Source organism: Polyangium jinanense (genome assembly GCF_028435265.1).
Taxonomy (GTDB): Bacteria; Myxococcota_A; Polyangia; order Polyangiales; family Polyangiaceae; genus Polyangium; species Polyangium jinanense.
This window is the reverse complement of the sequence record NZ_JAGTJK010000012.1, coordinates 115,343-173,013: the sequence shown is the minus strand read 5'-3', so window position 1 is coordinate 173,013 and position 57,671 is coordinate 115,343. Positions and strand designations below refer to the sequence as shown.

The window sequence follows — 57,671 nt, the reverse complement described above, 5'->3', positions numbered from 1 at the left end:
TCGCGCTCATCCCGTTCCTGACAGCGCAGCACAGCCACCAGGATACGTTCCGAAAGCTCGATATCCTGGACCGCACCATGGGCAAGCAGTTGGGCCGCCAGCCGGGCCGCCAGCCGAGTTTCGTGGAAGGTCCCCACCTCGGTGCTCGTGCTGCGCATGAGGGTTTCGGGATTAAAATCCGGGGGCAATGCCATCGGTTCAACGGCTGCCATCGTAGCTCCTTTGATCGCGCCAGGTTTCTGGAAGCACGACAATGCAGAAAGAACGGGTTCGTCCCGCCGCTTGTCGAACCTTGTGGCCGCTCGCTCCATGGTTTTTGTGCAGCCTGGTCGACGGGCGCAAGGTCTCCGTCGAGCCTCGCATCGTGAGCACGGAGCGAGATGGACGTACCACCTCGTTGGTGGACGTCATGGCCTCCGGCCCACGCTCACGGCCCCGCGAGCAGGACAACCACCTACGCACCCTCGCATCCCGCGGGAACGGACCGCGGAGGGGGCGCCCCCTGAACGGAGGGCACGGTGTGAAGAAAAACCCGCCATCCACCCTCGACGCGGACGCGCCTCCGCGTTACAGGGGCGGACCATGAAAACCACGGTATCGTTTGTCGGGATGCTTTCCCTCGTCGTGAGCGCTTTCGCATGCGGCGGCGGGGAGCCCGAGGTTAAGGATCCGTCGACGGAAACGGCAAAGCCGGCCGAGACGACAGCCGAGAAGACGCCCGAGCCCGCAGCCACCACAGCCGCGACGACGACAGCCACGACGACCACGACCGAGGCGAAGAAGCCCGCGCCCCCGCCGCCCGTCGTCGAGGACATGAAGCCGAGCGAGGACCCGAAGCCGCTGCCGAGCGTGAAGATCACAGCGCCAAAGAACGACGCCTCGATCGGAGACCTCGCCAAAGCAAAGGACTTCGAGATCAAGCTCGACGTGAAGGACTGGGCCACGGTCGAGAAGGGGCCGCACGTCCACCTGATCCTCGACGACCAACCGTACAAGGCGATCTACGACACGAAGAAGCCCGTGAAGGTCTCCGAGCTCCTGCCCGCGGGCACCGAGCTCAAGGAGGGCGAGCACACGCTCGTCGCGTTCGCGAGCCGCGCAACGCACGAGTCGGTCAAGGGCAAGGGCGCGCAGCAGCTCGTGACGTTCTGGGTCGGCAAGAAGGGCAAGAGCGCGTTCGACCCGAAGAAGCCGCACGTCGTCTACAGCCGGCCCAAGGGCGAAAACAAGGGCGCGATGGGCCAGGAGCTGCTCATCGATTTCTATCTCTTCGGCACGGCACTCGACAAAGGCGAGAAGGTCAAATACACGATCTCCGGCCCGAGCCTCACCACGCCGCTCACGGGCGAGTTCACCACCTGGGCCCCGAAGGTCGCGAAGAACCTGCCCAAGGGTGACTACGAGGTCACCGTCGAGCTCGTCGACAAGGACGGCAAGCCCATCGAGGGCCCGCTGACGAAGACGACGCGCAAGGGAATCGCCGTCGACCCCGAGGCCGCCGCAAGCGATCCGCACGCCGGCCACGGCGCCGAGCCCGCCGCGCCCGCGCCCGCGCCCGCGCCCGCGCCCGCGCCCGCAAAGAAGTAAATCGCCGAGCGTAGCGCCGGGGTTTCACCCCGGACCCCGACCAGGGGTTGTCCACCCCTGGACCCGGACCAGGGCAAGCCCTGGACGCGGGGCGACAGCGCGCGATGCGCGCTGTCGACAGGGGAGACGTTCCCAGCACATCGGGCAGCGCTGCTGTCTTGGTTGGCAAGCCGGTCGCTGGTCTTGCCCCTGGTCCGTCGGAAAAACCGCGCATCGCGCGGTTTTTCCGCCTTCGGTCCAGGCCGTGCCTGGTCCGGGGTGAAGGGGGCGGACAGCCCCCTTCTGGGGTGCGGGGCAAAGCCCCGCGTCTCGTCAGGGGTCAAGCGCGAGCCGGCCCATCCAGAGGGCGCCCTCGTTGCGAGGAAGGAGGCCGTGTTCGCCCTCGGAGAACCCGAGGACTGCGCTCACGAGCGTCACCTCGCCCGCCCCCACGGCGAGGCTCATGAGCCCCGCGTTGCACGACAGGATCCGATATCCGAGGGGCGCGCCTGCGGGGTCGAGGGCGAACGTGAAGAGCGCGCTGCCGATGCCTGCGCCAAACGTCGGCGTGCCGCCCGGGAGCGGCTGACCGCTTACGTTGAAGCCCGACATGGCGCGGCCTGCGAGGACCACGCGCCCATCCTCGGCGACATCCACGTCGCCGAGCGTGAACGCCTCCGCGAAGGGGCTCGCCGACTGGTCGAAGTACTGCCCCCAGATCTGCTTGCCGGCCCCGTCGAGCGCCACGACGAACCCGTCCTCCCCCACGCCCGTCGTCGTGACGACCTCCAAGCCGAGGTCGATGAAGCCGGCGAAAGGCCCCGCCACCACGACCCCGCCCCCGGGCCGCGCCGCGAGGTGCACCTCATAGCCCAGGCGAGCGTGGACCTGCCCGAGCTCCCGCGCGACGATCGGCGTGCCTTGTGGATCGAACGCCGCGACGAAGAGCTGCGACGCCACCGGCATGGACGACATGGGCCCCACGATGAGCGGCAGACCATTGCCGAGATCGAGCGCGCCGTTGGACAAACCCACGATCCAGGTATTGCCCTCGGCGTCGGCCACGGCGTCGAGCACCTGCTGATCGTACTCGTCGCCGTAGCGGCGCACGTAAAGCAGCTCGCCCGCGGCGTCGTATCCGGTGATGAGCAGGTCCGCGGAGCAGTAGTCCGCGGGCGGCGTTGCCTCGACCGGGCCGCCGGGGAACGGGATCGTGCCGTAGAGGCTCTTCACGAAGCTCACGCCGCCATCGGGGCGCGCCGCGATGTGCGGACCGGGCGGCAAACAATTTTCGAGCGGGAAAAACGCGTCCTCGACGAGCCCGACGCTCCACGCGGCGGCGCCCGCGTCCGACATACGGGCCACGAAATACCCGCGTTGCCCTGGGGTGTTCAGGAGCGCGCCCGCGCCGAGATCGATCTGCGTCGTGAAATGGCCCGCCACGTAGAGATCGCCGCCTTCCTGCGCCGAAAGCGACGAGATCCCGTCCACGCCTTCATCGCCGAACGTACGATCCCAAACGACCTTCCCGTGCGCATCGAAACGGACGAGCACCGCTTGGCCGGCGCCGTCCGCCAGGACCACCCGTTCGCCGAGGTTCAGATTGTTGGCGACGTGGGCGCCGAAGACGAACCCGCCCCACGCGTTCTCGACCTCGAACGCTGGGAGGAAGCCGGCCGGGCCCTGCGCGGGGATCGAGACGAAGCGCGGCGGGAGCGGTTTTGCGGCGGCGTCCTTGCGGGAAAACGTGATCTCGTTCGGCAGCCGCTCGAGCTGCGCCGCCGAGTCGTAATAGGACTGCAGGGTGGCGGTTTCGGCCTCGTACACCGCGCCCTGGAGCTCCATGGGCTGGCCGATCGAGCAGAGCCAGGCGAGCTCGTCACCGGGCGCCTTCAGGCTCACGCCCGTGAACGGGACGCGGACCTTCGTCTCGTCATACAACTCGGCCTCGAGCGGGAACAACGAATCGCCGTTCGGCACGCGGAGGTCGGTGACCACGGGCGTGAACGGGGCGCCGGTCGTGGTCACGTCGAGTTTGTCGAGCCAGATCTCGGCCTCGTCCTCTCCGCTCCCTAGGGCGAGGTTCGCCGTGAGGTCGAAGGCGCCGTCGAGCTCCACGCGGCCATCTTCGCGCGTGGAGAGCTCGACCTCGGGGTTCAGGAAATCGACCTGCAGGCTGCCCACCTCGCCGCGGCAAGCGACGAGCGCGAGCGCGGACAGGGAAGCGACGAGGAGAGGCGCGGTGGGCGAGGACGAGGCCATGGCGATCAGTAGCGTACCGTGAATTGCGCCGAAGTCGGACCCACGCGCAAAGACGCGGCGGCGGGGGCCTGCGCGTTGCGCGCGCCGTAGATCCAGAAACCGAGGCCCAGGCCCGTAACCGCGAGCGCGCCGAGGTAGGCCCCGGTGGCCACCGCGCTCGGCAAACCTTCGAGCTGGAAATCGTCCCCCCTGGCGGCCGCGAGGCCCGTGCACGCGAGGCCCACGCCGAGGGCCGTCGCGAAGATGCCCCGCTCCGTGAATGCGTCGCTCTTCCGCGGGGTGGGTGTTCCGTCGGTCCCGAGCCCGACGAGCGTGGCCGTGACGGAGGCGATGCCGATGCCGATGCCGTTCGCCAGGAAGAGCCTGCCCGCGAAATCGAGGTTCGGGTCGAGGACGCCATAACAACCGGCGACGCCGCACCGCTCGTCGGCCGTCTCCGCGACGCCCATCATGACGCCGCCGGCCACGATGAACGCCGCGCCGAGGCCGAGGACGCCGAGGCTGTATGGAACCGTCGGCGCGCGAAATGACGGCGGGTCTTTCGGCGCGGGCGGCACTTTCTGCGCGGGCGGCGCGGGCGCCAGCGCGGGTGGCGTGGACTCCGCGTCTACGGGCGCGGGATCGGCCTCGGCCTCGAAGCCCATGGTGGGCAGCGCCCCCTGACGCACGACGTCCCCGCTCCCCGCGCATCCCGCCATGAACACGAACGAGAGCCAGCCGAACCTCGAAATGCCCCTGCCCATACCTTCCTCGCGCCTCCTCACCCGGCTTGCCGCGGCATGAACGTTCGCGCCCTCCTGCGCGCGCCACGTTCTCAGAGTTTCGCGCTCGAGACAAGCTGACGCGCCGGGACCGACCGCCACGGCCGCGCCGAGGGCCTCCGCCGCGCGCTTGTATTGTTCTTGATCCGCCGTCGGATCAGCCTGTAACATCGAAAACGATGCGTCCGGTATCGCTCCTTCTCGCGGGCATCGCTCTTTGCACGGTGACCGCGCGTGCCTCGGCGGACGAGCCCGCGGGCACGCGGCAGGCCGATGGGTCGCAGGCGGCGGCGGTCCAGGCGGCGCGCGTCGAGATGGAGGCCGGAAACTTCGTGACGGCCTGCCCCGCGTTCAAGGTCGCCTACCGCGAGGAACCGCGCCCGTCCACGCTCTTCTGGCTCGCCACGTGTTACGACAAGTGGGGCCGCATCGCCACGGCGGCCGTGCACTACGACGAATACCTCACGGCGTTCGAACAGCTCTCGGACCTCGAACAGAAGGCCGAGCGCGACAACGAGGAGGCCGCTTCGGCGCGGCGCCATGCGCTCGAGGCGAAGATCCCCAAGGTCATCCTCCGCGTCCCGCGCAACGCCCCGGCGACGACGCGCGTGCTCCGCAAGTCGCTCGAGGGGGGTCCGCCCTTGGAGGTGAGGATTGGCGTCCCGCTCCCGATCGATCCGGGCGAGCACGTGCTCACGACCGAGATCCCGGGCCGCCCCTCCGTGTTCACGAAGTTCCGACTGAAGGAGGGGGAAAACCAGGTCATCGACGTCGTGATGCCGCCGGCGACGGAGACCGGCGAGCCCACGAAGACGGCGACGGCCCTGCAGCCGGTGCCCTCGAGGTTCCCCAAGCTCGATAGTGGGATCTCGGGCCGTCGCGTCGCGGCCTACACGCTCGGGGGGCTCGGCGCGGTGGGCATCGCGGGGGGACTCGTGATGGGCATCATCACGTGGGCGCAAAAGGAGCCGATCGAAAAGAATTGCCTCCCCACGAACCCCAAAATCTGCAACACGACGGGCGTGGGCGCCAAGCAGACGGCGGCCATCACGGGGATGATGAGCAATGTCGCGCTGCCCGTCGGGGTCGCGTTGCTCGGCACCGGGATCGCGCTTTATTTCACGGAGCCGCCTCCCTCCAATTTCGGCAAGCTCGGGCCGGGGACGCAGGTGCGCGTGGGGCTCGGGCCCATGAGCGGCTCGGTCGAAGTGCAATGGTGATGCGGCGCCGGGCCAGGAGACAATCGATGATGCGCGGGACGGGTATTCGCTGGGCACTCGGGTTCGTGGCGATCGGGACGCTCCACGGCGTGGGCTGCGCGCGGGAGCCCGAGGCGGACGACGAGGGGGCCGTGGCCGCGCTTTCGCAGGCCCTGGCGGAGTCGCCGCTCGGCAAACCGGCCTCGTGTGGCCTCGTGGAGTACCGCGCCCCGACGACGTGGACGACGACGGCGCAGGACGGATTCGAGATGCTCACGTCGCCGGATAGCCGCGCGCACATCCTGCTCGCGCCGCTCAAAGCCTCGGACACCCTGGCCGGCAAGCGCGACGCCGCGCTCGCCGTGTTCGGCGCGACCGAGGTGCGTCTCGCCGAGGAACGCTCGATTCGCGTGGGTGAGGGGCAGCTCGAGGCGAAGGCGAGCGACGGCGCATGCCGCATCGCCATGGGCGAAGCGGGCTTCCAGTATGCCGTCGTCGACGCGGGACGCGAGGAGAAGACCTTCGTCTTTTATCTGTTCGAGAAGAGCGCGCCGGAGTCGACGCGTACCGAGGGGATGCGCATGATCGCGTCGTTCCGCGCGAAGTTCTGATCGGTCGTCCCTCGAAGCACCGCGGACGCCCTTGCGGCGCCCGCCTTCTGCCGGCCCGGCCCCCGCGAAGGGAGCCGGGCCGCTGCCATTTCACGGGGAGCAGACGCCGGCGCCGTTGCAGGCGCTCGGGGCGACGCAGGTGTTCGCCGGGAAGTCGTCGTACTTACCCGAGGTGATCGGTTGACAGGTCCCGTTGCCCCCGCTGCCCTTCGCCGCCGCCGAGCAAGCCTCACAGACACCCGAGCAGGCGCCGTTGCAGCAGACGCCGTCCACGCAGTGGCCGCTGTTGCACTCCGCTGCACTGGCGCACGCCTGCCCGTTCAGCTTCTTGCAGCCGCCCGCGCCGTCGCAGCCCTGGCCCGTGGGGCAGAGCGAATCGGACGTGCCCACGGGGACGGGCGAGCACACGCCCGGGTTTCCGGCGGTATTGCACGCCTGGCAGACCCCGTTGCACGACGAGTTGCAGCAGACGTTGTCCACGCAATTGCCGCTGCCGCATTCGTCGGGCGTCGAGCAGGTCTGGCCATTGGCCTTTTCACAGGTGCCCGCGCCGTCGCAGGCGCTCGTCCCCGTGCACGTGTTCGCTGGCACGTTGTCCGGCTGTCCTGCCGGGATCGGCGAGCACATACCGACATTGCCCGTCACGCTGCACGACTGGCACGTGCCAGTGCACGCCGAGTTGCAGCAGACCCCCTCGACGCATTGCCCCGAGGCGCAGTCGTTCGCCATGGTGCAAGACTGGCCATTTTCCTTCTTGTTGTTGACGCACGTGCCGCTCGGCCCGCACGCGTTCGCGCCGCTGCAGACAGTCGTCGCGTTCGTGTCCTCCAGGCCGGGGATCATGTCGCCGCACGTGCCGTCCGTGGTCCCGCCGGCCGCGATCGAACAGGCATCACAGGTGCCCGTGCATGCCGCGTTGCAGCAGACCCCGTCCGCGCAGAAGTTGCTCAAACATTCGCCGGTCGTCGAGCACGCCGAGCCATTCGTCTCCTTGCAGACGCCCGAGCCGTTGCACGCGTTCATCCCGACGCAGGTGCTCGCCGCGACGTTGTCCTGCATGCCCGACACGATGTTGCCGCACGTGCCGTCCGAGCCTTGCCCCTTCGCCGCCGCCGAGCACGCCTGACAGGTGCTCGTGCACGTGCTGTTGCAACAGACCCCGTCCACGCAGTTGCCGCTCAGGCATTCGTTCCCCGCGCCGCACACCGCGCCGTTCGACTTCTTGCATGTGCCCGTACCGTCGCACACGTTCGTCCCGGTGCAGGCGTTCGCCGGGACCGTGTCCTGCGTGCCCGACGTGACGTTGCCGCACGTGCCGTTTGCCGGCGCGCCCGATGCCGCCGCGCACGTCCGGCAGGTGCCGTTGCACGCGGAGTCGCAGCAGAACCCGTCGATGCAGTTGCCGCTGAAGCACTCGCCGGCCGTGGAGCACGCGCTGCCGTTCAGCTCCTTGCACACGCCGGCGCCGTCGCACACGTTCGTCCCCGTGCAGTTGCCCGCCGGGAAATTGTCCGGCTGACCGCTGTCGATGTTCGTGCAGGTGCCGGCGAGCATGATGTTCTTGTTGCAGGTCTGGCACGACCCGCAGGCCATCGCCGTGCAGCAAACCCCGTCGACGCACGCGCCGCTCGCGCACTCGGAGGCCGTCGAGCACACCTCGCCCTTCGTCTTCAGGCACGCGCCGCTGCCGTTGCAGACGTTCGAGCCACCGCAGACGGGCGCGTCGTCCGTGCTGCCCGGCGCGATGTTCCCGCAGACGCCGTTCGCCGCGGCGCCTTTCGCCACCGAGCACGCCTTGCAGACGCCGGTGCACGAGGTGTCGCAGCAGACCCCGTCCACGCAGTTGCCGGTGACGCAGTCGCTGCCCGTCGCGCACACGATGCCATTCGCGCTCTTGCACACCCCGCCGCCGTCGCAGGCTTTCGGCGCGGCGCACGTGTTCGCGGGGTAATTGTCGGGCTGGCCCGACGTGATGTTGCCGCAAACGCCGTTCGTCGCGGCGCCCGCCGCCACCGAGCACGCCTGGCATTCACCGGTGCACGTGCCGTTGCAGCAGACCCCGTCCACGCAGTTGCCGCTCAGGCATTCGCTGGCGTTCCCGCAGACCTGCCCGTCGTTCTTCTTGCAGGTCCCGCTCCCGTCGCAGGTGTTCGTGCCGGTGCAGGCGCCGACGGGGTTGTTGTCCGTCGTGCCGGCGTTGATGTTCTGGCACGTGCCGGCGGTCATGATGTTCTTGTTGCAGGTCTGGCACGTCGAGCACGACCCCGAGCTGCAGCAAACGCCGTCGACGCAGGAGCCGCTCACGCACTCCGTCCCGACGACGCAAGCCTCGCCCATCTTCTTCTTGCACGCGCCGGTCCCGTCGCACACGTTCGCGCCGCCGCAAACGGGCGCGTCATCCGTGCTGCCCGACGCGATGTTGCCGCATTGCCCGTCGGTCCCGGCGCCCTTCTTCGCCAGCGTGCAGGCCCGGCACGTCCCGCCGCACGCCTCGTTGCAGCAGACGCCGTCCGCGCAGAAACCGCTCGAGCAATCGCTCCCCACGCCGCACGCCTGACCGAGCGCCTTCTTGCAGACGCCCCCGCCGTCGCACGTGTTGAGCCCGCCGCAGACCGGGTTCGCGTCCGTGCCGCCGTTCTGGATGTTCGCGCAGGAGCCGTTCGTCGCCGCGCCCGCCGCGATCGAGCACGCCCGGCACGTCCCCGCGCACGCCTCATTGCAGCAATAGCCGTCGACGCAGTTGCCGCTCGTGCACTCGTTGCCGGTCGGGTTCGTGCAGGTCTGTCCCGTCGCCTTCTTCGAGACGCACTGGTTCGAGGCGTTGCAATAATGCGTCGACGCGCAGTTTGCGTCGCTCGTGCACGTCGTCGGGCAGGAGACGCCCGGCGCGCACACGTAGGGCGTGCAGCTCGCCGTGACCCCGGCCTTGCACGCACCCGCGCCGTTGCAGACCTGCGTCACGTTGAGCGTGGTGCTGTCCGCGCACTGGCCGTCCATGCAATCGTTGTCGGGGTCTTGGCCGTTCGCGATCGGCCCGCACGTACCGTCCGCGCCGCTGCCCTTCTTGCCCGCCGAGCAGGCCTGGCAGAGGCCCGTGCACGCGTTGTTGCAGCAGACGCCGTCGACGCAGTTGCCGTTCGCGCACTCGTTGTTGCCAATGCACGAGTTGCCGTCCGCCTTCTTCGCCTGGCAAGACGAAAGCAGGCAGTAGTTGCCCGTCGCGCAGTCCACGTCGCCCACGCACGTGCTCGAACACGCGTTGTTCTTGCAGAGGTATGGCGCGCACGAGATCTGCGACGTGGCCGTGCAGGTGCCGGAGCCGTTGCAGGTCGAGCTCGGGCTCAGGGTCGTCGCGTTGAGGCACTCCGCCGCGGCGCAGGGGGCGCCGTTCGGGTGCAGGGCGCATTTGCCCGTGCCGTCGCAGACGCCCGTCGTCCCGCAGCTCGCGATCGACGTCGTCGCGCACTCGTTGTCGGGGTCTCCGTTGTTCACGACCGGCCCGCAGATGCCGTCGCTACCCTGGCCCTTCTTGCCCGCCGAGCACGCGTAGCAGGTGCCCGTGCAGGCCGAGTCGCAGCAGACGCCGTCGACGCAGTTGCCGCTCGCGCACTGGTTGTTCGTCTGGCACGACGAACTGATGGTGCCCTTCGGAATGCACTGGCTATTGTTGCAGTAGTACCCGCCCGCGCATTGCGCGTCGATCGCGCAGCTCGTGTTGCACTGGCCGGCGCTGCACGTGTACGGCACGCACGACTGCTCGGCGCTCGTCAGGCACGCGCCGTTGCCGTTGCAGAACTGCGGCAGCTTCGCCGTCGTGATGTCCTTGCACGTCGCCACCACGCACTCGACGCTATTGCTGTATTTCGCGCACGCCCCGGCGCCGTTGCAGAAGCCCGTGTTGCCGCAGCTGCTCGGGTTGTCCGACGCGCACTCGTTGTCCGGATCGGCGTTGCCGACGATCGCCTGGCAGAAGCCGTTGTTGCCCTGGCCTTTCTTGGCGGCCGAGCACGCGAAGCAGGTGCCGTCGCAGGAGCTGTTGCAGCAGAACCCGTCGACGCAGTTGCCGCTCGCGCACTCGAGCGCCGAGAGGCAGAACTCGCCGATCGGCTTCGGCGCGCACTTGCCGGCCGAGCAGATGTTCGTCTTGCAGTCGATGGCGTTCAGGCAATTCTTGCCGATGTCACAGGCCTGGCAGGGCAGGCCGCCGCCGCAGTCGATGTCCGTCTCGTTGCCGTTCTTCGTTTGATCGTTGCACTGCGCGGGCACGCAGATGCCGCCCGTGCAGACGCCGCTCTGGCAGTCGCCGGCGAACTGGCACTGCTTGCCGTCCGAGCACTTCTTCTGCTCCTGCACGCACGGGCCGCCGCAGTCGAGGTCCGTCTCGGCGCCGTTCTTCTTGTTGTCCGAGCAGGTCGGCGAAAGGCAGATGCCGCCCGTGCAGACGTCGCTCTTGCAGTCGACGTTGGTCTTGCACTTCTCGGACGGGTCGCATTTCTCCGGACAACCGCCGCCGCAATCGACGTCCGTCTCGGTCCCGTTCTGCACGAAGTCCGTGCACTGCGAGGGGGCGCAGATGTTGTTCGTGCAGATCTTGCTCTGGCAGTCGGTCGCCACGAGGCACTTCTGGCCCGTGTCGCAGCGGGCGACGCAGTCGGGGCCGCCGCAGTTGACGTCCGTCTCCTGCCCGTTCGCCGCGCTGTCGGTGCACGTCGGCGCGAGGCACGTCTTGTTCGCCCCGCAGACCTTCTCCTTGCAATCGGCGCCGACGTTGCAGCCCTGCCCCGTGCCGCAGCCCTGGCACTGGCCACCGCCGCAATCGATGTCCGTCTCGCTGCCGTTCTTCGTGGTGTCGCCGCAGGTCGCCGCCTGGCAGACCTTGTCCTTGCAGGAGAGGCTCACGCAATCGAGCGCGCTGTTGCAATTCTGGAGGTTGACGCAGAGCAGAGGCTTGCAGGCGTCGCCGCAGTCCTTGTCGCTCTCGTTACCGTTCTCCACGCCGTCGAAGCAGGTCGGCGCCTGGCACTTGCCGCCGACGCACACGTTCGAGAGGCAGTCGGACCCGTACTCGCAGTTCTTCGTGGGCTGGCAGCCGGGGCAGGCGGAGCCGCCGCAATCGACGTCCGTCTCCGTGCCGTTCTCCGTCGCGTCGTCGCACGTGTCGCCGACGCAGATGCCGCTCACGCAGACCTGCGAGACGCAGTCGTCGCCCGTGTTGCACTTCTTGCCGTCGGGGCACTTGATCACGCAGGTGCCGCCGCAGTTGACGTCGGTCTCGCTGCCGTTCTGAATGCCGTCTTCCGGGCAGCAGAGGACGCCCTCGTCGATGACGCCGTCGCAGTTGTCGTCGACCAGGTTGCAGCCCTGCTCGGGGTTCTGGAAGGGCTTGACGTCGGGCGTGCAGATCGTGCCCGGCTTGCCCGTCTCCTCGTCGATGCCGCAATCCGTCTTGCCGAACTTGCAGATGCCGGGCAGCTTCGTCGTGCAATCGAGGCCGAGGCCCATCGCGTCGTCGGGCAGGCCGTTGCAATCGTCGTCGAGGCCATTGCAGACCTCGGCGCCGGGGAGCACCTCGGTCAGGCACTTCGTCTCGTCGAACTTGCCGCCCTTGCAGGGGTAATACCCCTTCTTGCAGACGCCGATGCCGACGAACTTGTCGTCGCCCGTGTAACACTCCTTCGTCTGATCCCCGGAGCACTCGCAGCCGGAAATCTCGTCGATGGCGCCATCGCAGTTGTTGTCGACGCCGTCGCAGACCTCGCCGCCGGGGATGACGTCCGCCTTGCAGTCGCCCCAGAAGCCGTTCAGGCAGGTCTGATCACCTTCCTTGCAGTTCGCGACGCCCTGCGTGATCGGCGGGCCGCCGTAACACTTGCGGGTCTGCCCCTCGGTGCAGGCGCAGTTGTCGTTGACCTTGCCGTTGCAATCGTTGTCGAAGCTGTCGTCGCAGTTCTCGAGGCCCGGTAGCACCTCGCCGGTGCAATCGAGCCAGATGCCGTTCGTGCAGGTCTGGATGCCGGTGACGCAGATACCGACGTTCCGGGTGAGGGGCGCGCCGCTATAACAACTCTGGACCGCCCCTTCCATGCAGGGACACCCCTCGTCGATGAGCCCGTCGCAGTTGTTGTCGATGCCGTCGCAGATCTCGTCGGCCTGGGAGTCGACGGGCGGACAGGTCATCGGCAGGCCGTTCACGCACGCGGGCCGGATCGTGCGGCAGGCGCCGACGCCGCACTCGAGCGGCGGCAGGTCCCCGGCGCTGCACGGGTTCTCGTCGCTCTCGGTATCAATGCCGAGGATCGTGGTGCAGCTCAGGATGGTCATCGCCGCCATCAAGAGCCCCAGCAAGGAGTACCCGGTCCGCCGCGTCATAGGGCTGCCTGCCTGATAAAAAGGTGAGAGGGCGGTCCCATCGTATCCGCAGCGAGGACCTCCTTACAAGAGTGTTGCGGCCGATCCAGGCGATACGCGCCGCACCCCGCCGCCTACCGCTTCACTGTCGCCGCAGCTTTCTTCTTCGCGAGCTCCGCCTCCTCGACGAGGCAGCGGTGCGGCTTTGCCCCCGAGCTCCCCTCCCCGCAAATGAGACAGAAAAACGCGGTGATAGGCTCGGGCGGCGGCGGCTTCTTGGCTGGCTGCCGGGACGGCGGCGCGGCGAGCGGTTTTCCTTCGACGGCGGCTGCGGCCTCCGCGGCCTTCTTGCGGCGCTCGAGTTCGTCCCTGAGGGCGCGCACCTCGGCGGCAAAGGCGTCCTTTTGTATCGAGAGGGCCTCGACGTCCTGCTCGGCTTGCCGATAGGCGCGCGAAAGCTCCTCGATGCGGCGCATCGCGGCGGCGAGGTCCCCTCCCCTGTCATCGGTCTTGCTGCGGGCCTCGGCGAGCTCACGTTCGAGCGCCTCGGCCCTTGCGCGCGCCTCCCGGAGCTCTCCGGACAGCGCTTCGGAGCTCTTGCGAGCCTCCCCGACGTCGCGGGACAGCTCTTCGGACCTCTTTTGCGCCTCCCCGACCTCTTGGGACAGCACTTCGGAGCTCTTGCGCGCCTCCCTGACGTCTCGGGACAGCTCTTCGGCGCTCTTGCGCGCCTCCCCGACCACTCGGGACAGCTCTTCGGACCGCTCGCGCGCTTCCCGGAGCTCGCTTTCCAGCTCCGCGGATCTCGCGCGCGCCTCCGCTGCCGCCGCCGCCTCCGCTGCCGCCGCCGCCTCCGCTGCCGCCGCCGCTCCCGCTTCCGCCTCCGCCTGCGGCAGAGCCCGCTTCGCCTCGGCGGCGGCTTTCCCGAGCGCCCGCGCCTCTTCCCGCGCGGCCCCGAGCTCCCGCGCGAGCGCGCCTCGTGATCGCAAAAGCACTCCGATCACGAGCGCGAGCGCGCAGACCACCGCGACCAGAATCAACGAGAGCCCATCCATACGCGCACCGGCGCGCGCCCAGCATGGGGCAGGCAGGCCCTTCAAGGCAAACACTTGCGCCCGCCTCCCGATCCCGCCAAGGTGGCGGCCCTTCCGGAGGACGCGCTTGGCCGACGCGAACGAGGATTATTTCTACGAGGCCCTGCCCTTCGCCGAGACGCACCCCGACCACCTCGGCGCGATCGGCGTCCTCTTTGGCCTCCGGCCCGCCCCGCCCGCTCGATGCCGCGTCCTCGAGATCGGCACCGCCACCGGCGGCAACGTCCTTCCCATGGCCGCCGCCTTCCCCGAGAGCCGCTTCGTCGCCCTCGATCGCGCCGAAGACTCGCTCGCCGTCGCTCGAAAACACGCCGAGGGCGCCCGGCTCGCAAACCTCGCCCTCCACCTCGCCGACATCCGCGAATTCGAGGACGAACCCGGCTCCTTCGATTACATCGTCTGCCACGGCGTCTACTCGTGGGTCCCCGACGACGCCCGCGAAGCCATTCGCCGCGTCGTCCGCCGGCACCTCGCGCCCCACGGCCTCGCCTACATCAGCTTCAATACCTTGCCCGGCTGGCACCTGCGCGGCGCGATCCGCGACATGCTACGGCGTGAGGTCGGCACGGAAGGATCCGCCGCCGAGCGCGTCGCGAAGGCGCGCGCTTTTTTGCGTTTCCTCGGCACCGAGGCCACAGGCTCCGATCCCACGCGCGCCTGGCTCGCGAGCGAGCTGCAAACCCTCGCCGAGCTCTCGGACCACTACCTGATCGGTGAGCACCTCGCCCCGAACAACCACGCCGAGTATTTCGCCGACTTCGTCCGCGACATGGAAGGCGCGGGGCTCGCGTTCGTCACCGACGCCCACGTGCCGCTCGTGTTTCCCGAGCGCCTCGGGCCCGCCGCCGACGAGGCCGTCCGGGCGCGGGCAGGCAGTGGCGACCTCGTCTCCCTCCAGCAATCGCTCGACCTCCTCGAGCTCCGGTGTTTTCGCCGCGCCGTCCTTTGCCGCGACGACGCCCCGCTCTCGCCCCGCGTCTCGGCCGATCGAATCTTTTCGCTCGTGCTCGCCTCGCCGCTCGCGCCGGGGGTCACGGCGCCAAACCTCGCCGAGGGCGTGGAGGAAACGTTCATCGGGCCAGGCGGGGCGATCGGCACCGATCAGGCCACGCTCAAGGCCGCGCTCGTCACGCTCTCCGAATACACGCCCGGCGGGCTCCCGTTCGACGCGCTCGCGTGGCAAACCGGCGAGAAGCTCGGGCTCGCGGCGTTCGAGGGCGAGGCGCGGGCGCGGCTCGCGCGAAACCTCCTCGGGCTCTACACGAAAGGCGCGATCCGGCTCTGGGCCTCGCCAAAGCCCGTGGCCCAGGCGCCCGCCGAGCGCCCGCGCGTCTTCCCGTTCGCGCGTTATCAGGCGAGCGTGGGCAGCCCGTTTTGCACCACGCTCCTGCACGAGGGCGTGCAGGTCGACACGTTCGATCGGGCGATCCTCGCGCGCATGGATGGGACGCGTGACGCTTCGGCGCTCACGGAGGCGGCGCTCGAGGACGCGCGTCGCTGTGTGGTGTCGGTGGAGATGAACGGCGCGCCCTGCACGGATGCGGAGGTGTTCGCCGAGATCACCGAGCAGAAGCTCCTGCGCTTTGCGCGGATGGGCTTTTTGATGGAGTGATCGGACAGCGCGACGTGTATCATCGCCTGGGAATCGCCATGGCAGGCACGACACACGACGTCCAGGCGGGGGAGTGCATCGCGACGATCGCGGCGAAATACGGTCTTCCGTGGAAGACGGTATGGGAGGCGCCGGAGAACGCGGCGCTGCGCAAGCTGCGCAAGGATCCGAACGTGCTCGCGCCGGGCGACAAGGTGACGGTGCCGCAGCCGAAGCCGAAGCCGTCGCCGATCGAGACGGGCAAGTCGCACAGGTTCGTGGTCAAGCGCGAAAAGGTCCGGGTCTACCTGAAGCTCACCGCGGGCCAGGAGCCGCTCGCGAACGAGCCCTGGGAGATCGAGTGCGGCGAGCGCAAGCTCGAGGGGACGACAGGGGACGACGGGACACTGGAAGCCGAGGTGCCGGCGGATCAGGCCGAGGCGGTGCTGAAGCTGCCGAACCGGCGACAAACGTACAAGCTCGCGCTCGGCGAGCTCGAGCCGATCGACACGATCCGCGGGGCGCAAACGCGCCTCAAGAACCTCGGGCTTCATGCCGACGAGCCGAGCGGCACGCTCGACGAGGCGACGACCGCGGCGATCGAGGCCTTCCAGCGCGCCGAAAAGATCTCCGTGACGGGCAAGTACGACGCGACGACGCAGAAGGCGCTCGCGAAGGTGTACGGGCTCTAGCGGCTCAGGTGAGCTCCGAGTCCGAGCGCTTCGCCTTCTTGGCGTAGTCGCACTTCTTGTACACCGACTTGTGGCACCACTTGCACTCCTCCTCGGGGTGCTCGTTCGTCTTCAGCCCCGGCTTCACGTCGACGTGGTAATGGTGGTGGTGCCCCGATAACGCGAACGCCTCGGGCACCTGGTCGGTCACGTACTTGCAATTGAAGAGGACGCGCTTCGCGCCGTGCTTGATGAGCAGCTGCGTGAGCGACAGGGACTCCTCTTTCTTGAACGTCGCCCGGTTGATGCTGCACAGCTCATCGGAGTCGAGGTCCACGCCGGTGCCGTCCTGGTGGGACTTGTGCGGGTCCATCTTGCCACCGTTGTAGAGCGAGACGTCCCCGACCAGGAACAGCGACTTTCCTTGCTCCTTCCAGGCCTTGCCCGCGGAGGTGAGCATCTTGATCATCTCCTTCGTGCCCCAGTTGTCCTTCGGGATGCAATTGTCGTCGCGCACCTCGTCGTACCGCTCGTAGTTCTCCGAAGGCGGGAGCTGATAAAACTGACCGTAATCGCCCGCCTTGTGCCCGGGCCGCTCGTAGTTCGCTACCTTCGTCTTTTCCTTGATGAGCTTCGCCGTCGCCGCGTCGACCTCCCCCGTCTCCTTCAACCCGTGCTCGCGCTGGAAGAGCATGACGGCGCCGCGCACCGTGCCGCCGAAATTGCCGTCGGCGTTCATCCCCTTGTTCGAGCTCGCGGCGCTGATCCAGTAGCCGAGCTCGAGCAGATCCTTCTGCAGCTCGACCACGTATGTGCCCTTCTCCTTGCGCGCGAGGCCGCCCCAGGTCTGCTTGCCGTCGTCGTCGCCCTTCTTCAGCACGTAATCGCCGTACGCGACGCCGGACCATTGCGTCTCCGTGGCGACCTTCGGATCCTCCTTCGTCTGCGCCGGCTCGGTGCGCGGGGCGGGGGTCTCCTCGATCTTGGTCATCGCGTAGACGAACCCGATCGGGTTGTAGTGCCAGACGATCGGGCTCTTCGGCAGCTCCACCTTCTTGCCCTCCGCCTCCTTCCACCACAGGTAGGGCCGCATCTTGTCGGCGAGCCCCGAGACGCTGTAGAGCCCCCTCGATTGGATCTGCGCGACGGCCTTGTCGATGTCGCAGCCCCACTCGCTCATGAACCGGCACGCGTAGTATCGCAGCGATTTCGCCTTGGGATTGTTCTTGTAGAAATCGTTCAGCTCGGACGCGGAGATCGTGTCGTTGTACCCCCAGAACTCCTGCTCGATCATGTCGAAAATCTTCTTCACGTCCATGTTCAGATTTTCGTCGGGATCGTCGGCGGACGGCCAGTCCGGGAAGAGGGGCTGCTCCGAGAAGACCTCCCAGTGAATGCCCGCCTGCGCCCCACCCGAGGCCCCCGTCATCGTGCCCGCCGTCCAGATCTGCTCCCCCGCGACCACCGGTTTGTCGAGCTTGACCACGTCGCCGGACTTGAGCTTGTCGAGGATCTCCGCGCTCGGCGCCTTCGTGAGGCTCATGCGTTTGTCGAGCTTCGCGACGAACCCCTCCTTGTTCGCGAGCTTCGCGTCTTTCGCCTTGGTGACGCGGACCTTCATCCACTGATAACTCCCCGCGGTCACGAGGTCGGGGGTGAGCTGCACGAACGTGTCGCCGGAGACGAGCGTACCGATCTGCGTCTTGTCCGGATCCGGGACGCCCGGCGCGCTGCGGAGCCGGACGTCGTCCGACACGCTCCACTGCGCCCCCGAGACCCAGGGGATCGAGGCGAGGACGGAGTTCGTCGTGTCGAGCGCCTGGGGCCCGAGGTGCATGTAGAGCGAATACACCACCCGCGTCTCGGACGGCTTCACGCGCTCCTTCGGCGGCGCGTACCTGGGCGTGACGAGCAAGGACGTGGCGGCCACATAGCCGACCTTGTCCTTCAGGCCTTCCTTCGCCGATTTGGAAACGACGACGTGCGCCCACGAGACGCCGTCCTTCTTCGGATGGGGGACGGTCTTCAGCAGCACCTCGTCGCCCACCTTCAAGGTATCGACGACGGCCGCGGCGTTGCCCGGCTCCTTGCGGAGCACGAGCGTCTCGGCGCGGATCGTGTACCCGATGAGGGTGCGCTTGAGCAGGGCATTCGCCTTGTTCAAGCGATCCCCGTCGATCTCGTGCCGGATCAGGATGAAGTTCCTGCTGCCGAAGGCCCCCTTCGATTTGTCCGCCGCCGCGGGCAGCCGCGCGGCGACGATCCGCCCGTCGAACATCGCGTGGACCGCGGTCCCCTCGGCGACGTGCAAATGGGCGCCGCCGTGCCAGGTCGTATTCGTCCCGAGAGGGAAATAGCCGCTGTCGATCGTCTTCTCGGTGTGCTCGAACATCGCGAGCGTGGTCGAATTGTCGATCTTCTTCCCTTTGCCGATGTCCACGGGGAACCCCATGGACGGCGCGTCCCTCGGCGCGAGGGAGTCGCCCTTGACGAGCGTGTAGATGAGCGACCGCTTCCCGTCGGCCGAAGGCTTGGGCGCGAGCTCGTTGTTGATCGTGCCCTTCAGGGAGTGATCGGACTCGATGACCTCCATGAACCGCAGGTACCGGTCGCCGCGCATGAGGACCTGGCACCCGTCGGACCACCCCTTGCTGGGCGTCCAGCCGCTCGGCACCTCGCCGCCGTAATGGATGTTGATCGAGGCGTTCTGCGTGACCCCCGTGGTCTCAGCGCCCACGGATCCTGCCGCGCTTGCATCGTGCACGCGGACGATGCCGACCGTCGGGTCCGGGTTCAATGCGCGGTAACCGGCTCCCGGCGGCTGCGTCTTGTTCGTGTTGTAGTAATCGCGCCACGCGGGGAGCTTGTTGTACGGGTAGGGCGTGCCGTCTTCCTTGAGCTTCTTGTGGATCGCCAGGCAGTACTTGTGCTGCCCGAGGATGATCACGGCCCCCTTCGAGCCCGTCCTCGTCCACTCGCTCGAGTAGTGGAACTTCTCGACGTGCTTCGCGCCGTCCTTCTTGTAGACGAGGAAAAGCGTGTCGTCGTATTTCGTGTTCGTGCTCGGCACGGGCACCATCTGGTCGGCGTCGAACCCGCGCGCGCCGAGCAGGTTCACGCGGCCCTCCTCGTCCTGGAAGTCGAATTCGGGTTTGCCCTCGTTGCCGAACGCCTTCTGCTCCGCCTTCCACACGCTCCGGAGGTGATCGTAGAGCTCTGCCTCGCCCATCGTCTTGAGGTCAAACGATTTGGTCGGCGTGCTGTACGTCACATCCTCGTGATCGGCCGTGTCGTCCGTCTGCGGCGCGTCCTTCAGGTACTTGCTCCGCCGATCGAAACGGTCCTCCGGCACCGCGCTCCAGTTCGACCGATTGGAGAGGTCCGCGCGGAAGCGCGCATAATCGTTCTCGACGACGAGCTTCTGGATGCGCTTGCGCGACGCGGGCGTGTAGTCGCCGCGGAACCTGAGATCCACGAGCACGTCGAGGATGCGCGGGTGGAGCGTCTTGAAGTCCACGACGCCGTAGATGTTCTGACAATCTTCCTTGTCGCAGATGCGCTTGACGTCCTTCTCGTGCCACGCATACGTGGACTCGAAGAGCGCGAGCTGCTGGTCCCACGTGAGCTCGGGCAAGACGCCCTTGTTGTTCGTGACGAACGTCCGCGCCTCGGACCCCGTGAGCCCCGCGCCTTTGGCATACTTCTTCGCGACATCCGCGGACAGACCCGCCGCGACGAAATCTTTTTCGACGTCCGCGGACGAACGGTCCTTCATGTCGTAGCCGCGGCCGATCGTCACGCCCGACCCCATCGTCGGGTGGTGGAGCACGCGCGAGTAATAAGGCGAGCTGCTCGAGTCGCTGCCCTCGGCCTCGAACGTGAGCACCCCTTTCGTCGGCATCTTCTTGCTCATGGCGTTCTCCAGGATGCGTCGTCAGCTCAAGCGGACAGGACAAACGGCCGCAGCACTTCGAGCGTACACACCGCTCGTGTCCCGTCCGCCGACCGCGCCACGCAGCGCACGCCCATATCCTCGATGGAGCCCTGCGCGGGCGGCCCCGGGGGGGACGCGCCGGCCTCGGGCTCCGCCGCAGGTTCGCGGTCCGGATCCCACTCGGGAATCCCGAGATCGGAGTAAAGGACTTCGTCGCTCATGTGCCTCGTTCTCCCGGCCCCCACGTGCTGCCATCGATATCCGGGAACGTGACGGTCCCGCTGCCCGACGGAATCCCGTCGACGCGCGCTTTCCCTTGGTCGTCGAGCGTCCCCTCGACCACCTTGCCGCCCTCGAGCTCGATACGATATCGCGCGCCGGCGCGGGGCTTCGGCGGGTCGTCGTCGTCGACGAGCTCGATCTCGACCCACGCCTCGTCCGCGGAGACCGCGGAGGACGACGACGAAGACGGAGGCGGCGGCGCGGCGGCGCCTGCGCTGCCTGCGCCGTTCGTCCCCCAAAACCCGGCGTCGATGTCCGGGAACGTGACGGTCCCGCTGCCCGACGGAATCCCATCGACGCGCGCCTTGCCGTCGTCGTCGAGCGTCCCCTCGATCACCTTGCCGCCCTCGAGCTCGATTCGATACCGCGCGCCGGCGTAGGGCTTCGGCGGATCGCCGTCGTCGACGAGCTCGATTTCGACCCAATCCAGCGCGGCCTCGGGGCCCTTCTTCCCGTCGCTTTGATCGCTCTTCACCGGCCCGGCCCCGACGGGATTGTCGAAGCGGCGGTTCGTGTCGACCCGCGTGAGCGGCCACATCAAATCGATGAGACCCTTTGCCGCCGGACGCGGCCCCGCCGCGATCTCGGCCGCCGCGGCGACGTACGCGTCCTTCACTTGCGGATCGGGCAGCAGGATCTTGCCCTGCGGATGCAGTTGCAACCCGAGATCGAGATCGACCTTCGTGTTCGCGAGCTTCACGCCGCTCGCCTCTTCGGCGGCGAGCAGCACGAGCTCCTTCGCGAGCGTCGAGGGACGTTTTTGCAGGCCAAACGCCCCGAAGAGCAGATCGCCGAGTTTCGCGACGAGCTTCAGCGTGGAGTCGATGATCTGATCGGACTCGACACGCGCGAGGACCGGATATTCGGGTGGGACCTCGGGCGCGGGGCGCAGGTCGCCGGCCTCGTTCTTCGGGCCGGTCAAAGGCGTGGCGTCCGCGCCTTCGACGAGGAAGCCCTCGAGCTCGATCCCGATGTCGAGCGGGCGCACGTGGACGAGCGTGAGCGAGCCGCGCAGGTAACGGTCCGCGAGCTGCTCGATCACGAGCTCGTCGCGCATGTTGTGGATCGACGTGCGATGCAGCTCGTCGGCGAGGATGCGCCGAAGCTCCAGCATGCCTCCACGATCGGTCGCGACGCTGCGCAGAAAGGCGAGGATCCCGTGCCTGTCGAGGCGCTTCGGCCTCCCGAACTGGAAGAGACCATGGCCCGTTCGGAAGAACGTCATCGGCAGGTCTCTTCCTGAAAGCACACCACAGCGCGCTCGATCATCGATGAGTGTGCGCCGGAGATCAAGCCTCTTGCCGAAAACCCGAGAAGCCCGGTACGCTCTCGTCTGAAGATCCATGCCTTATCCGCAGGGCACCCTCGGCATCGCCATCTCGACGCCCTTCGGCGCGGACGCGGTGCTGCTCGTCGATCTGCATGGCGAAGAGCGGATCTCGGGGCTCTTCCGCTTCGAGCTCGAGCTTTTGTCGCCGGAGAAGGCGCTCGACTTCAAGGCGATCGTCGGCAAGGGCGTGACCTTGACGATCCGGGGCATGGCCAAGGAGAAGCCGCGCTTCATCCACGGGATCTGCACGCGGTTCGTCCAGGCGGGGCGCGTCGGCAAGCAGACGCGTTACCGCGCGGAGCTGCACCCGTGGTTATGGCTGCTCGGCAAGACCAGCGATTGCCGGATCTTCCAGGAGAAGAGCGTGCCCGACATCCTGAAGGCGCTCTTCCAGGAGCTCGGCTTCTCGTCGGGCGAGCACTTCAAGGATTCGCTGAAGGGCTCCTACACCCCGCGCCCCTACTGCGTGCAGTACCAGGAGACCGCGCTCGATTTCGTGTCGCGGCTCATGGAGGACGAGGGGATCCATTATTATTTCAAGCACGAGGACGGCAAGCACGTGATGGTGCTCTCGGACGACAGCGCGTCGGCCGCGCCGTGCCCGAACCTCGACAAGGCGCGGTTCGTCGAGCAGTTCTCCACGTCGACGGACGAGGACGCCGTCCTCGAGTGCACGCTCGAAGAGGAGATCGTCGCGGGAAAGTACGCGTCGACGGATTACAACTTCGAGATGCCGAGCACGTCGCTGCTCGCGGAGGTCTCGGGCGAAACGGCCAAGCTCGAGCTCTTCGAGTACCCGGGCGGGCACATCGAGAAAAGCCCGGGCGACACGCGCGCGAAGCTCCGCATCGAGGCCGAGGAGGCGCGGGCGGTGCGTTTGTCGGGTACATCGAGCTGCCGCGCCTTCACGGCGGGGCACGCGTTCAAGCTCGACGAGCACGATCGGGACGACGCGAACACGGACTGGGTTCTCACCTCGATCATGCACCGCGCAAGCCAGGAGGGGTACACGAATACCTTCGAGGCGTTCCCGAAGAAGACGTCGTACCGCCCGCCGCGCATCACGCCGAAGCCCGCGATCCCCGGCACGCAGACGGCCGTCGTCGTGGGCAAGAGCGGCGAGGAGCAGTGGACCGACGAATACGGGCGCATCAAGGTCCAGTTCCACTGGGATCGCAAGGGCGCGAAGGACGACAAGAGCTCGTGCTTCGTGCGCGTCGTGCAGGCGTGGGCGGGCAAGAGCTGGGGCGCGTGGTTCTTGCCGCGCATCGGGCAGGAGGTCGTCGTGAGCTTCATCGACGGCGACCCGGACAGGCCGCTCGTGACGGGCTCGGTGTACAACGCCGAGCAGACGGTGCCTTATGGGCTGCCGGGCGCGCAGACGAAGAGCACGATCCTGAGCCGATCGTCGAAGGAGGGCGAGGCGGGGAACGAACTGCGCTTCGACGACAAGAAGGATAACGAGGAGTTTTACGCGCACGCCCAGAAGGACATGCTCTTCGAGGTGGAGAACGACTGGACGGTCAAGGTCCTCCACGATTACACGAAGAACGTCAAAAACGAGCGGAAGGTGACGATCGAGGAGGGCGACGAGACGCTCACGGTCACCAAGGGCAACCGCACGATCAAGGTCGACAAGGGCGACGAGACGCACAGCGTGAAGGGCAAACGCACGCTCACGGTCACCAAGGACGAGGCGCACACGAACAAGGCGAACCTCGATTACAAGGTGACGAAGAACTACACGATCAAGGTCGACGGCGACCTCGTGATCGAGGCGAAGAGCGTCACGATCAAGGCCAAGCAGGCGTTTTCGATGAAGGCGGGCACGGATTTCAAGGCCGAGTCCGGGACGGCGATGGACCTGAAGGCCGGCACCGATTTCAAGGCCAAGGGCGGGACGAACATGACGCTCGAGGGCGCGATCGCGCTGAAGGCGAAGGGCGGCGCGCAGGCGGCGGTGGAGGGCGGCGGCATGCTGACCTTGAAGGGCGGCATGGTGAAGATCAATTAGCGAGGATCCGATGCCGACCGACCACGAAGAGCGCGACGAGAACGGCAAGCTGATCTCCCGGTTCGAGATGGAAGACGGCGTGCTCCACGGCGAGTTCGTCCAGTACGGGGAGACCGAAAAGCAGATCGCGCACCGGGCGAATTACAAGAACGGCAAGCTGCACGGTTTGTCGATCACGTACGATCCGGAAGGACGCGAGGTCGAGCGTTCGTCATTCCAGGACGGCGTGCTCCACGGCGAGACGAAGATCGTAGACGAGAACGGCAAGGTCTCGCAGATCGTCACGTTCGCGAAGGGCGAGCAGCACGGGCCGACGCGGCTCTACGACGACGGCCGGCTCCGGACGCTCATGCATTTCGAGAAGGGCAAGCAGAACGGCCCGTTCATGTCGTTCGACGAGCAGGGCAACGAGGTCGTCCGGTCGTTCTACAAGAACGGCAAGCTCGAAGGGGAATCCTTGTTCCTCGACGGCAAGGGCAACACCCTGCGCAAAGCGAGCTACAAGGCCGACAAACTGCACGGGGAGGTGATCGAGTACTTCCCGAACGGCGAGGTCCGCGAGCGCGCCATCTATGACAACGGCAAGAAGCAAGGCGACGCGTTCAGCTACGACGTGCAGGGCAAGCTGAAGGCGAAGGCGACGTACAAGGACGGCGAGAAGCGCGGCGAGGTCGAGTACGACGACAAGGGCATTCCGAAGGCGAAGGAGGAGAAAAAAGAGTCCTTCTTCGACAAGGTCGTGAACAAGCTCGCGGGAGGCTGACGATGGGCCAGCACGTATGCATGGGGGCGATGATGCAATGCAGCTTCGGCGTGGCGCCGAGCTCGCTCACGGTGCTTCCCGCGAACCGGACGATGAACAGCGCGGGGCCGCTGGCGAACATCATGGACGGCAAGCCCATGCTGAACGTGCTGCCGTTCGGGATGTGTCAGAGCCTGGCGAACCCGACGGTGGCCGCGGCGACGGCGGCGGCGATGGGCGTGCTCACGCCAATGCCGTGCATTCCGAACACGCCGGCGCCGTGGATCGTCGGTGCCCCAACGGTGCTGCTCGCGAACATGCCCGCGCTGAACAACAGCTCGAAGCTGATGTGCATGTGGGGCGGGGTGATTCAGATCTCGTTCCCCGGGCAGGTCACGGTGCAGGTGCCCTGAGCGCTCTTCAAGGCTTGTTGCCGCTGCCAGGCCATTTGCTGCCGGGGGCGGCGGGAACGACGGGCTTGGCCGCGGGCGTGGCGGGCGGCGCGGGCGCGGCGGGCGCGGGTTTCGCGCCGGCAGGGATCACGGGGGCGGCGGGCGCGGCGGGCGCGGGTTTCGCGCCGGCAGGGACGGCGGGCGCGGCCGGCGGCTTCGGCGCGGGCGCGAAGGGGGCCACGTCCGCCGGAGCGGGAGGCGCGGGGGCCTGAGGCGCGGGGGCGGGAGGAAAGGCGGGCTTTTCGCCGGTTTTTGGCACCCCGGGCATGCCGCCTTCGGGCACCTGCGGTTTGCCTTCCGGCATCGCAGCTTTGCCTGGGGGCGCCGGAGCCTTGCCTTCCGGCACGCCGGGCACCGCCTTGGCAGCCGGAACGTCTACCTTGGCAGCCGGAATGTCTACCTTGGCGGCCGGCGCCGCCTTCGGGGCGGCCGGAATTTCTACCTTGGCGGCCGGCGCCGCTTTCGGGGCGCCCGGAATTTCTACCTTGGCGGCCGGCGCCTCTACCTTGGCGGCCGGCGCCTCTACCTTGGCGGCCGGCGCCTCTACCTTGGCGGCCGGCACCTCTACCTTGGCGGCCGGAGCCGCTACCTTGGCAGCCGGATCCGGTACCTTGGCGGCCACCGCCGCTACATCGGCGCCTGGTTCCGGTTTCGAGACGTCCAGTTCCGGTTTCGAGACATCCGGCGCCGATTTCGGGACATCCGGCGCCGATTTCGAGGCATCCGGAGCCGCCACCTTGGCATCCGGAACCGCCACCTTGGCATCCGGAACCGCCACCTTGGCATCCGGAACCGCCGCCTTGGCATCCGGAGCCGCTGCCTTGACATCCGGAGCCGCCGCCGCGCCGTCCGGAGCCGCCTCCGCGCCGCCCGGAGCCGCGGCCGCCTCCCCTTCCGGAGCCGCCGCCTCGCCCTCGGGCACCGCCAAGCCATCCGCGCCGCCCGCATCCGCGCCCGCCGCCGCGCCATCCGCCCCGCCGGCCTTGGCCTGCGCACCCGCGCCGGCTTGCGCGCCGTCGCCTCCCTTGCGCACGTCCTGGGCCTCTTTCATCGATTGCATCGCGGCCTTGCCGGCATCCTTGACGATGTCCTTCGCCTTTTCGAGGCCCTTCGTCAGGTTCTCCGCCGACGCCTTGATCGCGTCGCCCGTCGAATTCGCGGCCGCCACGACCTCCGCGGCCGCGGCCTGCGCCGCCTGCGCCGCCTGCGTGCAGGTGTCCGTCGCCTCCTTGGCGACCGCCGTCATCTTCTCCTTCGCCGCGGCAATGACGTTCTTGGCCTTCTCGCCCTCCGTCCGCACCTCGCCCATCTGCTGCGAGAGCACGTCCGTCAATGACTTCGCCGCGCCGTCGAATCCAGCCGCGCTCATCGCGGCCGCCGCCTGCTCGGCTGCATTGTTCACGGCCTCGGCCGCATTCACGCCCGCCGTCACCGCGGCCTGCGCCGCATTCGCCGCCGACGCGATCATCCCTTCGAGCCCGCCCGAGACCGCGAGGTTGATCGCGCCCGCCGCGTCGAGCCCCGCGCCCGCCGGGACGATGAGCGCGAGCGATCCCTGCACCGCGCCGAAATCGCCCCGGATGCCGCCGAGGACCCCGTACGCCGCTTTTTTGATCTCCGACAGCGTCGTCCGCGCCTTCAGGAGAATGTCGTCCTTCGTCGCATTGGCGAGCCCCTTCGCCAGCGTGATCTCGCGCTCGACCGCGAGCCGCGCGACCTGCTCCAGCTTGATGAGCCGCGCCGGGATGTCGTTGACGAGCGCATTCGTCTTTTCCTCGAACGCGGCGCCGAGATCCTTGAAGCGCTGGATGGACGTCTCCACCGTCCTGCGAATGGAGGCCACGAGCGCGAGGACCTGCGTCTCGATGAGGTCCTTCATCTCCGAGGCAAGCTGCTTGAACCGCGCCTCGGCCGCCTTGATCGCCCCCATGATGTCGGCGAGCGTCTTCTCGTAGAACGTCTTGCCCGCCTCGACGAGCGCATCGGCCGCGGCCTTGATCTGCTTCTTGCAGTTTTCGAGGTAATCGGGGATCTTCTTCGTGATCGCGTCGACGAGCGTCTTTTGCAGCTCCTCGAACGTCTTCTTGACCGCCTCGCCCTTGTCCTTGATGGACGACGCGATGCTCGTCGCAATCTGGACCGCCTGCATCGCAAGCTTCGGTCCGAGCGCGGCGATCTGCGCGACGACCTTGATACCCTGCGCCTGGATCTTGGGCTTCAGCAGGGTCGCCTGCATCTCGAAGTCCTTGATCAGCTTCTCCCCTTGGGCCTTCGTCTTGGCCTCGATCTGCTTGATCGCAGCCTCGCCCTTGGCCCGGATCTTGGGGATGACCGAGGTGTCCTCGGAATAACCAGCGCTGATGAAGTCGGCGAGCGCGTCGTCGTGCCCTTTCGCGCCCTCGGCCACGAGGTCCCGGACGATCTTGTCGGCATCGAGGTTCAGGTCGGCCTGGAGCGCCTTGATCGAGGCGTTCATCTTGCCGCCGAGCTCCTCGACCGAGCCGATGACGGACTCCTCCATCGTCTGGAGGATCTTCTTGCATTCAGCCTCGAACGTGCCGAGTAGCTCGTTCGCCGCCTTGCGGACGTCCTCCAGCGTGCCGAGCGTCAGATCCCGGATCTGTTCGAGCAGTTTGTCGAGGAGACGATCGAGATCCGCCTTGATCCCACGCACGAGCGCGAAGCCGTCGGCGAGGAGTTTGTCGACGGTGCTCGTGATCGTGAGCAGCGCCTGGTTGAGCAGCTCCGCCGTGCGCGCCACGAGCCCGTGCGCGAGGTTCGAGATCTCGTCGATCGTCTTCTGGATCGCGTCATTGACCTTCGCGAGGATGTCCTGCGCACACTGGTTGATGCGAGCGGGGACCTCGCCGATCGCGCGCCGCACGTCGCCGATCGTCTGCATGATCGTGTCGTCGGTCTGCTTGACCAGCGACTTGAGCGTCTCGCGCGCCTGCTCGATCGAGTCCTTCGTGGCACTACGCAGCTCCGCGACGACGGCGTCGACGTTCGCCGACATCTCGACCTTCGCGCCGTCGTGATCCGGCACCTTGGCGAGCGCCGCTTCGAACTTGCCGCGCACGTCGTCGCCGATCGCCTGGATCTTGCCGTCGATCTGCCCCTCGAGATCGCCGAGCTTCTGATCGACGGTGTCGGCCTGCGTCTTGACCGCATCGAGGACCTTCTTCGCCTGATCCTCGCCGAGCTGTCCGATCTCGTCGATCTTGCCCTTCGCCTGATCGGCCGCGTTCCGAATCTGATCCTGCGCCGTCTTGACGAGCGAGTCTTTTTGCGATTCGAGCTTGCCCTCGACCTCGTCGACGAGTCCGTCGAGTTTGTCCTTGGCCGTCTTGATCGCATCCTCGCCCATCTTCTTGAGCTCGGGCGTGATCCCTTTGAGCTGGCCTTCCGTCTCCTTGATGGCCGTGTCGATGCCGGACGAGATGCCGTTCTTGGTCTCGTAGAGGGCCTTGTTGAGCTTGAGGATCTGCTCTTCGGCCTTGCTGATGATCTGGTTCGTGGAGTCACGGACGGTAGAGACGCCCTTCGTGACCGTGACCTCGGCCTTGTCGATCTGCTCCGTGGCGAACTTCCCGAGCTTGCTCGGAATGCTCTCCGTGGCGCCCTGGCTCTGTTCTGCAGTCGTCATAAGGCCTCAGCAGAACGATATCCCGGCGCGCAGACGGTTGACAAGGGAGTGTTTCAGCCGCCCGGCGCCTCACCGAGGCCTTTCCGAATGGCCGCACGCGACAAACGCACCTCGCGCACCCTGCCGCCGTGCTTGTTCACGTTTCCGAGCCAGGCGATTTGGCCGAGGAGCGCGCACGTGGCGCGGCCGAGCTCGATCCGCGGCGCCTCGCCCTCGGCCAGCACGAGGATGAGGCCAAAGTGGAATCGTGCGCCTGCATAAAAACGGACGAGGGAGCAGAGAGGCCGGAGCGCGTCGCCGTCCGGGAGGAATCGCAGGAATTCATCGAGCTTCATGGGCCCGATGCGCAGATCGAACGTGGACTCCTGATCCCAGAAACGGCCCCCCAGACATGCGTCGCGGCCGAGTGCGCGGTTCTGACCGGATCGGCCGATCGCCGTGCGATCGTTTTCCTCGATCGGGTGAAAGGCGCCTGTGAGCGGGATGGGCTCGATGGGGACGCCGAAATGCCGGCGGAGAATGGCGACGAGGCCTTCGAGCGAACGGGACTCGCTTCCGAGGTTTGCCGCGTGTTCGAGCAGGGCGCGATCCTGGACCGCGAGGCGGCCTTCGAGCGCCTGAAAGCCGAGGCCCATGAGCGCGAAGAGGTGCCGCGCCGCGCCGTCTTTTTCGGGCGAGGAGATGCCGAGGCCGAGGCGATGGTTCTTGCGGATGCGATATGCGAACGAGACGAGGCGATGGTTGAAGATGTCGAGGAAATCCCGCGCCGCGGTGTCGCCGCGGACGGCGCGCATGTAAATCGACTCGACGATCGGCGGCGGCAGTGGGCCGAGGGCGCCGCCGAGACCGAGGAAGTTCACGAGCATCTGCGCGGGCTCGCGTTCGCGGTGCGGCGGGCGAATGCGCGCGACGTCGGTCTCGGGGAAGGCGAGCGCGATGCTCCCGGCGAATCGCACGGACTCGCGCGAAGGATCGGAGCCCTCGCCGACGGGGACGGCGTCGCCTTCCCGAAAGCGTTCGAGGAGGGAGACGGCCTGATAAAAATCGAAGGCGTGCCCCTCGTCGAAGAGCCAGGCCTCTACAGAAGGGCTCTTTCGCCAGCCGTGGGCGGCCATCGTTTCCAGACCTCCGCGCGCGAGGCGCGCTTCAGGACGAGCTCGGTGAACGCATTGATGTGCGCCTGCAAGGCGAAAAATCGGCTCAAGACCGAGGCCAAAAGGACCGGGCTCGATCCGGCGAACTGCTCGTCCGCGAGCGTGAGCGTGATCTCGAGGCCCCGGCAATACCCCCGCCACGCGTCATTGCCGAGGCGACGCGTGACCACGCGGCTCGAAATTTCGAGGAGCGCGTCGATCTGGCGCTCGGCGTCGGGCGAATCGCCGAAGACGTAGGCGCGCAGGATCTCGCGGAGCGCGGCGACGCCGGTCTTGCCGTCCGTGATCGAGAGGTGGTTCTGCGAAAGGTTCGAGACGAGCCGCCAGAGCGCTTCGCCGCCCATCGGCGCGGCGCGCTGGGGGGTTGGTTTCGTCAGACAAACGATTTTCTTGGCCGGGACGGGGCGCTCGGGGGAGAGCTGCGTGTCCTTGGCGATCTCGTTCGCGAGGTCGCGGTTCGTGCAGAGGACGCCGGCGTAAACGGTCTCCGACGGGGGACGTGAGAGCTTGAAATCGGTGTCGACGAACGTGAGCCAGACGTCGGTGCCCGGCAGATCCTTGCGGCCCGTGGCGACGCGGCGCGCGTGCCAGAACGCGCGGGGTCTTTCGCCCGCGCGGTGGTGCACGAACGAGAAGAAAGGCGCGTAATCGATCTGCTTGGGCTCGCCGGGCGCCGTGGCCGCGACGCGCGTGATCGAATGGATCTCCGTGGTCCGCTCGCGACGCGCGTCCGCGACGAGGCGATATTCGGGCCGGGTGTGATCGACGCGGATGGGCTCGGCGCTGCGCGGGAAGAGGTTGATGATCGGGGTGCAGCCGAGCTTCAACGTCGTCGGGCGAACCGCGACGCCGGCCGGCGGCTTCTGATCGAAGAGGACGAGGATCTTCGCGTTCTTGCGCGGCGGGAGCTTCGGCAGTTCGAGGTCGAAGAAATGGAACTTCTCCGGGAACGCGAAATACTCCTGCACGAGGCGATGGCCGCGGTGCGCGTGCGGCGGATACGGCAGGACGTCCTCGTTCGCCTCGAAGCCGACGGGCCGGATCTTTCCGTAGGCCCAGTCCTCCGAGGGTTTTTCCCCGACCACGAGGACCTGCACGGCGTGCGCCGCGAGCAGATCGTAGAGGCGCGCCGCGCCCATGCCCCCGCCCGTGATGTGGAAGCGGAGCGAGCGCATGCCGAGTTTGTCGAGCGGAACGCCGCCCGTCGCGATCTCGATCTCCAGCGCCGCCGCCGCGTTCGTGAGCAGCCACGAGGGAACGTCGAGGTTCTCGGGCGGGACCATGCCCGCATTGACGATCTCGATCGGCCAGAGCGTGACCGGATACGCGGTGCGGAAATGACAGACCGGCCCGGTTTGCGAGGCCGCGAAAAGCGGCGTGTGCTTCTCGACCGTGTACCCGGAGCCGAGCTTGGCCTCCTTCGGGTCGATCTCGAACCCGGCGATCGCCATCGCCGGCACGGGACACGCGAGCTGCGGATAAAGGGTGCCGAGCAGCGAGGTCGTGTAAATCGGCAGCTCCGCCTCGATGTCGCGCGTGAGGCGCGCCGAGAGGAACGCGAATGCCTCGACCAGGCGCTCGACGTGTGGATCGGACGAGGCCTGGTTCGAGGTGCCGAGGCGCGCCGCGATCTTCGGATAATCCTTGGCGAACTCGGCGCCACGCTCGCGCAGATACGCGAGCTCACGCGCATACAGCTCGAGCATTTCCCGATCCGGATCACCCTTGCTCATGCGGCCCCCGGGCCTCCTTCGAGCGGCGCCTCGAACGAGAGGGGCTCACGCACCTCGTCGGTGACGAGCGTCGCCGAGAGCGCGACCACGAGGCGCGCATGCGGCGGCGCGTCCTCGCATCGCTTGATTTCCACGCGTACGTTCTGGAGCCTCGGCTCGTACGCCTCGATCGTCTTTTGCACGAGGCGCACGAGACGGCGAAGCTCCTCCGGGACGAGCGCACGGCCGCCGAGCTCGAGGTCGGGCAAACCATAATCGATGGTCGTGCGCTGCCGGGAGAGAGCCTCGTCGCCGGAGATGGGGCTGCGGGTGCCGAGGATTCGACCGAGCTCGCGGGCCACCGAGGCGCGCAGCCCGTCTCGATCGAGGGTGCAATAGGGGACGGCTTCCTGTTTTTGAGCAGGGTTCTCGTCGACCAGCCGGTCGAACAGGGGAACCCTGCCCGCGCTCGTGGCTCCCCACGCTTTCGCCATTCTGTCGTTCCCCTGGGACGCCGAATCGTCCTCGGGTTAGAGCTTCTTGTTTTCCTCGAGCGTCCACCCCGCCTCGGCCGTGCCCTTCTTGCCGGCCGGCGAAGGCTGGCCCTGCTGGGCGTACGACCACTTGATCTTGCGGTAGTTGAACGTGACCGTCTCGACCGGACGACCGCCGCTGCCGCCGCTCACCGCGACGTTCGTCAGGATCACGTCCTCGAACGTGATCTTGTAATAAAGAACCATGTCGCCGTCATTCTTGTCGGCCTGGAAGACGGTGAGCTCGGCCTTCTTGATGTTGTCGCCGCCGCTGCACTTGAGGTTCAGCGTGGGCGACGAGATGTCGAGATACTTGCTGAACGTGAAGTCCGAATGAACCGTGCGGCCGTGCGCGCGCGCGTTCGCCGAGCCGCCCGCCGTCAGAGGCATCGCGACGGTGTGGCTGAAGGAAAGGATCTCGATCTTGTCCTTCCCCTGGCTCGCCGTGCTCTCGCCTTTGACGCCCTCGATCTCCAAGAAACTAGTTTCCATCGTGCAATCCTCCGCGTCCCCGTCGACCGTCGCCGCCCGCGCGCTCCCTTCGAGCGCGGGACGGCAACATCCTGATGTACCCTACACCGATTCGCGAGGCCCGTCACGCAGCCGGAGGCGGAAGATCCGCCACGAGGCGCATCGAGACCGTGAGCTCGTTGAGCTGGAAGTGCGGCTTCAAGAAAACGACAGCACGGTACGCGCCGGGCTTGCCGGGCACGTCCGTCACGTCGATCCGCGCCTCACGCAAAGGCAGTCGCGCCTTCGTGTCCTGACCCGCGTCGTCGTTCAGGAGCACGTAGTCCGCGATCCAGTTGTTGAGGTACGACGACACGTTGTCCTTCGTCATGAAGCTGCCGATCTTGTCGCGCATCATGACCTTGATGTAATGGGCGAACCGGCTCGTCGCGAGGATGTACGGGAGCTGCGCCGACAAACGGGCGTTCGCCGTCGCCGAGGGCAGGTTGTACACCTTGGGCTTGTTCGCGGTCGCGCCGCCGAAGAACGCGGCCTGGCCGCTGTTCTTGCGATAACAAAGCCCGATGAAGCCGAGCTCCGAGAGCTCGTTCTCGCGGCGATCGGTGATCGCCACCTCGGTCGGCGTCTTCACCGCGAGATCGCCCTCGCTCGTCTTGAAGACGTGCACCGGGAGGTTCTCGACGAGGCCGCCGCCCTCGACGCCGCGGATCGCCGCGCACCAGCCATAATGCGCGAACGCGTTCGTGATGCGCTGGCCGAGCGCGTACGCCGCGTTGCCCCAGAGGAAGTTCTTGTCCTCGGCGCCGACGTTCTCCTCGTAGACGAACCCGTCCACGGGGACGCCCTTCGGGCCATACGGCAGGCGCACGAGGACGTGCGGCAGGACGAGGCCGACATAACGGCTGTCCTCGCTCTCGCGGAACTCCTTCCACTTGATGAGCTGCGTGCTCTCGAAGAGCTTGGCGAGATCACCGGGCACGCCGATCTGGCCGAAGTTCTCCATGTCGAAGAGGTGCGGGCTCGCCGCCGAGATGAAGGGCGCGTGCGCCGCCGCCGCGACCTTCGAAAGCTCGGTCAAAAGGCCGACGTCCGGATTCGAACCGTCGAACTCGTAGTCGCCGAGAAGCAGGCCGTAGGGCGCGCCGCCAAACGTGCCGTACTCCTCCTCGTACACCTTCTTGAAAAGCGAGCTGCGATCGAACTCGGGCGAGGCTTCAAAATCCTTGCGTAGCTCGTCCTTGCGGACGTTCATCACGCGAATCTTGAGACGCGTGCTCGTCTCCGTGTTCATGACGAGGTAGTGAAGCCCCCGCCAACGCGACTCGAGATACTGGAACTCGGGCGCGTGCAGGATCGCGTCGAGCTGCTTGCCGATGATCTCGTCGATCTCGTTGATGCGATCCTGAATGGCCGCGACCGCGCCGAGATCGAGGGCCCGCTGCTTGTCGTTCGGATCCCGCTCGTCGAGGATCTGCTGGCAAAACTCCCCGATGATGTCGCGCGCGTGCTTCTTCTGAACGGGGTTGTCCCCGCGAACCATCGCGCCCTCGGAGAGGATCTGATCGATGATGGCAGAGCCGTCCGCGCTCGAGGCGATGAGTTGCTTGACGCTTACAGTTTCCGGCATGTTCGTACCCTCCGCGCGGCCTAGCTCTGATCCTTGGAGACTTCCGCCGTGATCTTCTGGAGAGCATCCGTGCTCTCCATGACCTCACGCAGCGCCGCCGAAAGCTCGTCGTTGCCCTCGAGCTTGGCGAGAAGATCGTTCAGGCGCTCGCGCGCGCGAAGAAGCTTGCGGAGCTCCGGGATCCGCTCGACGAGACGCTCGGGCCGGAAATCGTCGAGGTGCGTGAACGTCAGCGGAATCCCGATCTTGCCGGTGCCCTTGAGGACGTCGTCGACCTTCACCGTGATCTCGGGCTTCGTCGAGGCGAGGACGTCGTTGAAATTGTCGCGGTCGATCTCGACAAACTTGCGATCCTTCAGCTTGGGCAGCGGGTTTGCCTCGTTCCGCCCCAGGTCGCTGAGCACGCCGACCACGAACGGGATCTCTTTCTTCTCGATTGCGTTGCCCGTCTCGACGTCATAGGTGATCTGCACACGCGGCGGACGGTTTCGGTCCAGCCAGTGCTGCTTGCTCTCTGCCATCGATGGCTCCCTTCCTCGGCTCTCGCGGCGGCGCCGCGGCTTGCGAACTCTCCGAAAACCCGCCCGCGCACGGCGCGTAAGGCTGGCGCATTACCCTTTTACCGTGCCCAGGCTCGTCAACACAACACCCTCGTAGGGGCGCTCTCTCGCACCCCCCCTTTTTCCCCCCGGCGTTACTCCTCCCTCCCGCGCATCCCGAGCAAGCGCTGTATCGCCACGAGATCATCGGGGTTTCCTACGAACTCGTAGAGGAGCTGGGCGAGCGACATGTTGCCCCACTGCACCGCACGTTTGACCAGGTACGGCACAGGGCTGTGCGGCTCGGTCCGCATGAGGTACTCGGCCGCCTCGGCGAGCCGATAATAGGCGTCGGCGCGGCTCGTGATCGCAAACGAGCCGCCCGCCCCTCCCCCGGAAGGCGCCGTGAACGCCGCCGCAGCCGCAGCGGCCGATCCGAGCGGCGGCGGGCTCGCCGCGGGCGCGCTCGCCACGGGCACGCTCTCGCCGTTGATACGCGCCGTTTCGCGCGCGAGGAGCTCGATCTGCGTGAGGACCTCCCGCACGCGGCGGAGCGTGGGCGGGCGCGAGATCTGCGCGGCGATCGCCGCCTCGGCCGCCTCGGCCGCCATGATGGCCGTGCCCGCGTCGAGCGCGATGTCGGTCCAGCGCGTGCCCGCGCCGCCGAGCGAGATCTTGGCGAGCAGCGATTCTCGCGTGGGCCGCGCGCCCTCCCCTTCCCCGTCGGCGGACACAGACGCGCCGCCGAGCTCCCAATCGAGCAGCGAAAAGGATCCGTCGCCCTCCGTGAAAGGCGTGCGGCGCAGGCGATCGGAGAGGACGTCGTCCATCCACTCGTAAAGCGCGGCGCGCGCCGCGGCGTCGGGGTCGTCGCCCACCTCGGGGAAGAGGCCGTCCCAGAATCGCTCGCAGAGCCCGGTGACGAGGGACAAACCATGGCCGAGGCCCTTCACGCGGTAACGCCGGAGCCACGCCTCCACGAGCCAGGCCGCGATCTGGAGGTCCTTCGATTTCTTGCGCAGCGCTTCCTGGCAAAGTTTGTCCACGAGCGCGAGGTCGGAGACCTTGAGCTTGGTCTCCCATTCGCCCATCGGCAGCGAGGGGTCGTCCTCGCGGCGCGCCTCGCGGACCCGATCGTAGGTGCCTTCGTACCGGAGAGACGTGCCACAAGGCGCCTCCTCGGAGATGGGCTGGAGCAGGATCTCCAGATCGATGAGCGGGGCCTTCGTCGACATCGAGGCTCTGTCTCCTAAAGGTTCGGGGCGATCGCCGGAAACTCGGGGTATCGGAGGAGCCGGTCCTTCTCGACGCCGGTGAGCGCGACGCGGATGAAGACACGGACGGTGTTGGCGTCGGTGCCGACGCGCTCGATGAAGCCACCCGTCGGATCGGGCGACGATTGCACGACGAAGCCGAGCACGTGCGAGCCCCCCTCGGTCTTCTGCGAGCCGTCGCGCGCCGCGGTCTGATGGAACGCGATCATGCGCAAGAGCGCCCAGGGGCCGCGCTCCTCGAACGTGACGGTCCGATCATTGACGAAGACATTGGGGCCCTGCGTCGGCAGCGGGACGTCGAGGCTGCTCTTCGCCCAGCGCAGATCGAGGCGGACCGAGTCGTTCACGCGCCAGCTCGCCTCGGCCTTGGGGCCGTCGCGCCACAGGCGTTCGTCCGCGAGGCGCACGGCCCACTCGGCGATGCGGTTGCCGCCGACCTCGAGGCCGGGATTGACGCGGAACTCGACCTTGACGTCGTAGATGCCGTCCTCGGCCGACTCGACCTGCGCCCACATGGGCATCATGAAGGCGCGGACAGCCTCGATCTTTTCGAGGAATCGCCCGACCTCGCCGGCCGAGGCCTTCGTGTCCTTGCCGAGGACGTAGCCGAAATCGGAACGGAAATCGGCGGCGTCCTGGAGGAAACGCCGCACGGTCTCGGGCCGCGCGTCCTCGACGCGGATGCCCGGCTCGATCTTCACGAAGGGGAACTTGCCCGACAGCTCGCGGTTGAAGGTGCGGCGGAGCGCGGCATAACGATCACGCATCTCCTCGCCGGCAAGGACGCGGCACCGCTCGCGCAGCTCCTCGACGATGTACTTCTGCTTGCCCGCGAAGAAGCCGCCCGAGCCGTCGACGCCGGCGCGTTTGTCGAGCTCGGCGATGCAGTTCTTCGCCGTGATGAGCGGGAGATCCGAGAGCATGAAGGTCTCCAGGTTCGAGACCCCGTTGCCCGCCTTCTTGTTCTCGTAATCCTTGAGCGGCCAGGCGACGTTCTGCCAGAGCGAGACGTTGGGATCACCGCTCGCGTCGCCCGCGACCTCGGGGCTCTCCATGGCCGTGAGCAGCGGCTCGGCGAGCTCCTTGTGCAACGTGGCCGCGCGCGTGCGCTGGGCCGCGGCATACTCGGACAAACGCCCGGCGTCGGGGACGCTGAACGCCTCGAACGCCGGCGTCGATTTGCCATCCCACCAGGTGAAGCCGCCCTTCTTGAGGCCGTAGAGGTTCTCGGCGCGCAGGACGTCGGCGCCGCGGCCGAGGACCTCGGAGCCCTGGCCACGCAAGACCTCGCGCAGGCGATCGCGGGCGTCGTCCATGCGCAGGCGCACGAACGCGCCGATCATCTCGCGAATGGGCGCCATCGCCTGGCCGAGGTTCGCGGCGTCGGCGCGGACGTTCTCGAACTGGCGATTGTTGTTCCCCGACAGCGGCGTGGCCGGGCGCGCGGCGCGGGCGACGGCGCCGAGGGTGTTCGCCTTGACCTGGCGGACCGTGAGGTCGGAGATGGTGTTGCGGATGCGCGAATCGACCGTCTTGAGGACGCCGCCCTGGACGAAGGCCTCGTAGTCCTTGGGCAAACGCGCGGCCTCTTTGAGCACCTCGCCGTCCCAGTCGACACGCGAGCGATCGACGTCGGGCGTGAGGGTCTTCTCCTCCTCGGCCGTCATGAACGTCTGCTGGCGGAGCGCGTCGATGGGCGCCTTGAGCCCGAGGATGAAGGGCGAGAGGCGCATGAGCAGGACGCCGCCCTTGCGCTCCAGGATGGGCCCGGAGAGGGGCGCGCCCGCGCTCGCGACGTAGGTCTTGAGGTCGAGCAGGCGCGCGTCGACGCCGCCGCGCAAGGACGCCTCGACGTCGGGGCCGAGGAGGCGCGAATTCTTGACGGTCTTGAGCAGGTTCGCGATGCCCTCGTTCGGCGGGAGCGACTCGCCCGAGACCCAGGAGAGCGTGGGCGCGCCGAGGTGCGCTTCGACCCGGGCGATCGTGTCGCGCAAGGTCCAGAGGTCCTGCACGGTGTACTCGGCGCCCTTCGTTTCGAGGTCCTTGAGGCTCTGCACGAGCTGCTCGACGTCGGCGCGGACGACGGCGTCGCTGTAGGCTTCGAGGACCCGATCCTGCAGGCCCTTGAAGAGCGCCGTGGCCTTCTCCCGAGCCGGATCGCGGCGCGGGGCGACGTCAAAGGGCTGACGGCGCGCGCCGCGCGCGAGGGCGTTGCGGTAGTAGTCGACCGCGATCGTGGGCGAAGTCTTGTAGCCGAGCAGGTAATCCGAGAGGTCGGCGACGCTCTGCATGCGGGCGTCGGGCGTGGCGTCCTTGGGCAACTCGCCGAGCAGGCCGTCGTGGCGCGCGACGTGGGCCTCGAACGCGGTGAGCTCGCGCAGCCACGTCTCCAGGTTGATGTACTCCTGGCTCTTCTCGACGCTGAGGGGGAAAAACGCGTCGGGCGGGGGCTGCGGCGGGAGCGGGCGCAAGAGGTGCGCGGCCTCCTCGTTGAGGCCGGCGCGGAAGGTGTCGACGAGGACACTCTCGAGGGCCACGACGAACGCCTGATCGACGCGGCGATCGAGGCGGCCCCACCAGGAAGAGGGGTTCAGCGGGGAGCGGAGGCGGCCCGACTCTTCGATCGTTTCGAGTTTTTCGATCAGGGCCTTGGCGCGGAGCTTCTTGGCGTCGAAGTTCGCCTCGGTGCCCGGGGCCTCGCTCTTCGCCGAAAGGACGTTGCTCTGCACGTCGCGGAGGAACGGCATCAGCGCGTTCGTGCGGCGTTCGAGGCGCGAGGCGTCGATCCAGAGGGCCGCGAGGAAGGCGCCGCCGAGGCAACACGCCGCGATCTGGAGCGCGAGGTTGATACGCCGGCGGCTCCTGAGCGCGGCGGCCGCGGGCTGGCCGAGGTTCCGCTCGGCAAACACTTTGTGCTCGAAGAGGTCCTTCGAGAAGAGGACCTTGCCCGACCCAGCCGCGGCCGCGGGCGGCGGCGCGAGCGCGGCGGGCGTGGCGCCCGGGGCCGTGAGCTGCGGAGGACCGGGCGGATCGGCGAGGCCGCAAAAGTAGATGCCGCGGAGGGTGAGCGTGTCCTGGCCGGCGCCTTCGAGAAAGACGGGGTCGACGTAGGTTTGCAGGCCGTCGGTGAGCGCCTCGATCTCGCTCGGGAACAGGAAAAAGTCGTCAGGCGCGCGGACGACGGAGGGGCCGGCGAAGCGTCGCGCCTGGTAACGGAGGAGTGCATCGCGGACGGTGCCGAGCGCTTCGGAGGCCCAGTCCTCGGAGCCGTCGGTGAAGGGCGGGTGCGGGCTCGACCAGCCGAGGATGTCGTCGCGACGGGTCTGCGCGACCTCCATGCCGAGGCTACGGAAACCGGCGAGGCGATCGGTCTGCGTGACGATCACGTAGACCGGGACGTTCATGCCGAGGGTCTGCTGCGCCAAGGAGATGGCGGCGCGCAGGATCGTGGCCTTGCGCTTGCGCTCGGCGGGCGTGGAGCGCGCCGTCTGCATGACCTCGGCGCAAGGGACCGTGAGCAGGATGCCGTCGATGGGGCGATCGGGGTGGAGGCGCTTGAGCTCCTGGAGCAGGGCGCGATACGGCGGATCGGGCGCGGCCGTGCCGCCCTCGCCGAAGAGGAGGCGGCCGGCGACGTCGACGATGAGGGCCTTGCCGAGCATCCAGAGGTTGACGGACGACGTATCGCCGGGCGCGGGATCGCCGCCCTCCATGAGCTGGACGCTGAGGCCCGAGCCGCCGAGGAGCGTGGTTTTTCCGGACGAGGGTTCGCCGAGGACGAGGTAGCGCGGCATCTCCTCGCGCGCGGTCTTGTCCTGGACCTTCTTGACGAGCGCGGCTTTGGCCTTGGCCACGGAGGCGCGGATCTCGGCGATGGGATCGGGCGCGCCGCCCTGCCTCGCGAGCTCCGCGGCCTTCTGCGCTTTCTTTTTCTGCGCGAGGACGAACGCGTAGATCCCGACGCCAACGACGGCGAGCGCGATCAGGCCGGCGACGATCTTGAGGAGGGTGCCGACGGTCACGTGGCGTCCTCGATGCGGTCGAGCACGGTGTCGAGCTCGGCCGTGCGATAAAGCCAGAGGATCTCACCGATGACGATCCAGCCGAGGATGACGACGAGGAACGGCAGGATGCCTCGGGAGAGGGAGGGCAAACGTTTCTGGGGCGTATCGGTCGCGGTGTGCTCGTGCGCCTGGGGGCAGAGGTCTTCGCCGCGGACGATCTCGGGATCGGTGCGGGCGAGGAAGTCGACGATACGCGCGCGGTAGGTCTCGGGCTCGCCGGTGCCGAGGGGCGCGTACCGGCCGCGGAAGCCGAGCGCGAGGGCCGTGAGGTACACCGTGAGGAGCTGCGACGACGCCGGGGTGCGTCCGTTGAGGGCGTCGTCGATGCGATTGAAGAAACGATCGCCCGAGTCGCGGGTCTGAAAGACGATCGATTCGAGCGGTTTGTCTGCCCAGTACTCTTTGCCAAACCAGTCGAGGTGGAGGAAGACCTCGTCGGCCATGGCGATCATGACGTAGCGGGTCTCCTCGAAGAGGCGGCGTTCGTGCTCGGGGAGCGAGCTCTGGATCTTGCCGGCCTGCTGTTCGAAGGCGTCGAGGAGGCGCTGCTGGACGGCGTCGTAGGGCATGACGCCGCCCGAGGCGACGACGATGCGCTTCTGCGTGACGACGTCCGCGTGGAAGTTGCAGAACGCGTCGACGAGGACGCGCTGGTCCCGCAGGGCGGCCTGTTTGGGGCCGAGCGCAAAGCGTCCCGGAGAAGCAGCCATCGCGCCCCTACCCGCTCTTCACGTAGAGGACCGCCTCGGACGGTCCGCTCTGGCCCGTCGGATCGGCCGTGTTGCACAAGGTGAGCGGCTCGCCCGGGTCGAGGTAGACGCTCTGCTCTTCGAGCTCGAAGAGCAAGGTGCCGGGCGTGGCGACGAGGTCGCCGTGGCGCTCGACGCGCTTCCTGCCAGCGCCGAGGATGCGGCTCTCCTGCATGGTGCGCAGGCGCCCCGGGGCGCCGATGAGCGCGCCGTTCATCCAGTTGAGGAGCTGATCCTCGCGCACGCCACGCGGGGCGCGGACGGCGATGACGACGGCGCGCGTTCGGAACTCGCGCTGGAAGAGGACGTTGTACTTGCCCTCCTTGAGGTCGAACGGATAGGCCGTGAACGACTCGATGATGCCCTCGTCGACCATGCGGAAGATGTGATCGCGGGCATTCTCGAAGGTCGCGCGGAGGTCGTCGTGCCGGTACCTCGGCAGGAGCGGCGGCACGGGCGTGCGCGCGAGCGAGGAGATCTGGCCGACGAGGCCCGTGAGCGTGACGAACAGGGAGAACGGATGCGGGCGCTCGGAGTAGAGGACGGCCTCGAAGGGAGGGAGCGCGGCGACGAGGCACTGGATCTGGCGGCGGATCTCGCCGATGAGCTCGCGATCGGTGGTGCGTGAGAGGAAGTTCGCCTTTTCGGCGAGGCGCATGGCCTTCTCGCGGAGGCGACCGGCAAGGCGTTGACACATCTCGTCGAGGGGCGAGCCCGGGGCGACGCCGAGGGTCGGCGGGATGTAGTCGGTCGCGACGAACGCCTCGCCTTCGAGGCGAACGCGCGCGATGCGCAAACAGACGAGGCGCGGCGGAGGTTCGGCCGCGACGAGGAGGCGGACGCTCGGGGCGATGCGCGGGATCTCGAGGGGATCTTCGCCGGTGTGTTCGTCGACGACGGCCGCGCCTTCGGCGGAGCGGTGGCGCGCAAGGTCCGCGGCGGAGGCGGAGACGGCGGCCTGCGCGCGCGGGACGGCGAGGAAGACGGTGGCGGGTGCGTCGCGGACGAGCGCGGCCTGGGGGCGGAGGTCGACGGAGAGGTCGTGTTTGCCGCCGGCGTGATGGACGAGGGTGCCATCGGGCATGATGGCTTCGACCTTCTGAACACGGAGGAGACCGCTGCCGAGCGTGCCTTCGGCGAGCTTGAGTTCGACGATGCCGTGGTGATACGGCGCGGCTTGTCCGAGGTGATAGGCGAGCAGGCGTTCGGATCTGCGATCGGCTTCCTGGAAGTGCTGCGGCGACAGGAGCATCCCGTCGTGCCATTGAATCGCGAGCGGAATGTCGTCGGCGCGCATGTCAATCCTCCGGAGCATCGAGGGGGCTCACGACGAGGTCGTCGTCGCCGAGGTCGACCCGCATCCGGCGTTGCGGGCCAATACGAAAGCGATGATCGCCGGGCGAGCGGTAGTTTGCAAAGATGACGGCGCCGAGGGCCTTGCCGTCGACCTCGACGACCATGGGTGGTGGGGCCTGGCCCGGGACGAATTCCCAATCCCACTCGGTGAACGCGGTGCCGCTCGGGAAATCCCGGCGCATCTGCTCGCGCTGCTCGTACCACTGCTTGGCGGTGAGCTTGATGATCTGGTCGAAGAGCTTCGCGTCCTGGACCGCGACGAGGGTCATGGGGACGGGCGAATTCCGGTTCGCCTTGGCGGTGATTGCGACCTCGACGAGAAACCGGGTCGGCGGGGGACCCGCGGAGCACCCGAGGCCCAAAGGCAAGACCAGGGCAAGCGCTGCGATCCATCGCGCCCTGCCCCTCGCTCCGCCCCGAGCGTGCCTACACGAACCCATGAGTGTCGTATAGGGTAGAGCGATCGTGCGGGACGGGTCTACAAACTCGCGAAGGTAGACTACAGAGGAGAGCGGAATCGATGGGTTAGGGGGGACGGCTGTGGGATGGCCGAGGAGGGGGCGGGGGTTTGGGGGCGTAGCTCGGCTTGCCCGCGCGTAGCCCCCGAGCGTCGAACGAAGGGCTACTTTTCGAGGCTTGACGTGGCCGCGGCTTTCGCGGCTTCGTTCTTGCGGCGGGTCTTCACGGCCTTGAGCGCGGTCTGGGCGTTGTAGCGGACGGTCTTCTCGAAGGGCGCGAGGATGCCCTTGTTGCGGGTGCGCTGGGCGGTGGACTTGGCGATGTCGACCATCTGGGCGATGGTGTTCTCGCGCTGGTGGACCTTGAGGCGCCTCGACTCGCGGGTGGCCTCGAGCATCTTTTCGAGGAGCGCCTCCTTCCTGGTGAGGGCGTCGATGCTCATCGTCTCGACGGTGAAGCGCTCGTAGACCTTCGCGGGGATCCCCGCGGCATCACCGAACACGGGAATGGCGCCGGCAAGCTCGTCGACGACGTCCTCGATGCCAGGCTGCACGCCACGGAAGCCCTTGGAGGATCCAGCGGGGAGATCGACGAGATCGTCCTTCACGTCAGCGAGGGTCACATCATAAGGGCCAGCATAAGGAGAGAACGTATCCGTCGTCATCGAGCACCTCCGGTTAGGGGTGCGCGAGAGACGCTGACGCCGGATATTTCCTTCAGGGGCAGCACGATCTCGTCAGGGGCGGAGGTTGAGGACGGGGTGCGGGAGGACGAGGATGGGCTTTTGCCTCGCTGAGGCCAGGCTCTCGGAGGCTGAGGATGGCCTGCCGGGTAGGTGGCGACGGCCTGCGGGAGGACGAGGACGGCCTGCCGGGTAGGTGAGGACGGCCTTCCGGTTAGGTGAGGACGGCCTGCCGCGTAGATGAGAACGGCCTACGGAAGGACGAGGACGGCTTGCCGCGTAGGTGACGACGGCCTGCGGAAGGACGAGGACGGCCTGCCGGCTCGCTGAGGACGACCCGCTGGGTAGCTGAGGTGTGCAACCGGAAGAGCGGGCTCAAACCGGATCCACGAGCGAAAGGACAGCCCGTAGAACAGCATTGGGTATGGCGAGCGAGGCGAATGCGACGAAGAGCTTCAGGGCGAGGCCGTGCTTCTTCGTGGTGAGCCAGTTTGCCCCGATGCGGAGCAGGTACGTGAGCCAAAGCCCGCAGAGCGCGGTGAAGGCCAGGCCGAAAGCGAAATGGGTCCATATCACCCCGACGTCGAGCATGGCTTTCAAAAACACGGTCACGGCTCCCGCGGTTCTTGCAAGCCACACCAGCAGGGCGCCGAGGACGCAGAATGGCATCGTCACGACCGTGAGATGTGGGAGCGCCGCCAGGACGAGGAGCACGCGCGCGTGATCGATCTCGATGGGTCCGCTTGCCCTGCGCCCGGCGCGATGAAGGACGAGGACCGCCGTGATCGATGCGGCGATCATGGCGCTGGAGGGGCCTATCACGCGGAGCACGGCGATGCCCGTGAAATACGGGAGGAGCTTGTCCGGATCGAAGAAGCTCAGCGCGTAGGCGAACCGGAGATACTCCACAGAGCCTACAACCAGCCCGACCACGACGCCGACCGGGAAAGAGAACATCACCACCCTTTCGTAGGGCGCGACCACGCTGGGGAGGGGCGCGGCGGGCGGCGACGCGGCGGACGGCGCGTACGCCGGACCGAGGTCGAGTTGGTCGTCCATGTCTCTGCCGCGAATCCTACTCGGCAGGTTTGTCGGGGTCAAGCTCCGCGGCGTTCGCCGCCGCGTTCTCCGCCGCGAGCTTTTTGATCTCGGCTAGCTCCTCGGGCGTCCACGCTCGCAGTTTCTGGAGGAACGCGTCGAAGTCGCTGGCGACGAAGTAGGGCTCCCAGTCCGCATAGTAGTCGAAATAGTACACGCGGCCTCGCTGCTCCCCCTCGGTGACGATGCCGAAGAGGCTTCCGCCTGAATCACACGCGATTGCGAGGACATCATTGCCCAAGCTGGGCCGCTTCCAGTCCTCATTGTTCCACAAGAGATCCTCGGATTCGTACTCTCGTCCTAGGCCAAAGAATACGTGGACGTCCGCGCCCTTGAAGGGGGCTCCGGCGATGTCGAGTATGTCCGGGTCTGGCCGGCCTCCATTGTACTCTTGCAAAAACCGGCGATAGGGTTCGGGCAGGCGCACGCCGAGCTTCTCCTCCAACTCTCGGAGGGCCTGCTCGCTCAAAGGTTCTCCGCGGTCTGTGATTTCCATGTCATGGTCTCCCCTTCGTTGCGACCCCGCCGGTATGTCCTGTGTCCGCATGAATTTGTGTGGGCACGAGCTGCATCGTCTTCCCGTCCTGGTGATGGTGCCACGTATGGTCTTTGGGCGTTACTTTCTCTCCCGCTGCCTCATTCGCGAGCCGGTAATCATGAGGCCGGTCCCCCGTCTGGGTGATCTTTACCTCCCTTTTTACGACGCCAGCAGCCTTGAAATCCGGATACCCCTCGGCATCGAAGGGCACCCCGGTCTTGGGGTGGTTCTTGCCCGCGAGGTGCTGGTTCCGAATTTTCGGCGCCCCCGCCTGCCCCGCCGCGCCGTTCGGCGCCCTGACCGGCTTCGTCGTCGTCGTGACTGTCGTCGCGCTGGGCGGTGCCACTGCCTTCGGCGTGCTCGCGGCCGGCGGACTCGGCAGCTTCGGCCGCCGCAAGAACCCGCCCGGTCCGCCCGCCGCGCTCGGCAGGAACACCGGCATACTTCGTAGCCTCTGCTGGGCGCCCCGCAGCACCCTCGCCCCCACGGTCTCCAGGGCCGCCGCTCCCCCGGAGGCGACCATCAACAAGGTGTCCGCCAGGGCGTTCACGATCGCGAATTTCAGCTCGGCGTCCGCCCAGCCTCGCCCATACCCCTTGAGGAAGCCCTCCCAGGCGATCGTGGCGAGCCGCTCGTCGTCGTATGTCGGCAGGTCAGGGATTGCATCGAGTTGTTTGGCAAGATTGGTCCGGATGACTTCGAAGACTTCGGCATCAGGTTTGTCCCGAATGTCATAATCGAAGTTTCCTAAATACGTGACGTCGATGGAGTCCTTCACTCCAGCCGCCTTGCCGAGCGTCGCCCCCCACTCGCGCCCGATCCGCTCCCCCGTGCGCCTCGCCTCCTCCTCGGCGTCCCTCCGCGCCAGGTTGACTTTCTGTTCTTCGTATGTCTTCCCCGGAGGAGGCGGCGGACACGGCACCCTCGTCCCAGGCATCGGAGCGGGCGTGGGCGCCGTTTGCCCGAGGAAACGCTGATCGGGTGGCCTCTTGCGCGGCCTCTCGCAGGGCCTCATCGCCGACGTCCGCGTCTCGGTTCGGACCGTGGTGCGCTTGGCCGGCCCGGCTTCCGGCTCTTCCGCCGCAATCTTCTCGGGCGGCGGCGGCGGCGGCGGCGGCGGCTTGTCGCAGGGCAGATCCTGATACGCGAGCCCCAAAAGCCTCCGGCTCTCGGGCGGCGCGTGGGGGTCATGGATGAAGACGGCCTTGACCGAAGGGTTTTCCAGGAGCTTTTCGAGCGGTTCGAACGCCGGTCGATGCACTCCGTCCCCGAGCTCGTACCAGTAGCGCGCATGCGGGCCGACGCGGGGATGACGCCGGCAGACGCGAAACAAGCTCTTGCCCTGGAGCTCCTGCGCCCATCCCTCCGCGCGCACGCCCGCCGCCCCGCACCCGACGAGCCATACCGAGACGCAAACAGCGAAGAGCAGCGGAAACGCAAGCCGAAGAAACCGCACAGCAGCGCCCACGAGCATCAGGGCGGCACCGTTGCCCCAAAGGCGAGCATTCGACGAGGGTGAGAGCGCACGGTGCGAGGTCATGACAAGCCCTCCCTACAGGCCGCAGGAGTCCCGTGGCGACCCAGGTTACGGGATGGCAAATCGAGCGCACAAGAATGAGGGGGGAGCGAATCAGGCGAGAGAGGCGGCGCGGCGGCGCGAGGTGACGCGTCGACGAGCGAGGAGCCCGGCGGCGAGCATCAGCGCGGCGATCGGAGCGCCCGTCGCAGGCGCATTCGCGGCCTGGCAGCCGACGGATACGGCCGAGCCCTTGGCCTGGTCGGCTCCGCCGCCCGGGGCCAGGTCGTTTCCACCGCCCGCGCCGGTCGTGGTCACGCCGGTGCCCGAGGAGCTGGATTCACTGCTTCCGCCGCTTCCGCCGCTCCCGCCGCTTCCACCATTGCCGCCGCTCCCACCATTGCCGCCACTCCCGCCCGTGCCGGCTCCGCTGCTCTGGCAAACCCCGCCCATGCAGGTGCCGCCCGCGCAGGCTTCGCCGTCCGCCTTCGCCGGGTCGTCACAGGTGCCCGTCGCCGGATCACAGGTGCCGGGATCGTGGCATTCGTCCTGGGCCGTGCAGACGACGGGAGCGGCGCCGACGCACGCGCCCGCATTGCAGGTGTCGCTTTGCGTGCAGGCATTGTCGTCGTTGCAGGTCGCGCCCGTGAGCGGCGTGCAGGTGCCGTCGGCGGAGGCGCCGAGCGCGGCCGCGCAGGCCTGGCAATCGGGCGCGGAGCCGCCGCAGCTCGTGTTGCAGCAGACGCCGTCGGCGCAGAAGCCGCTCGCGCAATCGGTCGATGCGGAGCAGGCGGCGCCGAGGGGCTGGGAGGTCGTGAGGAGACGGGCGCGGATGCGGTTGCTTCCGAAGGGAGGCGCGGTATCGCCCTTCGTATAAGCGAGGAGCAGGTGGCCCGCGCCGTCGCTCGCGAGCGCCGGGCGACCGTGGAACATGGCGCCATTGCCCGCGAAGGGCTGGCCGCCGGGGGTGAGGACGTCGCCGGCCTCGGTCACCCAACTGCCGTAAATGGCACCATTGTTGCCATGCCTCCCGTCACGCCAGACGAGGAGGCAATCGGTCCCGTCGAAGGCGATGGCGGGATGGCTGCTGTAGATATTGGAGGGGGTCAGCTCGACGTCGAGGGTGTCGATGAGGACCCCGGCGCCCGTCACGCGGGCCAGAAAGACGCGAGTGCTGGTGTACGCGACGGTGAAGTTCAGCCCGTCGTACGCCGTCGCAACGGGGCCGTTGGTCGTGGTGTTACGAATGACGATCGCCGTGTTGTCCAGGAGCGCCCCGGCGGTCGTGACGCGCCCCCCTCGGAAGCCCCCCACGCCGCCCAAGATACCCGGAGTATACCATGCCACGAAGTATTGGCCCCCGCCGAACGCCATGGCGTGAGAGAAACCGGCCACGCCGAGCGATCCGATCTGGAAGCCGGTCGGCTGGAGCAGCGTGCCGGCCTGGGTCAGCAGGGCGCCGTAGACGCTGAAGGAGGAGGCGCTCGAACGATTGTCCTGCCAGGTGACGAGGTAATTCGTGCCGTCAAACGCGAGCTGCGGGGCTTGTTCGTGCCGGTTGGCGACGGCGACGAGGGGGATCCCGCTGGGATCGGTGATGACGCCGGCCGCGGTCATGCGCGCGGCGTAGAGGTCGTAATAGGTCCCCGAGCGCTTGTCTTCCCAGACGATCATGTACTGGCTGCCGCCCCAAACGACCTTCGGGGAGGATTGATCGCCGGTCGCGGCCGACACCTGGATGCCCGAGGGATCGAGCACGTCGCCGGCCGGCGAGACCCGCGCGCCATAGATGTCGAGGTTCGTGTTGTTGCGCAGGTCCTGCCAGACGACCAGGTAGTTCGTGCCGTCGTAGGCGAGGGAGGGCGCGTCCTGCTGGTTGGCGGCCGAGAGGAGCATCAGGCCGCCCGCATCGTCGACCGTGCTCCCCGTGAAGCGCGCACCATAGGCGGCCGCATTGCCGCCGGCGCGCAGGTCTTCCCAGGCAGCGAAACAAGCGCCGCCCGCGCACGCGACGCTCGGCCGGGATTGCTGGTTCGTGGCGACGGCGACCGCGGTCCCGGTCCCATCGAGCGCAGCGCCGGCGACCGAGACCCGCCCCTGCCAGATGTCGGAGTCGCCCGTGCGATTGTCGTTCCAGACGACGACGTACCCGCTGCCGTCGAACGCGACAGCGGGGGACGTCTGCGTTCCCGCGTTCTTGGAAACCTGCACGCCGATCGGATCCAGCAAGGCTCCGGACGACGAGACCCGCGCGCCGTAGATGTCTTTGTTTCCCCACCTGCCGTCTTCCCAGGCGACGAAGTAGTCCGTTCCATTGGAGGCGACGGAGGGGAGGAGCTGGGTCTGCGCCCCGAGCGAGATGGCAAAGCCAGTGGGATCGAGCACGGCCCCGGCCGCTGTCACGCGCGCGCCGTAGATGTCCGCGATGGCGTTGTTTCGCGTGTCTTCCCACGCGACGAGGAAGTCGGTTCCATTCGACCCCACCACGGGGTTGGACTCGATCTTGGCCGTGCTCGCGAGGACGGGGAATTGACTGCCGACGGCCGCGCCCGTCGCGTCGACGCGCACAGCTTGCACCTTCCCGTCGGCCGCCCAGACGACAAGGGAATTCGCGCCCGCGGCGGCCACGTCGATCGCGCTTACCCCGGCGGTCTGGCTTCCCAATTTCTTCGGGTCCAGCACGGCGCCGTCCGGCGTGACGCGCGCGCCTACCACGACGCCGCCCTCGGCGCTGCCCCCCGCCCATACCACGAGGTAATGGGTGCCGGTGAAGGCCACGGCCGGCCCCTTGGTTGGGCCGTTGGAGTGTACCGCGTTTCCGATCTCGAAGCCCCCCGGGTCGAGGATCACGCCCGCGGGCGTGACGCGGACGCCCACGACCGTTTGCAGGCCGACTTTGTTGATCTGCCGCGCGTCGAGCCAGGTAACGAGAAAGTTCGTCCCGTCGAAGGCGACCTGCGGGTACGTCTGCGCTGCGGACACCGGGAAATAAATGGGGGCATCCAGGCCAAACTCCGGGCCAATCGTCGGGTCGAGCACCGCAGGGTAAGCGGAGCCCTCCACGACGGCCGCGGGCACGGTCAAGACGAGCTCGCCCCCGGCCTTGGCATACCGCACCGGGACCGCCGTCCGTTCCCCGCGCCCGTCGATCCACGTCGCCAGGCCATACCGAAGCCCGAGGCCCGTCGCCGGATCGACGAAATGGTGCCCCGCCGCGGTCTCGCCCGCGTAGGCCTGGCCCGTGACCCGGACGCGGATTTCGAGATCGCCGCGGCCCTTCGGCTGCGCCTCGAACGAGAAGCTCTGCTCGACGCCCTCGTCGTCGTTCCGCAGGTGCTCGGTGACGTCGCCCCGCGCGATGGCGAGGTGGCCATCCTGCTCGACGCGCCCTTCGACGCCACGAAGGTTGCGGGCCGCGCCGCGGGTCATCGAGACGGTTTCGAACGTGGCCTCCGCGCCCTGCGCCTCGGTAGACGCGGGCCGAACCGCGAAGGCCGAGGTCGAGGCGCGCACCTCGTAGGTGCTGTGCCCGCCCGTCCAGCGTTCGCCGTCCTTCCGGAAAGCGAAATGGACCTGCCGCATGACCCCGTCGAGATCAAACGGAGCGGACGTCTGCGTGCGTTTCCCCGGCGCGCGCAGAGGCGCCGGCTCCGGAGGCGCGGTCTCGCCCATCGAGAGCTCCGCATCGCGGGCGGAGCACGACGCGACGAGCGCGACGAGCCAGACGACGAGCGCGGCCCCGATGCCGCGCCGAATACGATCACGAGCCGCGACACCGGACGCGGCTCCCTTTCTCGGACACGAAGATACGAGTCCAGACATAACCCCTCATCCACTGTAGCAGTACACACTGCACAATCGTGGTAGGGTCCTGTACCACGTGCCAGCGGATGGAAGGAAGTGCTTTCTGGGGTCTGGCTCGGCGAGGAAGGAAACGCGGGTCAAGGATTGGGGCGAGGGGGGGTTCCCCCCTGCCCCAGCGACACGAGCGCCCGCTCCACGTCGGTGCGGTACGCATTATCCATCGCCGCCACGTCCTTGAATCGGAGGAAGCTCTTCACGGCCTTGTCCTTTTGCCCCGTCGCGCGCATCGCCTCGCCGTGGAGGAAATACGCGTCGGCGTGCCAGCTCTCCGCCGGTCCGCCCTTCTGCAGGAGCAGCTCCACGGCCTTGTCGAGCTCCGGCGTTGCCGCGTGCTTGTTCCCGTTCGATTCGAAGATCTTCCCGAGCCGATAATGCCACTCGGCGACCGAGCCATTGCCGGCGATCGCCTTTTGCCACGCCGTCTGCGCCTCCGGCCAGCGGCCGAGCTCCTGATAACAGAGCGCCATCGTGGCGTGCGCCTCGTGCCGGGAGGGGCGCTTTTGCAAGGCAATCTCGAGGTCCGCGAGGGCATCGAGCGTGCGGCCTTGCTTGTGGAGCAAGACGCCGCGTTGCCAGTAGGCGTCCGCGAGCTCGCGGTCGAGCTCGAGCGCGCGCTTCAAGGCCGCCTCGGCCTTCGGGAACTGGCCGAGGACGTTCGCCGCCCAGCCGACGTACAGGTAATATTCAGCGCGATTGCCGTCGATCTCCGTGGCCCGCTCGAGGAAGCGGATCGCATCCCCCGCCGCCGTCGAGCCACCCTTCAAGAGGAGCGCGCGGCCGAGGAAATGGTTCGCGTCCGAGGAGCTTCCGCGCTCCTTCAAGACCTCACGCAAAATCGGCTCGGCTTGCGCCGCATGGCCCGCCATGACCTGCGCCGAGCCGACGCGCATTTTGAGGTCGATGTCATTCGGCGCCTTCTCCAGCGCCGCCGCATACATCTCGAGCGCGCGCTCGCTCTGGCCCGTCTCCTCGTAAAGAAGGCCGCGCTCGAGCGAGAGGCCCGGGAATTCCTTGTCGATGGTCGCGATCTGGTCGAAGACCTTCTGCGATTCCTCGAACGAGCCCATGCGGCGGAGCGTGACGCCGAGGCGGAAGCGCGTGCCGAGGTCGTCCTCCTTGGCGAGCGCAGCCTCGAATTCGGTGCGCGCCTCGGAATAACGGCCCGCCTGCGAGAAGACCTCGCCCTTGGCGCGGTGGAGCGCCGGGAGATCGGGGAACTTGGTGCTGGCCTCGCCAAGCTTGGCCTGCGCCTCGTCATTGCGGCCGGCCGCCGAGAGGAGCGAGGCGAGCGCGACGTAGGCCTCGACGGCCTCGGTCTGCACGCCGCCGAGCTTGATGGCCTGGGCGTAAAGGGCCTCGGCTTCTTTCTTGTTGCCAAGCGCATCCTCGACGCGGCCGAGCCAGTAGGCGGAGGCGGCGGCGTCGGGTTTGTCGGCGCGGAGTTTTTCGGCGAGGGCCTTTCCGTCCTTGAGGCGTTCGAGCGCGAGGAGGGTTTTCGTGGCGCCGATGCGGGCCGGAAGGCTGGTCTCGTCGACGCGCATGGCCTCCTCGAAGCGGAGGAGCGCCTGGGAGAAGCGGCTCGATCGATAAAAGAGCTCGCCGTCGCCGATGAGCGCGGCCGCGCTGCGCGGGTCGATCTTGAGCGCCGCAGCAAAGGCCTGCTCGGCCGCGGTGATGCGGGAGCGACCGAGGTGAATGCGGCCGATTTCGATGTAGGCCTCGACGAGCTCGCGTTCGCTGGCAGAGGCGCGAATGTCGCCGTCGGCGGTGACCTTGCCGAGGAGATCGAGGGCCTCGGTTTCTTTGGCAGGGTCGCGGCCGAGGATCGAGGCGAGCAAGGTGCGCGCGCCGGCGTGCTTGGGGGAGGCTTCGAGCGCGGCGCGGGCAGTCTTTTCGGCGCTCGCGGCGTCGCCCTTGGCGAGCTCGGCGCGGGCGAGGCCATAAAGGGAGCGGGCGCCCTTGTGAAGGGAGACGGCGCGTTTCCACGCGACGAGCGCGTCGGCGGCGGCGCCGGAGGCGAGCTCGATCTCGCCGATCAGAACCGCGGCGTCGATGTCGTTCGTATTGGCGTCGAGCGCGTCCTTGGCGAGGCGACGGGCTGGTTCAAGGCGGCCCGCGAGCGCGTGCTCTGCGGCAACCGCGAGGGTGCGCTCGCGGCTCGGGCTCTCGGTCTGTCCGAGGAGCTGCTTGCCGAGGGTCTCGTCGTCGCCACGGCGGCCATGGCGGAGGCTACGCGCGAAGGCGACGTACGCGGCGTACGCAGCCGTCGCGCGGTGGCGCGGGCGCGAGACCTGCGCGGCCTTGGCAGCTTCGAGCGCGCGCGCGGCGGCCGCGGCGGTGTCCTCGTCGAGCGTGGCCTGCGTGTTCTTTTCGAGGCCGGTGAGCGCCTCGGCGTGCGCGGAGGCATTCACGAGATCACTCACGGCGTGCACGCCGAACGGGCCGATGTCGGGCAGGAGCGCGAGCGCGCCGCCGCCGATCGCGATGAGGACGGCCGCGCCGATGCCATAGACGCGGCCACGGCCGCGGGGACGCGTTTCACTCGCGGGTCTGGCGACGCTCTTCGGAGGTTTGTCGCGCTTGGCGAGCGGCGCATCAGCTCCGTCGGACTCGCCCGGCGCAAGGTCGACCTCGTCGCCGATGCCCGCGCTGTCGTCCGGAGGCGGCTCGGGCGCGGCGCCGAGGTCGACCTCGGCGCGCTGGGTCGGCGCGCCCGTGCTGATCGGCGCGCTCACCGCGAGGTCGATGGCCGGCTCGAGGGAAAACTCCTCGCCCGGCTTGGAGACAGGGGCCGCGGCACGCGTGCTGTTCGGCGGATGCGGCGTGGTCTTGGGCGCGGCAGCGGTCCTGTTCGGCGGGGGATCGGCGAACGCGGCGTCGAAGGCCGCGTCGTCGAGCTCGAAGCTGGGCGTCGAGGGCTGAGCGGCGCGCGGAGGCGCGGCGGGCGCGGCGGCGGGCGCAGGCGGAGGGTCACTCGCGAGGGGAAACTCGAGCTCGCCGAGGTCGCCCGGATCAAAGGCCGCGATCGCGCTGGACGGGACGGTCGCGCCAGGATCCATCCTGCGGGTCACGTCGTTCCGTGTCGCGGAGCCCGCGGTCGGCGGCAGCGGGAGCTCGAGGTCGCCGAACGACGGGCCTTCGGGCGCGGGCAGGTCGAGCTCGCCGAAGCCGCCGAGATCGGGCGCCGGGAGATCGATCTCGCCGAAATTGCCGAGGTCGGTGTCGGCGGTAACGGCGGGCAGGTCGAAGCTGCTCAAGGGTTTTCCGCGCAGCGCCGTCATCGCGCCCGAGGAGCGGTGCTTCGGGCCGGGCGGGGCCGGCGCGGGGAGATCGGGGGGCTCGTTCTTCGCGGGAGCCCGCGCCGGCGCGGGGAGATCGATCTCGCCGAACCCCTTCGCCGCAGGCGGCGCGGGGCGCGCGGCGGCGGGCCTCGCCGGCGCGGGGAGGTCGATCTCGCCGAAGCCCTTGGCCGCGGGCGCGGGGCGCGCGGGGGCCGGCAGATCGAGCTCGGGCGTGCTCTTCTTCGCAGCGCGCGCCGGGCTCGGCAGATCGATCTCCGGTTCGGGCGCGCTCTTCGCGACGGGACGCGCGGGCGCGGGGAGCTTTTCGTCCGGCTTCGGCGGCGGCTTCGGCGCGGCGGGGCGCGCGGGCGAGGGCAGGTCGATCTCGCCGAACCCCTTCGTCGCGGGACGCGCGGGCGCGGTCGGTTTGTCCTCCGGTTTCGGAGGACCCGGCTTGGACGCGGCCGCGCGCGTCGGCGAGGGCGACGGCGACGGCAGATCCACTTCGAGCGACGTCGTCGCCGCCACGGCCTTCATCTGCCGGACCGTCGGCTTGGTCGAGGGCATCCCGGGGGGCAGCTCGATCGCCGCGAGCGCGGCGTCTTCCTCCTCTTCCTCATCGAGGGGGAACTCGTTCACGGCCGCCGCGGGCATCTGCCGGACCGTGGGCTTCGCGGGCACCGGCAGATCCACGAGCTCTTCCTCTTCGGCCGCGGGCAAGGACGCCGGCATCTGCCGCACCGTCGGCTTCGCGGGCGAGGGAAGATCGATCTCGCCGAACCCCGGATCGTCGCCTTCGCCCCACAGATCGAGCTCCGTGGCTTCGGCGGGCTTCGGCGCGGGCGCGGACGCGACGGGCTTCGCCGGCGCGACAGGCTTTGCGGGCGCGACAGGCTTTGCGGGCGCGGCGGGCTTTGCGGGCGCGGCCGGCTTCGGCTGGGCGGGGAGCACGGGCGGCTTCGGCGCGAGCGGAGCGGCAGGCGCCTTGCCCGCCACGGGGCGCGGGAGCAGCGGCTCGGAGCCACCTTTCGCGCGCGGCGCGACCGGCGAGGGGAGATCGATCTCCTCCTCCGCCGGCTCCGAGGGCTTGCGGACCAAGAGGCTCGTGCCGCACTTCGAGCAGCGCATCTTGAGCCCCGTCGCCGGGATCCGTCGTTCCTCCACCTGGTACGGCGACTTACAGGAGTCGCACTCGACCTTGACCATGCTCATGCCTTCGAGGGGCCCTGGGGCGCGCGATGGTTCGCGTTGCTCACTTCTACCAGGGTTTGAGGCTTCGCGGCTCTTTTGCGACACGAGGAGGGCGGCGAGCGCGGGCCGAGCGGGCGGCCGAGCGGCGTGGATTCGCGCCTCTCGCTTCCGCTGGGCCGGGGAAATATGCTAACGCGCTCGCCCCATGCAGAAAGCGACCGCCTTCCTCTTCGCCGTGTTGGTCCTCGGGGCCATCGCGCTCGTCGTCGTCCCGCGCGGTCGCGGCGGAAGCCCGTCCACCGAGACGGCGACGGCCGATGCAGGCGCGCCGAGCGACGCGGGCGCGGCGACGGCGGCGGACGGAGGCGCGGAGCCCTCGGATGCAGGCGCGAGCGGCGAGCCTGGCAGCGAGGTGGAACCGGCGGGTCCGGTCGACGCGGGCGGGACGTTGCTGCTCACGGGCGAGGCGCCGCCGCCCCTCGCGGGTGAGGTGCCGAAGTCGGTCGTGTTCGGGGTGATCCTCGTGCAGTACAAGGGCGCGCAGGGCGCGCTCCCGAACGCGCGGCCGCGCGAGGAGGCGCTGACGCTCGCCAAGCAGCTCGCCGAGGAGGCGAAGACGGACTTCAAGGCGGCGGTGGCGAAGGGCGACAAGGGCTCGATGGAGAACGCGGGGCGGCTGCCGCGCGGAATTTTGGAGCCCGCGCCGGAGTATGTTCTCTTCAGCCTGGCCAAGGGCGCGGTGAGCGAGGTCGTCGACACGCCGCGCGGCTACTGGATCGTGACACGGATCGAGTAGGCACGATACGAAGGGGACGGACGCGATGGCGCAGATCGACATCCTGAGGCCCCACGGCATGAGCGAGGACGCGGCGCGGCGGCGCGCCGAGGACCTGGCGAGGCGGCTGGAACAACGCCGCGGGGTGCGCTGGCGCTGGGAGGGCGACGAGCTCCGGCTCGACGCGCCAAACGGGCCTGCGAAGGGGACGCGGGGGTCGGTGCGCGTGACCGCGGAGGCCGTGCGGATCCGGGTGGAGCTGCCGCTCCTGCTCCGCGCGATGCGCCCCGTGGTCGAGTCGAAGCTGCACGAAAAGCTCGACGCGATGCTCGGCAAGGCCTGAGCGAGCAAGCGAGCAGGCGAGGCCGGGAAGGCGCCCCCACCGGGGTCCACGGGCGGGGCTCTCGCCCACGATCGGGACCGGCCGCGTCGAACACGTGCCGCACGGGAATACCCGCGCATCGCGGCAAGGCGCGCGATCGTCGCGATCCGTCGCGAGCACGCTTTACTCCCGACGCACCGTTTGGCTAGTCTCCACACGCAGCATGCAATGGACCAGAAACCCGTCTCCGCGGGAGGCGCGTCGAGCCCAATGACGGTAGAGACACCCATGCCCACGGGGCAGGCCGAGGATGCGGCGGCCTTCCTCAATCGTTTACGGTCCGAGCACGCCGCGCAGGAGGACAACGCGCTCCAAGCGCTGCTCCTGCACGAGTGCGGCGTCCTCGAAGAGAAGCACGGGGAGGAGCCGTCCGCCGCGCGGGACTACCTCGCCGCCTTCAACGCGGATCCGCAAAACCGCGAGTCGCTCGAGGCTCTCGTCCGGATCTTGACCCGACGCAAGTCCATCAAGAACCTCGGGAAACTGCTCGAAGCGCTGACGCGCGCCTCCGTGACCCCGGAGGAGCGTGCCCGCGCGTTCTGGGAGCGCGCCGCGTTCTTGCAGGACTACGAGCAGAATCTTCCGGGCGCAAAAGAAGCGCTCGAAGAGGCCGTCGGCGCGAGCCCCGAGGACCCGACGCCGTGGCTCGAGCTCGAGCTCATCGCGGCGAAGGACGGTGATCTGCCCGGCCGCATGCGCGCCATCGAGGCGCGCGCCGAGCTCGCATCCGATCCGACGTGGAAGGCGTTCCTGTTCATCGAGCTCGCGGAGCTGTCGGCGAAGGCCGGCGACACGCAGCGCGCCTACGATCTGATCGACGCCGCCGCCGCGCTGGATGGTCAGGGCCGTTTCCGGTCGCAGGTGACGCTCGAAGCGATCGCGGCGCGGGAGGACAACACGACGGCGCTCGCGCGGGCCCTCGAAGGTCAAGCGCAGCTCATCGAGGAGGCCCTCGAAGACGCAGAGCGCGGTGACGCGAGCGGCGTGCCCCGCTACGCGCGGCGCGCCGAGTACGCAGCCGACGCGTGGCTGCGCGCGGCAGAGCTGAAGCGGCGCGCGGGGGATCAAGAAGGCTGGGTGAAGCTGCTCGCGCGAGCCGCCGAGCAGCTCCCGCAGTCGTCGCTCATCGCGCGCTCGCGGCTCGCATCGCTGGAGACGAACGGCGACGCGAAGGGCGCGGCGGATCTCGCGCGGGCCGAGCTCGAGCGCGGCACCCCGGGCCCGGCCGCGGCGGCGCTGTGGCTGCGTATCGCCGAGGCGGCGATGCTCGACAACGACCGGGATGGCGCACTCGCCGCGCTGCGCAGCGCGCTCGAAGCAGACCCGGCGTCGATCATGGCGCGCGCGCTCGAGCTCGACCTCTTGAGCGACGCGCAGGATCCGGCGGCGCTCGCGCGATCGCTCGAAGCTTCGGGCGCGTCGTGCCCGACGAACGAGGCGAAGGCGCGCGCGGAGATCATCGCGGCCTACGTGTGGGCCTGCCAGGCCGGAGACTCGGACGCCGCGAAGGCGGCGCTCGGTCGGGCCGCGGCGCTCGGTACGCCGGCGCCGCTGCTCGCGCGGATCGCCCGCACGCTCGCGTCGGTTCGGGGCGATGCGGCGTGGTACGAGCAGGTGACGGCGGAGCTCGTGGCGAGCGGCGCGGAGCCGGGCGAAGAGGCGAGCCTCTGGTTCGAGCTCGGCCGGAGCCGCTCGATCCGAGGCGATGCGGACGGCGCGGCCGAGGCGTTCTCGAAGCTCGCGGCGCTCGACGGTGATGCCTCCACGTGGCTCGGGCGTGTGCTCGCGGCCTACGCGCTCGGCGCGAAGAAGCCGGCGCCGGGCGAGGTGAGCGCGTTCCGCCCGATCGCGGCGACGATCGAGGAGCTCGCGAAGGTCGAGACGGACCCGAGCCTCGCGCGGG

At 68.2% G+C, this 57,671-nt stretch carries 37 protein-coding genes (2 of these 37 running past the window's edge); 12 read left to right on the top strand and 25 right to left on the bottom strand.

What is annotated here, in order from left to right:
* Positions 1 to 212: the start of a DUF8769 domain-containing protein gene (locus KEG38_RS23180; RefSeq protein ID WP_272421938.1), read on the bottom strand. It extends 1,798 nt beyond the left edge of the window; only the first 212 of its 2,010 coding nucleotides appear in the window; the start codon lies at positions 210 to 212; its stop codon lies off the left edge, out of view.
* Positions 213 to 582: 370 nt separating this feature from the next.
* On the opposite strand from KEG38_RS23180, the gene KEG38_RS23175 reads away from it, so the two are divergent.
* Entirely contained in the window at positions 583 to 1,587 is a 1,005-nt protein-coding gene (locus KEG38_RS23175; RefSeq protein WP_272421936.1) for a hypothetical protein, read from the top strand.
* 312 nt (positions 1,588 to 1,899) lie between these two features.
* On the opposite strand, the gene KEG38_RS23170 is transcribed toward KEG38_RS23175, so the two are convergent.
* Both KEG38_RS23170 and KEG38_RS23165 read right to left on the bottom strand, forming a co-directional pair.
* Positions 1,900 to 3,828: a hypothetical protein gene (locus KEG38_RS23170; protein ID WP_272421935.1), complete on the bottom strand. Its 1,929-nt coding sequence runs from the start codon at positions 3,826 to 3,828 to the stop codon at positions 1,900 to 1,902.
* 5 nt (positions 3,829 to 3,833) lie between these two features.
* Positions 3,834 to 4,571: a hypothetical protein gene (locus KEG38_RS23165; protein WP_272421934.1), complete on the bottom strand. Its 738-nt coding sequence runs from the start codon at positions 4,569 to 4,571 to the stop codon at positions 3,834 to 3,836.
* Positions 4,572 to 4,768: 197 nt separating this feature from the next.
* Between KEG38_RS23165 and KEG38_RS23160 the strand changes: the two genes are divergently transcribed.
* Both KEG38_RS23160 and KEG38_RS23155 read left to right on the top strand, forming a co-directional pair.
* Positions 4,769 to 5,809, top strand: coding sequence for a hypothetical protein (locus KEG38_RS23160; protein WP_272421933.1), 1,041 nt, complete (start codon positions 4,769 to 4,771; stop codon positions 5,807 to 5,809).
* Positions 5,810 to 5,835: 26 nt separating this feature from the next.
* Positions 5,836 to 6,399 (top strand): hypothetical protein, encoded by a 564-nt coding sequence (locus KEG38_RS23155; RefSeq protein ID WP_272421932.1) that lies wholly within the window; start codon positions 5,836 to 5,838, stop codon positions 6,397 to 6,399.
* Positions 6,400 to 6,489: 90 nt separating this feature from the next.
* Here KEG38_RS23155 and KEG38_RS23150 read toward each other — a convergent pair whose 3' ends face one another.
* The gene (locus tag KEG38_RS23150; RefSeq protein ID WP_272421931.1) at positions 6,490 to 12,768 is read right to left on the bottom strand and encodes a MopE-related protein; all 6,279 of its coding nucleotides are present in this window, start codon (positions 12,766 to 12,768) and stop codon (positions 6,490 to 6,492) included.
* 113 nt (positions 12,769 to 12,881) lie between these two features.
* The gene (locus tag KEG38_RS23145) at positions 12,882 to 13,802 is read right to left on the bottom strand and encodes a hypothetical protein (protein ID WP_272421930.1); all 921 of its coding nucleotides are present in this window, start codon (positions 13,800 to 13,802) and stop codon (positions 12,882 to 12,884) included.
* Positions 13,803 to 13,908: 106 nt separating this feature from the next.
* On the opposite strand from KEG38_RS23145, the gene KEG38_RS23140 reads away from it, so the two are divergent.
* Both KEG38_RS23140 and KEG38_RS23135 read left to right on the top strand, forming a co-directional pair.
* Complete coding sequence (locus KEG38_RS23140) at positions 13,909 to 15,453, top strand: methyltransferase regulatory domain-containing protein (RefSeq protein ID WP_272421929.1); 1,545 nt, start codon at positions 13,909 to 13,911, stop codon at positions 15,451 to 15,453.
* Positions 15,454 to 15,491: 38 nt separating this feature from the next.
* The gene (locus tag KEG38_RS23135; RefSeq protein ID WP_272421928.1) at positions 15,492 to 16,124 is read left to right on the top strand and encodes a peptidoglycan-binding protein; all 633 of its coding nucleotides are present in this window, start codon (positions 15,492 to 15,494) and stop codon (positions 16,122 to 16,124) included.
* A 4-nt stretch (positions 16,125 to 16,128) separates the two neighbouring features.
* Here KEG38_RS23135 and KEG38_RS23130 read toward each other — a convergent pair whose 3' ends face one another.
* The 3 genes from KEG38_RS23130 to KEG38_RS23120 are packed head-to-tail and all read right to left on the bottom strand — an operon-like array spanning position 16,129 to position 21,544.
* Positions 16,129 to 20,016, bottom strand: coding sequence for a penicillin-insensitive murein endopeptidase (locus KEG38_RS23130; protein ID WP_272421927.1), 3,888 nt, complete (start codon positions 20,014 to 20,016; stop codon positions 16,129 to 16,131).
* A gap of 26 nt (positions 20,017 to 20,042) precedes the next feature.
* Positions 20,043 to 20,258: a hypothetical protein gene (locus tag KEG38_RS23125; RefSeq protein WP_272421926.1), complete on the bottom strand. Its 216-nt coding sequence runs from the start codon at positions 20,256 to 20,258 to the stop codon at positions 20,043 to 20,045.
* Positions 20,255 to 21,544 (bottom strand): MSCRAMM family protein, encoded by a 1,290-nt coding sequence (locus tag KEG38_RS23120; RefSeq protein WP_272421925.1) that lies wholly within the window; start codon positions 21,542 to 21,544, stop codon positions 20,255 to 20,257. Before KEG38_RS23120 ends, KEG38_RS23125 begins: the two co-directional genes overlap by 4 nt.
* A gap of 118 nt (positions 21,545 to 21,662) precedes the next feature.
* Here KEG38_RS23120 and KEG38_RS23115 point away from each other — a divergent pair, with 118 nt between their 5' ends.
* The 4 genes from KEG38_RS23115 to KEG38_RS56035 all read left to right on the top strand — a co-directional run bounded on the left by KEG38_RS23115 (position 21,663) and on the right by KEG38_RS56035 (position 26,812).
* On the top strand, positions 21,663 to 23,663 hold the full coding sequence (locus tag KEG38_RS23115) for a type VI secretion system Vgr family protein (protein ID WP_272421924.1): 2,001 nt from the start codon (positions 21,663 to 21,665) through the stop codon (positions 23,661 to 23,663).
* A 10-nt stretch (positions 23,664 to 23,673) separates the two neighbouring features.
* Positions 23,674 to 24,426, top strand: coding sequence for a toxin-antitoxin system YwqK family antitoxin (locus KEG38_RS23110; RefSeq protein ID WP_272421923.1), 753 nt, complete (start codon positions 23,674 to 23,676; stop codon positions 24,424 to 24,426).
* A 2-nt stretch (positions 24,427 to 24,428) separates the two neighbouring features.
* Positions 24,429 to 24,818, top strand: a complete 390-nt coding sequence (locus KEG38_RS23105) for a DUF4280 domain-containing protein (RefSeq protein WP_272421922.1) — start codon at positions 24,429 to 24,431, stop codon at positions 24,816 to 24,818.
* A gap of 305 nt (positions 24,819 to 25,123) precedes the next feature.
* On the top strand, positions 25,124 to 26,812 hold the full coding sequence (locus KEG38_RS56035; protein ID WP_372518186.1) for a hypothetical protein: 1,689 nt from the start codon (positions 25,124 to 25,126) through the stop codon (positions 26,810 to 26,812).
* Between the two features lie 1,744 nt (positions 26,813 to 28,556).
* Here KEG38_RS56035 and tssG read toward each other — a convergent pair.
* The 17 genes from tssG to KEG38_RS23015 form a co-directional block, all read right to left on the bottom strand.
* Positions 28,557 to 29,618 (bottom strand): type VI secretion system baseplate subunit TssG, encoded by a 1,062-nt coding sequence (gene tssG / locus KEG38_RS23095; RefSeq protein WP_272421919.1) that lies wholly within the window; start codon positions 29,616 to 29,618, stop codon positions 28,557 to 28,559.
* Complete coding sequence (gene tssF / locus KEG38_RS23090; protein WP_272421918.1) at positions 29,582 to 31,390, bottom strand: type VI secretion system baseplate subunit TssF; 1,809 nt, start codon at positions 31,388 to 31,390, stop codon at positions 29,582 to 29,584. The genes tssG and tssF overlap by 37 nt, the downstream gene beginning before the upstream one ends.
* Positions 31,387 to 31,863, bottom strand: coding sequence for a type VI secretion system baseplate subunit TssE (gene tssE / locus KEG38_RS23085; protein ID WP_272421917.1), 477 nt, complete (start codon positions 31,861 to 31,863; stop codon positions 31,387 to 31,389). The genes tssF and tssE overlap by 4 nt, the downstream gene beginning before the upstream one ends.
* A 36-nt stretch (positions 31,864 to 31,899) precedes the next feature.
* Positions 31,900 to 32,394: an Hcp family type VI secretion system effector gene (locus KEG38_RS23080; protein ID WP_272421915.1), complete on the bottom strand. Its 495-nt coding sequence runs from the start codon at positions 32,392 to 32,394 to the stop codon at positions 31,900 to 31,902.
* 103 nt (positions 32,395 to 32,497) lie between these two features.
* The gene (gene tssC / locus KEG38_RS23075; RefSeq protein WP_272421914.1) at positions 32,498 to 34,000 is read right to left on the bottom strand and encodes a type VI secretion system contractile sheath large subunit; all 1,503 of its coding nucleotides are present in this window, start codon (positions 33,998 to 34,000) and stop codon (positions 32,498 to 32,500) included.
* A gap of 20 nt (positions 34,001 to 34,020) precedes the next feature.
* A complete protein-coding gene (gene tssB, locus KEG38_RS23070; protein ID WP_272421912.1) occupies positions 34,021 to 34,521 on the bottom strand; it encodes a type VI secretion system contractile sheath small subunit in 501 nt (166 codons plus the stop codon).
* 173 nt (positions 34,522 to 34,694) lie between these two features.
* On the bottom strand, positions 34,695 to 35,774 hold the full coding sequence (gene tssA / locus KEG38_RS23065; RefSeq protein WP_272421911.1) for a type VI secretion system protein TssA: 1,080 nt from the start codon (positions 35,772 to 35,774) through the stop codon (positions 34,695 to 34,697).
* Positions 35,775 to 35,788: 14 nt separating this feature from the next.
* Positions 35,789 to 39,835 carry a type VI secretion system protein gene (locus KEG38_RS23060; protein WP_272421910.1) on the bottom strand — a complete coding sequence of 1,349 codons (4,047 nt, stop codon included), beginning with the start codon at positions 39,833 to 39,835 and terminating at the stop codon, positions 35,789 to 35,791.
* Positions 39,832 to 40,587 carry a DotU family type IV/VI secretion system protein gene (locus KEG38_RS23055; protein ID WP_272421909.1) on the bottom strand — a complete coding sequence of 252 codons (756 nt, stop codon included), beginning with the start codon at positions 40,585 to 40,587 and terminating at the stop codon, positions 39,832 to 39,834. Before KEG38_RS23055 ends, KEG38_RS23060 begins: the two co-directional genes overlap by 4 nt.
* A 7-nt stretch (positions 40,588 to 40,594) precedes the next feature.
* Positions 40,595 to 41,923 carry a type VI secretion system baseplate subunit TssK gene (tssK, locus tag KEG38_RS23050; protein ID WP_272421908.1) on the bottom strand — a complete coding sequence of 443 codons (1,329 nt, stop codon included), beginning with the start codon at positions 41,921 to 41,923 and terminating at the stop codon, positions 40,595 to 40,597.
* 1 nt (position 41,924) lies between these two features.
* On the bottom strand, positions 41,925 to 42,251 hold the full coding sequence (locus KEG38_RS23045) for a hypothetical protein (protein ID WP_272421906.1): 327 nt from the start codon (positions 42,249 to 42,251) through the stop codon (positions 41,925 to 41,927).
* A gap of 353 nt (positions 42,252 to 42,604) precedes the next feature.
* The gene (locus KEG38_RS23040; RefSeq protein WP_272421905.1) at positions 42,605 to 43,105 is read right to left on the bottom strand and encodes a hypothetical protein; all 501 of its coding nucleotides are present in this window, start codon (positions 43,103 to 43,105) and stop codon (positions 42,605 to 42,607) included.
* 393 nt (positions 43,106 to 43,498) lie between these two features.
* Positions 43,499 to 44,182, bottom strand: a complete 684-nt coding sequence (locus KEG38_RS23035) for a hypothetical protein (protein ID WP_272421904.1) — start codon at positions 44,180 to 44,182, stop codon at positions 43,499 to 43,501.
* 16 nt (positions 44,183 to 44,198) lie between these two features.
* A complete protein-coding gene (locus KEG38_RS23030) occupies positions 44,199 to 44,717 on the bottom strand; it encodes an SMI1/KNR4 family protein (RefSeq protein ID WP_272421903.1) in 519 nt (172 codons plus the stop codon).
* A gap of 1 nt (position 44,718) precedes the next feature.
* A complete protein-coding gene (locus tag KEG38_RS23025) occupies positions 44,719 to 46,299 on the bottom strand; it encodes an HNH endonuclease (protein WP_272421901.1) in 1,581 nt (526 codons plus the stop codon).
* A gap of 90 nt (positions 46,300 to 46,389) precedes the next feature.
* Positions 46,390 to 50,097, bottom strand: a complete 3,708-nt coding sequence (locus KEG38_RS23020; RefSeq protein ID WP_272421899.1) for a hypothetical protein — start codon at positions 50,095 to 50,097, stop codon at positions 46,390 to 46,392.
* 119 nt (positions 50,098 to 50,216) lie between these two features.
* Positions 50,217 to 54,632 (bottom strand): tetratricopeptide repeat protein, encoded by a 4,416-nt coding sequence (locus tag KEG38_RS23015; RefSeq protein WP_272421897.1) that lies wholly within the window; start codon positions 54,630 to 54,632, stop codon positions 50,217 to 50,219.
* Positions 54,633 to 54,816: 184 nt separating this feature from the next.
* Between KEG38_RS23015 and KEG38_RS23010 the strand changes: the two genes are divergently transcribed.
* From KEG38_RS23010 to KEG38_RS23000, 3 genes are all read left to right on the top strand, one after another.
* Entirely contained in the window at positions 54,817 to 55,407 is a 591-nt protein-coding gene (locus tag KEG38_RS23010; RefSeq protein WP_272421896.1) for a peptidylprolyl isomerase, read from the top strand.
* A gap of 25 nt (positions 55,408 to 55,432) precedes the next feature.
* Entirely contained in the window at positions 55,433 to 55,729 is a 297-nt protein-coding gene (locus KEG38_RS23005) for a polyhydroxyalkanoic acid system family protein (RefSeq protein ID WP_272421894.1), read from the top strand.
* 267 nt (positions 55,730 to 55,996) lie between these two features.
* Positions 55,997 to 57,671 carry the beginning of a tetratricopeptide repeat protein gene (locus tag KEG38_RS23000; protein ID WP_272421893.1) on the top strand. It continues 3,068 nt past the right edge of the window, so 1,675 of the gene's 4,743 nt are visible here — the first part of the coding sequence; it begins with the start codon at positions 55,997 to 55,999; its stop codon lies beyond the right edge, outside the window.

What these genes read in the sequence shown, in the direction of transcription:
- tssA (WP_272421911.1), bottom strand. Translation starts at nt 35,774, where the DNA reads ATGTCGACGAAGGCCCCGCTCATCGATCTGGAGATCCTGCTCCAGCCC.
- tssK (WP_272421908.1), bottom strand. Translation starts at nt 41,923, where the DNA reads ATGCGCGCCGACGACATTCCGCTCGCGATTCAATGGCACGACGGGATG.
- tssG (WP_272421919.1), bottom strand. Translation starts at nt 29,618, where the DNA reads ATGGCCGCCCACGGCTGGCGAAAGAGCCCTTCTGTAGAGGCCTGGCTC.
- KEG38_RS23055 (WP_272421909.1), bottom strand. Translation starts at nt 40,587, where the DNA reads ATGGCTGCTTCTCCGGGACGCTTTGCGCTCGGCCCCAAACAGGCCGCC.
- KEG38_RS23160 (WP_272421933.1), top strand. Translation starts at nt 4,769, where the DNA reads ATGCGTCCGGTATCGCTCCTTCTCGCGGGCATCGCTCTTTGCACGGTG.
- KEG38_RS23025 (WP_272421901.1), bottom strand. Translation starts at nt 46,299, where the DNA reads ATGACCTCGCACCGTGCGCTCTCACCCTCGTCGAATGCTCGCCTTTGG.
- tssF (WP_272421918.1), bottom strand. Translation starts at nt 31,390, where the DNA reads ATGAGCAAGGGTGATCCGGATCGGGAAATGCTCGAGCTGTATGCGCGT.
- KEG38_RS23155 (WP_272421932.1), top strand. Translation starts at nt 5,836, where the DNA reads ATGATGCGCGGGACGGGTATTCGCTGGGCACTCGGGTTCGTGGCGATC.
- KEG38_RS23045 (WP_272421906.1), bottom strand. Translation starts at nt 42,251, where the DNA reads ATGACCCTCGTCGCGGTCCAGGACGCGAAGCTCTTCGACCAGATCATC.
- KEG38_RS23120 (WP_272421925.1), bottom strand. Translation starts at nt 21,544, where the DNA reads ATGACGTTCTTCCGAACGGGCCATGGTCTCTTCCAGTTCGGGAGGCCG.
- KEG38_RS23015 (WP_272421897.1), bottom strand. Translation starts at nt 54,632, where the DNA reads ATGAGCATGGTCAAGGTCGAGTGCGACTCCTGTAAGTCGCCGTACCAG.
- KEG38_RS23105 (WP_272421922.1), top strand. Translation starts at nt 24,429, where the DNA reads ATGGGCCAGCACGTATGCATGGGGGCGATGATGCAATGCAGCTTCGGC.
- KEG38_RS23135 (WP_272421928.1), top strand. Translation starts at nt 15,492, where the DNA reads ATGGCAGGCACGACACACGACGTCCAGGCGGGGGAGTGCATCGCGACG.
- KEG38_RS23005 (WP_272421894.1), top strand. Translation starts at nt 55,433, where the DNA reads ATGGCGCAGATCGACATCCTGAGGCCCCACGGCATGAGCGAGGACGCG.
- KEG38_RS23010 (WP_272421896.1), top strand. Translation starts at nt 54,817, where the DNA reads ATGCAGAAAGCGACCGCCTTCCTCTTCGCCGTGTTGGTCCTCGGGGCC.
- KEG38_RS23165 (WP_272421934.1), bottom strand. Translation starts at nt 4,571, where the DNA reads ATGGGCAGGGGCATTTCGAGGTTCGGCTGGCTCTCGTTCGTGTTCATG.
- KEG38_RS23040 (WP_272421905.1), bottom strand. Translation starts at nt 43,105, where the DNA reads ATGACGACGGATACGTTCTCTCCTTATGCTGGCCCTTATGATGTGACC.
- KEG38_RS23020 (WP_272421899.1), bottom strand. Translation starts at nt 50,097, where the DNA reads ATGTCTGGACTCGTATCTTCGTGTCCGAGAAAGGGAGCCGCGTCCGGT.
- KEG38_RS23115 (WP_272421924.1), top strand. Translation starts at nt 21,663, where the DNA reads ATGCCTTATCCGCAGGGCACCCTCGGCATCGCCATCTCGACGCCCTTC.
- tssB (WP_272421912.1), bottom strand. Translation starts at nt 34,521, where the DNA reads ATGGCAGAGAGCAAGCAGCACTGGCTGGACCGAAACCGTCCGCCGCGT.
- KEG38_RS23080 (WP_272421915.1), bottom strand. Translation starts at nt 32,394, where the DNA reads ATGGAAACTAGTTTCTTGGAGATCGAGGGCGTCAAAGGCGAGAGCACG.
- KEG38_RS23110 (WP_272421923.1), top strand. Translation starts at nt 23,674, where the DNA reads ATGCCGACCGACCACGAAGAGCGCGACGAGAACGGCAAGCTGATCTCC.
- KEG38_RS23035 (WP_272421904.1), bottom strand. Translation starts at nt 44,182, where the DNA reads ATGGACGACCAACTCGACCTCGGTCCGGCGTACGCGCCGTCCGCCGCG.
- KEG38_RS23130 (WP_272421927.1), bottom strand. Translation starts at nt 20,016, where the DNA reads ATGAGCAAGAAGATGCCGACGAAAGGGGTGCTCACGTTCGAGGCCGAG.
- KEG38_RS23150 (WP_272421931.1), bottom strand. Translation starts at nt 12,768, where the DNA reads ATGACGCGGCGGACCGGGTACTCCTTGCTGGGGCTCTTGATGGCGGCG.
- KEG38_RS23125 (WP_272421926.1), bottom strand. Translation starts at nt 20,258, where the DNA reads ATGAGCGACGAAGTCCTTTACTCCGATCTCGGGATTCCCGAGTGGGAT.
- KEG38_RS23175 (WP_272421936.1), top strand. Translation starts at nt 583, where the DNA reads ATGAAAACCACGGTATCGTTTGTCGGGATGCTTTCCCTCGTCGTGAGC.
- KEG38_RS23030 (WP_272421903.1), bottom strand. Translation starts at nt 44,717, where the DNA reads ATGGAAATCACAGACCGCGGAGAACCTTTGAGCGAGCAGGCCCTCCGA.
- tssE (WP_272421917.1), bottom strand. Translation starts at nt 31,863, where the DNA reads ATGGCGAAAGCGTGGGGAGCCACGAGCGCGGGCAGGGTTCCCCTGTTC.
- KEG38_RS56035 (WP_372518186.1), top strand. Translation starts at nt 25,124, where the DNA reads ATGCCGCCTTCGGGCACCTGCGGTTTGCCTTCCGGCATCGCAGCTTTG.
- tssC (WP_272421914.1), bottom strand. Translation starts at nt 34,000, where the DNA reads ATGCCGGAAACTGTAAGCGTCAAGCAACTCATCGCCTCGAGCGCGGAC.
- KEG38_RS23145 (WP_272421930.1), bottom strand. Translation starts at nt 13,802, where the DNA reads ATGGATGGGCTCTCGTTGATTCTGGTCGCGGTGGTCTGCGCGCTCGCG.
- KEG38_RS23170 (WP_272421935.1), bottom strand. Translation starts at nt 3,828, where the DNA reads ATGGCCTCGTCCTCGCCCACCGCGCCTCTCCTCGTCGCTTCCCTGTCC.